Source organism: Tautonia sociabilis (genome assembly GCF_003977685.1).
In the GTDB taxonomy this organism is placed as follows: domain Bacteria; phylum Planctomycetota; class Planctomycetia; order Isosphaerales; family Isosphaeraceae; genus Tautonia; species Tautonia sociabilis.
This window is the reverse complement of the sequence record NZ_RYZH01000018.1, coordinates 57672-115342: the sequence shown is the minus strand read 5'-3', so window position 1 is coordinate 115342 and position 57671 is coordinate 57672. Positions and strand designations below refer to the sequence as shown.

Genomic DNA, 57671 nt, shown 5'->3' with positions numbered 1-57671 from the left:
GCCGGCATCCTACCCGATCGGTCGGCGATGGTCGCCCGCCCTCCGGCGGATTCTCCTTTCAATCTCCGCCAGAGATGGCATCCTGGGGGGACGAGGAGGCCGCCGGGCCGCCCGGATCCGAAACGAATCGGGGAGACTGCATCCATGCCGCGCACGTCGAGACGGACGTTCATCACGGGCTCGATGGCCGCCCTCGGGGCCGGGTTCGCGATCGGTGGGACCCGGGCTTCCGGCCGGATCCTCGGCGCCAACGAGACGATCAACGTCGCCATCGCCGGGCTCAACGGCCGGGGCGGGGCGCACGTCGACGAGTTCTCCCGGATGGAGGGGGTTCGCATCTCCCATCTGGTCGACCCCGACGTCCGCACCTTTGACAAGCGGGTCAAGCAAGTCCGAGACCGCGCCGGCTACGCCCCCGAGACGGTTCAGGACATCCGTCGGGTGCTCGATCAACCCGACGTCGACGCCGTCTCGATCGCCACGCCCAACCACTGGCATGCCCTGATGACCATCTGGGCCTGTCAGGCCGGCAAGGACGTCTACGTCGAGAAGCCGTGCAGCCACAACATCCACGAGGGCCGAGTCGCCGTCCAGGCCGCCCGACGGTACGACCGGATCGTCCAGCACGGCACCCAGGGCCGCTCCAGCCGCTCGTGGGCCGAGCTGGCCGAGCTGGCCCGAGCCGGAACCTACGGCAAGCTGCTCGTCTCCCGGGCCCTCTGCTACAAGAACCGGCCGAGCATCGGCTTCAAGCCGACCGAGGAGCCCCCTTCCGAGATCGACTTCTCCCTCTGGCTCGGGCCGGCGAAGGAGGTCCCGTTCCACACCAACCTCGTGCACTATAACTGGCACTGGTTCTGGAACTTCGGCAACGGCGACATCGGCAATCAGGGCGTCCATCAGATGGACATCGCCCGCTGGATGATCCCGGGCGCCACCTACCCGACGAGCGTCGTCAGCCTCGGCGGCCGGCTCGGCTACGAGGACCAGGGCGAGACGCCGAACACGCAGATCGCCGTGATGGATTTCGGCGACACCCAGCTCATTTTCGAGGTCCGAGGCCTTCCGACCAAGCCCTACCGCGGCGAGATGGTCGGCAACATCCTCCACTTCGAGGAGGGCGTCGTCGCCGGCGGCAAGTTCTTCCCCAAGGGCAAGGGGGAGGGCGAGCCCCTGGCCAAGGTCGAGGCCGATCGCGGTCCTGGCGACGGCAACTTCGGCAACTTCATCGCCGCCGTCCGCAGCCGGAAGGCCGACGACCTGAACGCCGACATCCTCGAGGGGCACGTCTCCAGCGCCCTCTGCCACCTGGCCAACATCTCCTACCGGGTCGGGGAGCCTCGCTCCTTCGACACGATCGACCAGGCCCTCGGCTCCGATGAGGCCGTCCGGGACGCCGTCGATCGCATGTGCGAGCACCTCAAGGACGGCAACGGCCTGGCGCTCGACGGCATGCAGTACCGCCTCGGCCGCTCGCTCCACTTCGACGGCGAGGCCGAACGCTTCGTTGACGACGCCCAGGCGAACGCGCTGCTCTCCCGAGAGTACCGGGCGCCGTTCGTCGTGCCCGACTCGATCGGCTGATCGTCCCGGCCGGCCCTCCCTGCCTGGCCGGGGGGGCCGGCCTGATCAGAGGGCCCGACCGTCGAGGCTCCCGAGGACATTCCCGAAGGCGATTCCCTGCAGCGCCGCTTCGAGGAAATCGCTTGGGCAGGGCTCCAAGAACCAGAGTCCGACCCGGTCCTCTCCCTGATGGACCACCCGGCCGCGGATCCAGGGGGTTCGAGCCGGTTGTTCCATCCGGATCCAGACCTGCTGGTTGATCGTCGGTGGCCCTTCCAAGCGGACCAGCGCTCCGGCCGGGCTGATGTTCAGCAGCCGTCCCGGCGAGGACCGGGTGACCTCGCCGTCCCACCACTCCAGGATCGAGCGGTTGGGCCGGGCCGGCTGGCGAGGGAAGGCACGGCGTTCGACGGTCAGGATCACGGCGAGTCGCTCGTCGATTCGATCGGGGCCAACGGGGGGTCATCCGGGGTCGATCCCGGACCGATCTGACCATAAGGCGCCTCCGATTCGCGAGCGAACGCCTCGCTCGGGCGGCTTTCGCTCACAAGACCCTTCCCCCCGGGGCGAAGATCCAGGCGGAGGCCGTCTCGTCGGCGTGACCAGGGCGGCCGTCCGAGTGCCGGTCGAGGGGAGACGACGATGTCCAAGCGATGCCCGTACTGCGCCGAGGAGATCCAGGACGAGGCGGTCAAGTGCAAGCACTGCCTCTCCTGGCTTGGGGCCGGCCCCGAGCCGTCCTGGGGAGGAGCCGAGCCCTGGGATGTCGGGCTGGGCAAGGGGGGAATCGCCGATCGTTCGCTGCGGAGGCCGATCAACGACCGCATGATCCTGGGCGTCTGCTCCGCCTTCGCCCGGGCGCTGGGGATCGATCCGACCTGGGTGCGGATCGTTTTCGCCGTGATCGCCTTCGTCACGGCTGGCATCCCGGCGTTCATCCTGTATATGATCTTGGCGCTGATCATCCCCTCGGAGGAGACTGCCAACCGCCTGAGCTCCTGAGGAGCCGCCCGACGATGAGCGCCCCCCGGATCGGCCTCGCCCTCCGCCTGATCGGCCCGATCCTGGAGTTCTCCTGCATCGCTCTGGTGCTCCGGGGGCCGGCTCGCAATCGGGAGACCTTCGGCATGGAGGTCGAGCCCCTGCTCTACGCCGGCCTGGCGCTCGGCCTGGCGATGGTCGCCGTTGGCCTGAGCCTGAGCGTCGTCCCCCGCCGAGGCCGGCGCCGGCTCCCGGACCGGGGAGCCCCCCCTCCCGGATGATCCGAGGCCCCTCCTCGGCACGCCTAGCCCGCTCCCAAGTCCGGCCCTCCCCGATCGACTCCGATTTCCCTGGCGGGCTCCGCCCGGCCCGCTCTCGATCAATGGAAGCCCCTTATGGAGCCGACGCACGACCCGGTTCTCGACGGTCCCGATTCGGAGGCGATCCCCGAGGCCGAGCACCGCCGGCCTCGGATCCCGATGCCTCGAGGCTACGGTCGGGTCTACCGCTATTACGACCTGATCATGGCCGGCTTCGTGACCGTGCTGCTCTGCACGAACCTGATCTCGGCCCCCAAGCGGGTTGAGCTCTTCGGGTTCGTCTTCGGGGCGGGGGTGCTGTTCTTCCCGATCAGCTACTTGTTCAACGACATCCTCACCGAGGTCTACGGCTACAAGCGGTCGCGCAAGGTCGTCTGGGCCGGCTTCGGAGCGATCGGCTTCGCGGCGGTTGTCAGCCAGGTGGTGCTTGCCCTCCCGGCGGCCTCCAGTTGGCCGAACCAGGAGATCTGGGAGACGGTCTTCGGCGGCACCTGGCGGATCATCCTGGCCTCGATGGCCGGCTTCTTCGGCGGCGAGTTCGTCAACTCGTACACCCTCGCCAAGATGAAGCTCTGGACCGACGGCCGCTTTCTCTGGACCCGCACCATCGGCTCCACCCTGACGGGAGAGGCGGTCGACTCGATCCTCTTCTACCCAATCGCCTTCCTCGGCCGCCCCGGCTGGGCGCTGGAGGACGTGCTCGGGGTGATGGTCGCCAACTACTGTCTGAAGGTGGGGTGGGAGGTGATCGCCACCCCCATGACCTACCGCATCGTCGGATTCCTCAAACGGGCCGAGCACGAGGATTACTTCGATTACGACACCGATTTCACTCCCTTCTCCCTGGAAACCTGACCGGGCCCCGACGCCGGCCGGAGCGATCCGAGGAGAGGAGAGGAGAGGCAAGGTGCTGCGAGGCGGCCCATGTGCGGAATCATCGGCTATGTCGGCCCGAGGGACGCGGGGCCGCTGCTGCTTGCCGGGCTCCGCCGGCTGGAATACCGAGGTTACGACAGCGCTGGCATCGCGACCCTGAACGACGGTCGCCTCGTCCTCCGCAAGCGGGCGGGCCGCGTCCGGGAGCTCGAATCCCTCCTGGCCGACGACCCCGCCCCCGGGCGATGCGGCATCAGCCACACCCGATGGGCCACCCACGGCCCCGCCGACGACGCGAACGCCCACCCCCACCTCGGCGGCGACGGCGCCGTCGCGGTCGTCCACAACGGCGTGATCGAGAACCACGCCGCGCTCCGCCGAGAGCTGGAATCCCAAGGCATCCGCTTCTCCAGCCAGACCGACACCGAGGTGATCGCCCACCTGATCGCCGCCGAGCTGCCCTCGGCCGGCGACTTGCTGGAGGCGATCCTCCGCGTCTTGCCCCGGCTGGAAGGAACCTATGGCCTGGCGGCGGTCTGCCGGGAGGCCCCCGAGCAGGTCGTCGGCGCCCGGCTGGGAAGCCCGATGGTCGTGGGCATCGGCGACGAGGAGCACTTCCTCGCCAGCGACCCCGCCGCCATCGCCGCCCACACCAGCCGAGTCTCCTACCTCCAGGATGGCGAGATTGTCCGCCTCTTTCCCTCCGGCTTCGAGATCCGGCACCGGGATCGAGGGCCGATCACCCCCCGGATCGACCGCATCGACTGGCGGCCCGACGCCATCGAACTCGGCCGCTTCGCCCATTACATGCGGAAGGAGATCCACGAGCAGCCCGATACCGTCCGAGACGCCTGCCGAGGACGCCTCCGCCCCGCCGAGGCCACCGCCCAGTTCGGCGGCCTGAACCTCCCGCCCTCCCGGCTCCGGCGCATCCGACGCATCGTCTTCGCCGCCTGCGGGACAAGCTGGCACGCCGCCCTGGTCGGCGAGTACCTGATCGAACGGCTCGCGAACCTGCCAGTCGAGGTTGAATACGCAAGCGAGTTCCGATATCGGAACGCTCCCCTGGATGACCGCACACTCGTCTTCGTCCTGAGCCAGTCCGGCGAGACGGCCGACACCCTCGGCGCCCTCCGGGAAGCTCGCCGCCGAGGCTTCCCCACGCTGGCGATCTGCAACGTCGTCGGCAGCACGATCGCCCGCGAGGCCGACGGCGGCATCTACCTGCACGCCGGTCCCGAGGTCGGGGTGGCGAGCACCAAGGCCTTCTCCGCCCAGGTCACGGTGCTGACCCTGCTCGCCCTGCACCTCGGCCGACTCCGGCAGCTCTCCTTCCCCGCCGGCCTGGACGTGCTCCGAGCGATCGAGTCCGTTCCCGAGCTGCTCTCCCGGGTCCTCGATCGCGAGCCTGAGGTGATCGCCGCCGCCGAGCGAATGGCCGAGGCCCGCAGCGCGCTGTTCCTCGGTCGGGACCTGCACTACCCCGTAGCCCTGGAGGGGGCGCTGAAGCTCAAGGAGATCAGCTACCTCCACGCTGAGGGCTACCCGACCGCCGAGATGAAGCACGGGCCAATCGCGCTGATCGATCCCGAAACCCCCAGCGTCTTCGTCGCCCCCCGAGGGAGCCTGCACGCGAAGACCCTCGGCAACATCGAGGAGGTCCGCGCCCGACGGGGGCCGATCGTCGCCGTCGGCACCGAGGGGGACGACGAGCTCGCTCGCCTGGCCGACCACGTCCTGACGATTCCCGACGCTCCCGAGGTCATCCAACCGCTGCTGGCCGTCGTGCCGCTTCAGTTGCTCGCCTACCACGTCGCCCGGCTGCGGGGCTGCGACATCGACAAGCCCCGCAACCTGGCCAAGAGCGTCACCGTCGAATGACCCTCAGCGCGACGAGCCCCCGGCCGCGTCGCTGAGGGCGACCTCCTCCGCCTCCGGCATCGCTCCGTTGGCCGAGGCCACCGCCGCCACGACCCGATCCACCGACGGCCCGACCCAGCCGAGCACCGACTGCGGGAACAGGCCCAGCCAGACAGTGAGCACCACCAGCGGCGCCGCCACGGCGACTTCTCGCATGCTCATGTCGGGCAACCCCCGATGGGAGTCGTTCCTCCCCAGCAGGACCCGCTGGAGCGCCCACAGGATGTATCCCGCCGTCAGCACGACCGCCGCCGCGGCCAGGATCGCCAGCCCATAGCTGTAGTTGAACGCCGAGAGAACCACGAACACCTCGGCCACGAACCCGCAGAGCCCCGGCAGGCCCATCGACCCGAAGAAAATCAGCATCGTCACGCCGCCGAAGACCGGCATCGCGTTCATCAGGCCGCCGAGCTGGCCGAGGTCCCGGGTGTGCAGGCGGTCGTACACCACCCCCACGAGGAAGAACATCCCGGCCGAGGTGATCCCGTGGGCGATCATCATGTACATCGCCCCGTTCACCCCATAGGAGTAGTACCGGGGGTCAATCAGGTTCATCGCCGCCAGCCCGAGCGTCACGTATCCCATGTGGCTGACCGAGCTGTAGGCGACCAGCCGCTTGAAGTCGGTCTGGGCCATCGCCGCCAGCGCTCCGTACAGGATGCCCACCACTCCCAGGACCGCCACGACCCACGACAGCTCGAAGGCGCCCACCGGCGCCAGCGGCCAGGCCAATCGGATCAACCCGTAGCCGCCGACCTTCAGCAGGATGCCGGCCAGGATCATGCTGATCGGCGTCGGCGCCTCGACATGGGCGTCTGGCAGCCAGGTGTGGAACGGCACCGCCGGCAGCTTGATCAGGAAGCCGATCAGCAGCAGGGCGAAGACCACCGACTGCACCCCGAACCCGAAGATCGTCCCGGTGAAGTGTTCGGTCCTGGCCATCAGCCGCAGGGCGTCGAACGTGTGCAGCGGCTCGGCCCCGTCCGGGGCGTAAAAGTACAGGACCAGGATCGCCACCAGGATGAAGACCGAGCCGAAGAGGGTGTAGAGCAGGAACTTGATCGCCGCGTATTCCTTCCGCGCTCCTCCCCAGACTCCGATCAAGAAGTACATGGGCAGGAGCATGAACTCAAAGAAGACGAAAAACAGGAACAGGTCGAGCGCCAGGAAGACGCCCATCATGCTCGCCAGCAGCAGGAGGAAGAGCGAGAAGTAACCCTTCACCGAGCGATCGATCCCCCACGACGCCAGGCACGCCAGCAGGCTGATGAGCCCCGTCAGCAGCACCAGGGAGAGGCTGATGCCGTCGAGGCCGAGGAAGTACTGGATGCGGAAGTACGGGATCCAAGGCCCCCGGAAGACGAGGTCTCCTGGCTCGTCGACCAGGCTGACGGCCCCGGTCCCCTCGGCAACGGTCAGCGTGTTCAAGGCGGCCCGATCGGCGAGCGGAGTCTCGGCCAGGCCGCCGGAGAGGTAGGAAGAGAAGGCGACCAGGCTGAGGGCGAACGTCAGGGCCGAAACCCCCAACGCTGTCCCCTTCACGGCCAGGTCACTCCGCCCCGGGACGAGGAGCACGAGCACGCTGCCGGCCAGCGGGAGGGCCCAGAGCAGGCTGAGGAGCAGGTTGTCGCTCATGATCATCCGATCCCGGGACGATGCAAGCCGATCCGAGGGGGCGCCCGCCTAGCGGACAACCCAGACGAGGACGCCGACCGACAGGAGGACGAAGGCGATCGACAGGACCATCAGGTAGCTGCGCAGCCGACCCGTCTGGAGGCGACGGCCGACACCCCCGAGGACGTAGATCATCCCGGCCACCAGGGAGACGAGCCGGTCCACCACCGAGGCGTCGATCGCCCGGTCCAACCGACTGAGGGCCACCGTGATCGCCGCCAGGCCGTCGATGATCCCGTCGATCACGACCCGGTCCACCCAGGCCGCCCGCCTCCCGATCGCCAGGCAGGGGCGGACGACGAGAGCCTGGTAGACCTCGTCGAAGTACCACGAGTTCACGAACAGGGAGTAGAGCCCTCCCAGGTGAGCCGCCATCCGGGCCGGGTCGATGCGACGGATCGTTTTGCTCGGGTGGTACGCCAGGAAGGCGAGCCCCACGCCAACGACGAGCACCAGCAGCGAGGTCGCCGCCGCCCAGGACTGCGCCGAGCCGAGCGGCTGGGCCGGCAGCGGCGCCGCGGAGGAGAGCCAGTCCTCCAGCACCGGATGGAACGGCAGGCCAGCGACCGCCAGGGGAAGAATCGTCAGCGGCCAGCCGATCATGACGGTCGGGACGGCGAGGATCCGGAGCGGCCAGGTGATCCTCGGGCCGCTCTCGTGCGCGAGGGCCGCCGGGTCGTCCCGCTGGCCGTGCTCGGGAGCCAGGCCGGCGGCCGACCAGCCCCGAGAACTACCGGTGAAGAGGAGGAACCACATCCGGAACATGTAGAACGCGGTCATCGCCGCTCCCGAGGCGGGCAGGACGAGCAGCAGGGCGTGTCCCGGACGCTCGGACACGAAATGAATCGCCGAGGCGAGGATCGCGTCCTTCGAGTAGAAGCCGCTGAACAGCGGAACGCCGGAGATCGCCAGCGTGCCGATGAGCATGGTGGCCGCCGTCACCGGCATCTTCCGGCGCAGGCCTCCCAGCGGCCGGAGGTCGTAGGTGTGCACCGCGTGGTGGACGCTGCCGGCGCCGAGGAACAGCAGCGCCTTGAAGAAGGCGTGCGTCAGCAGATGGAACAGCCCCGCCGCCCAGCCGCCGACCCCGAGGGCGAGCATCATGAAGCCAAGCTGGCTGACGGTCGAATACGCGAGCACCTTCTTGTAATCAACCTGCACCAGGGCGATCGTCGCCGCCAGGAACAGCGTGATCCCTCCCGTGTAGGCGATGACCAGCAGCACCTCCGCCGAGAACAGCGGGAAGAACCGGCCGACGAGGTAGACGCCGGCGGCCACCATTGTCGCCGCGTGGATCAGGGCGGACACGGGAGTGGGTCCGGCCATCGCGTCGGGGAGCCAGACGTGCAGCGGGAACTGTGCGCTCTTGCCCACGCAGCCGGCGAAGATTCCCAGGCCGGCGAGCACCAGGATCCAGTGCGGGATCGACCGCTCGGTGCCGCCGATCATCACGTTCCACACGGCTCCCGGGTCTTCCGACGTGATTCGGCCCAGCGCATCCCCCTGGCGAGCTTCCACCGCCGACAGCCCGGCGTTGATCTCGGCGATGTCGAAGGTGCCGAGCTGCGTCCAGAGCAGCCCCAGGCCGACGAGCATCCCCACATCGCCAATCCGGTTCACGATGAAGGCCTTGTTCGCCGCGTCGGAATTCGAGCGATCCTCGTACCAGAAACCGATCAGCAAGTACGAGCAGATGCCGACCAGCTCCCAGAACACGAAGACGAGAAACACGCTGCTCGAAGCCACCAGCCCGAGCATCGAGAAGCAGAAGAGGGAGAGATAGGCGAAGAACCTGGGGTATCGGGGGTCGCCCTCCATGTACTCCATCGAATAGACATGGATCAGGGTGGCGATGAACGTCACCATCAGGAACATCAGCACCGCGAGCGCATCGATGCGGATGCCGATCGGGATGGCCAGCGGCTGGCGGTCGGGGAGGAGCCCCCTTCCCAGCGATACCCAGGTCCAGTTCCCGCTCCAGGCCAGCGGGGCGGCGCGTCCCTCGGAGAACGCTCCGGCGGCCGCCGGGGAGGCTTCCGGAGACTCGCCCTCGTGCCCCTCGGCGTGCGGGGAGGGCATCCCCCCCGAGGCGATGAAGTACGATCCGAACCCGATCGCCGAGAGGATCAGCGACGAGGCGATCGCCCCCGTGGCGATCAGGGCCGTTTGCTTCCGAAACAGACGCAGCCCCAGGATCTGGACGACGAAGGCCGCGAGCGGGATCACGACGGCGGCGACGTACAACCAGCCTTGCCAGGCGTCCATCATCGCTCCGCCTCGCGAAGCCCGGGCGATCCGCCGGCGCCTCGCCTCAATCAACCGTCCGGGTGGGTGGGTCCGCCCCTCCGCTCGGGGGCGGGTTCGGGGGTGTGGTCGCTCAACTATGGCATCGGGGCCGCAGGGAATTCAAGGGTGTGGCGGCCGGCGCGAGGGACCTCGCGCCGGGGATCGAGGACTCTGACGCTCGGGAAGGCGGCGATCGGAGGGGCGGGACGGGAACCGAACCCTACCCCCGGGCGATGCCGAACCGGGCGAGAATCAGGGAGACGTTGTCCGGGCCGCCGGCGTCGAGGGCCCGGGAGAGGAGCGCTCGGCAGCAGGCGCTCGGATCGTCGTGCTCGGCGATCAGGGAGGCGATCGTCGGCTCGTCGACCGGTTCGCTCAGGCCGTCGGTGCAGAGCAGCAGGGCGTCGCCGTCCTCGAGCGAGAGCTTGTGGATCTCGGCGTGGACCCCTTCGCGAGGTCCACCGACGACGTTGGTGACCACGTTGCGAATGCCGGGGAGCCGGGCATCTTCGGGAGAGAGGTGGCCGGCGTCGAGGAGCATCTGGGCGTAGGAATGATCTCGGGTGATCCGGCGGAGGGCTCCGTCGCGGAAGAGGTAGGCGCGCGAGTCTCCGGCGTGGGCGAGGTACAGCTCTCCTCGGACGGTGTAGGCCATCGTCAGGGTCGTGCCCATGCCGGCGAGCGCTCGATCGGCCTGGGCCCTTCGGTAGACCTCGCGGTCGGCGCGTTCGAGGGCCTGGCGGAGCTCCCGGATCAGCTCGTCTTGCTCGCCGGGCTCGAAGTGGAGGAACCACTTGAAGCAGTTGAGGACGAAGTCCTCGACCGTGGCGATCGATAGCGAGCTGGCCTGCTCGCCCGCGGCCGCGCCGCCGAGGCCGTCGGCGACCACCAGCAGGTGGGCGACCTCCCGCGCCTCTCGCTGGCTGCCGGGAGGCTCGAAACTGCTCCGGCAGACGTCGAGCCGCTTGGTCAGGCGGGCGATGAGGAAACTGTCCTCATTGTTCGACCGTCTCCGGCCGCGGTCGGTGAGGCCGTCACATCGGGTTCGGATCTGAAGGCGGCCGTGAGAGGAGGACGCCGGGTATTCGATCGTCGAGTCCTCGGGGGAGTCGACCGATCCGGTGAGGTGGGTCGTCAGCATGGGAAGACGCTCCCTCGGTCGGGGGGGGGCGGGGCCAGGGGATTCCCGGCGGGTACGCCGGATCCCCCGTGCCATTCCCGTGCCGAACTCAGCGGCCGTCTCCTGGGGAGCCGGCGACGACCGGCTCCCCGGCCCTCTCGGCCTGCGGGCCGTGGCCGTCCCCGGCCGAGCCTCCCTCGTCATGGACGGAGAACCGGATGCCGAGACGTCGGGTGAAGTTCGTCCACGTGTCCAGCAGGACATAGAAGACCGGCGTGACGACCAGCGCCAGGACGAGCGAGAGCATCTGGCCGCCGATGATCACCTTGGCCATGCTCGCCCGGGAGCCGGCCCCCGGCCCCCGGCCCAGGGCGATCGGGATCATGGCGGCGACGAGCATCACCGTGGTCATCAGGATCGGCCGCAGCCGCAGGTGGTTGGCGGCGATCACCGCCTCGAGGCGGGGCCACCCCTCCTTGCGGAGGTCGTTGGTGGCGTTCACCTGGAGGATGCCGTTCTTCTTCACGATGCCGACCAGCATGAACAGGCCGAACATCGCGTAGAGGTCCATTGGGGTGTCCCAGAGCAGCATCGACAGCAGGCCGAACGGCACCGTCACCGGCAGGGCCATCATGATCGCGACCGGCTGCAGCCAGCTCTCGAACTGAGCGGCCAGGATCAGGTACATGAACACGCCGGAGAGAACGAAGGCGACCGTGAAGTAAACGAACGTCTCCTCCAGCGTCTTCGCCTGGCCCGAGACGACGGCCCGGTAGCCCGGCTCCATGCCGATCTCCTCGAGGATCTCGTTCGAGAGGGAGACGACCTGGCCCAGCGGCAGCTCCGCCGTCGGGTTCCCCAGCACCGTGACGATCCGCTCCCGGTCCAGGCGTTCGATCTCCGTGGGGCCGAAGTCCGGCTCCAGGCGGGCGAGGCTAGTCAGCTTCACCAGCCCGGCGGTCGGCGAGTAGAGGTTCAGGTTCTCCAGGGCCTCGGAAGAGCCTCGGTCCTCGGCCTCGGCGCGGAGCCAGACATCGTACTGCTCGCCGCCATCTCGGAAGGTGGTCACGGGCAGGCCGCCAACCATGACGCGGAGGCTCTCGCCGATCGTGGAAATCGGGATGTCCAAGTCGGCGGCGCGCTCGCGGTCGATGGCGACGCGGACCTCGGGCTTGCGGAGCGAGAGGGTGGTGTCCAGGTCGGTGATCCCGCCGTGGGCGGCCAGGCGGTCCTTGAGCGTCTGGGCGTAATCGGCGAGCTTCTCCAGCTCGGGACCGGCCAGGTTCATCTGGAAGATCTGGGCCCGTCGGCCCCCCTGGAAGGCGGAGACGTCGTTGACGCTGACACGGAGGTCGGGATACGCCTCCATCATGGCCCGGGCCTGGTCCTGGACCTCGAACTGGCTAAACTGGCGCTCGGACAGCTCGGGCATGCGGACGTAGATCGTCGCCTGGGTGACGTCCCCCTGCCCTTTGACCTGGACGCCGTTGGAGAGCGAGCCGATCGTCGTGAACAGGTTCTTCGTCCCCGGCAAGGCTCGGATGCGGGCCTCGAGCTCCTTCGTGAGGCGGTCGGTTTGCTCCAGGGTGTAGCCTTCCGGGGTCTGGACGACGACCTCGTACTCACTCTGGTCGTCTCGGGGGATGAGCGAGAAGCCGGTCGCCATGCCGATCGGCACCGTCGAGCCGATCGCCAGCACGGCGAGCAGGATCACGCCGAGCATCCCGAACCGAGTCAGCGAGCGCCGGAGCACCCAGCCGTAGCTCCGGTCGACCAGCCGGTAGAAGACGCCGGATTTCGACTTGGCGTGGCCGGTGTGCCGGGCGTCCTCCAGCTTGAGGAATCGGGAGCAGAGCATCGGCGTCAGCGTGAACGAGACGAACAGGCTCATCGCCACCGCGAAGGCGACCACGAAGCCGAAGCTAGCGAAGAATCGGCCGATGATGCCGCCGATGAAGGCGATCGGCAGGAAGATCACGATCAGCGACAGGCTCGTGGCGAAGACCGGCAGGGCGATCTCCCGGGTGCCGATCCGGGAGGCGGTCATGCCGTCCATCCCGTCCTCTTCCATGTGCCGGAAGATGTTCTCGTGTACGACCACCGCGTCGTCGATCACGATGCCGATGGCCAGGATCAGGCCGAGCATCGTGATGTTGTTGAGCGTAAACCCCATGATATCCATGAACAGGAACGTGGGGATGATCGACGTCGGGATCGCCAGCGTGGCGATGAGGGTGGTCCGCCAGTCTCGGATGAACAGGAGGATCGTCCCCGAGACGAGCACGGCGGCGAGGATCAGGTGGAACTTCACCTCCTCGATCGACTGCTCGATGAACCGGGACTGGTCCCTGATGATGACCGTCTCGATGTCCGGCGGCAGCGAGGCCCTCAGCTCCTGGAGGCGTTCCTTGATCTCGTGTGCCACCTGCACCGTGTTCGTGCCCGACTGCTTCTGGACGATCAGGCTGACGGCGTTCTCGCCGTCGAGCCGGGCGAGGGAGCGGGGCTCCTCCACCGAGTCTTCGACGCGGCCGATGTCCCGGATGCGGACGGGATAGCCGTCCCGGGTCTCGATGATCAGGTCGTTGAACTCGCGCTCCGTCTCCAGCCGGCCGAGCACGCGGAGGATCTCCTCCCGGCTGCCGCGGTCGACCCGGCCGCCGGGGACCTCCAGGCTCTGCCGCACGAGGGCCGATCGGATGTCTTCGATCGACAGGTTGTAGGCGGCCAGGGCGTCGGTGTCGACGATGACGTTCATCGCCCGGGTCCGGCCGCCGACGAGCGTGATGGCGCCCACGCCGCTGACCGTCTCCAGCCGCTCCTTGATCCGGCGCCGGGCGATTTCCGTCACCTCTCGGAAGTCTCGGCGGCCGGAGACGGCGATTGTCAGGATCGGCATCGCGTCGGTCTCGAACTTCGAGACCACCGGCGACTCGATTCCGTCGGGCAAGTTCGGCAGGATCGCGTTGACCTTGTCCCGGACCTCCTGCACGCCGACATCGGCCTGCTTCGAGAGGTCGAACTGGACGGTGACGATCGAGATCCCTTCGTAGGTGGTCGAGCGCAGCTCCTCGATGCCGGAGATGGTGTTCAGGATGTCCTCGATCGGCTTCGTGACCGAGGTTTCCATCTCCTCGACGCTGGCGTTGGGCAGGACGGTGGTGACGGAGGCGACCGGGAACTCGACGTCCGGGAACAGGTCGACGCCCAGCCGGTTGTAGCTGACCAGCCCGAGCACCACCGGGATGAGCATCAGCACCCAGGTGAAGACGGGTCGGTTGATGCAGACGTCCGAGACGGTCATCCGAGGTCCCTCTTGAGGAGGAGGCGATGCGGGGGATCGATCAGTGCGACGGGGGATCCGCGGCCGGCTTCTTGGCCAGCGCCCAGATCACCGGCGACCAGTTCCGGGGAGGCTCCAGCCCGAGCAGCCGCAGCCGGGCCGCTTCGATCGCCCTCGCGGCGCCGACCACCGCGCGGTAGACACGCCGAGAGGGGCACACCGGTGCGGGCCACGGATCCCGGATCTGAAGGTTCATCAGGCCGTGACAGAGCATCAGCTCGCCGAAGGAGACAGGAGTGAAGGCAAGCTCGTGGGTGATGTCGGCGTACAGCAGGGTCAGGCCGCGCGGACTCTCGGCGTTCGGAACGCTCATCAGCAGCGAGCCGCCGGGCCGAAGCCGGGAGACGACCGCCTCGAGGAACGGGAACAGCTCCGCTCGTGTGAAGTGCTCGATGATGTCGAGCAGGGCGATCAGGCCGAAGGACTTCCCCTGGCTCCCCATCGCCTCCAGGAAGTCCCCAGCGGGGACGTTCCGGCAGTCGAGGCCGAGCGATCGGCCGATCTCAACCTGCCGGGAATCCAGGTCGATGCCCACGGTGTCGGTGAAGCCGAGCGATCGGAGGAAGTAGAGGAACTGGCCGCTCCCGCAGCCGATGTCGAGGATTGGGGTGTTTCTCGGCAGGTCGAGCCAACCGCGGGTGTACCAGGAATAGTACGGGATGCGCTGCTCGTGCCGGCGTCGGACGTCTTCCGGGCCGGCGTAGCCGTGCCATTCGGCCTGGCGGGAGTAGAAGGCGTCTCGGTAGGGATTCATCGGGAGGGTCGCTGGACCGGGGCCGGGGGCAGGGCCCCGAGACCGGGGGCCTGCGAAGGCCACGATCGTAATGACCGGCGATCGGTCGCGGGTAGGGCAGATTTCGGAGCCTCGCGACCGACCGAGCACCCTCCTTGCCGGCCTCCGGAACGGCCGGGGGACTGGCCCCTTGGCTTCGGATCGCTTCCCCGCGCGGAGCCCCCCTTGAGGGCGAGGGAGGAGGGATGCGACACGATGGCGGGGGCCAGGCCCCCCGAGACGGATCTCCCCCGAGACGCGCGAGTTCCGGGGGGCGATCCGGCTCCCGAGGTCCCAGGGGGAGGGTCGCATGCCGTCCTCCTCGACGAGGGGGTCACTCCGCCTCGGGGGCCGCCGGGGCCTCGGGGGAGCCCGGGACGGGGGCCTCGGGACGGAGGACGACCGGAGTGCCGTCGGCCAGGCGAGACTGTCCGCTGGTGATCACGACGGCCTCCTCGGGCAGGCCGCCCTCGACCTCGATCATCCCGTCCCGCTCGGCTCCGGTGACGACCTGCAACTCCCTGGCGAACCCGCCCTCTCCCGACGGCTCAAAGAGGAACAGCTTGACCACGCCGGCGAACCGGACGACCGCCTCGATCGGCACGAGCGTGGCGTGGTCCTCCCGATCGGTCACGATCCTCGCCTTGGCGAAGCCGCCGGGGCGGAGGGTCAGGTCGGGGTTGGGGACCTCGGATTCGACCTCGAAGGTCCGGCTCACCGGGTCGACCGCCGGGTTGATCCGGGAGACGGTTCCGTCGAAGGACCTCCCCGGGAAGGCCGCCACCGAGAGGGTGACCGGCTGTCCCTCGGCCACTTCGGCCACAAACCGCTCAGGGACGCTGGCCCGCAGCCGGAGCGGGTGCTCCAGGATGAGGTCGAACACCGAGTCTCCCGGCCGGATGAGCTGCCCCTCCGAGACATGCCGGCGCCGAATCGCATAGCGGACCTGGCCGACCTCCGGGACGCCCGGCGGCAGGGCCGAGGGGGTCGGCGCCGCGATCGTCATCTCGTGCAGCGCCTCCTCCGCCTGCTGGAGGGAGACGTGGCTGGAGAGGGCGTTGGCCACCACCGTCCGGGCGGTCACGATCGCGTTGTCCAGGGCGGCCAGGGCGATCCGATGCTCGCTCTCGGCGTCCTGCAGCTCCTGCACGGTCCCCGCCCCGCGCTGGGCGAGCTGACGCTGACGATTCAGCCGCGTCTCGGCCTGTTCGAGCGTCGCCCGGGCCTGCTGGATCGAGGGGATCTCGAGGATGATCCTCGTCACCTCCTCGTTCGAGAGGATCTCCTCCGAGACGCCGTAGCGCGTGGTGAATTGCCTCGCCTGCTCGGCGGTGATGCCAAGCCGGACGATCTCGGCGAGCAGCCGAGACCGGGCCTCATCGACCGCGAGCTTCGCGTCCACCGGGTCGAGCTCGACGAGCGGCTCTCCCGGGGAGACCCGGTCGCCGACGTCGTGGCGGACGATCAGCACCCGGCCGGTCTGCTTCGAGCCGATCGTCACCTCTTCCCAGCCGTGAAGGGTCCCGACGACCTCGATCGCCCGCTCGACCGGCTGGACGACCGCCTCGGCGGTGGTGACCACCACCGGCCTGGGCTCCTGATCGGAGGCCTCGGCCTCCCGATCGGCCGCCCCGCCGCATCCCGAGGTCGCCAGCGCGCATCCCCCTATCAGGAGGACCGCGGCCGGCCTCGCCATCGCGTGTCGCATCGCCATCGGAATCACGACGCCCCCGGGGGGGCCTCCCGTTCGGGGCCGGTTTCCCGCTCGGCTCCCCTCGGCGAGGCAAAGCCGAGGAGCAGGTCCTCAACCAAGCGACGCCCGAGCCCCGGCCCCAGGTTCGCGCCCTGGTACAAGTAATCCGTCGTGTAGAAGGTGATCAGCCCCTGGACGGCGGCAACGCACCGCCCCGCCCGCTCGGCGGGGACGATCCCGGCCCGGACCAGCCCCTGGATCGCCTCGGTGAGCAGCTCCGCGAGCCGACCACCGTAGAGGGCCACCTCCGACGAGAGTCCCGGCGCGTTCGGCCCGAAGAACAGGCCGTAGACGAACCGGGCGCGATCGGGCTCCTCCCGGCAGAAGGCGAAGTGCGACTCGATCTGATCGGCCAACCGGCTGACCGGGTCGCCAGGGCGGTCGAGAATCGCCCGCTGCTCGTCGATCAGCCGGCGCATGGGCACGGTCAGAAGGGCCTGCGCCAACCCTTCCTTGTTCCCGAAATGGTAGTACAGCGTCGGCTTGGTGACCCCCGCCGCCTCGACGATCTCCCGAACCGACGTCGCGTCGTACCCCCGGGCCGCGAACAACCGCGCCGCCACCCGGAGAATCTCCCGGGCCGCGTCGCTGGCGGACTCCCCGATCGGCGGCGTCGGTCCGTTCGGATTCACGCTCGGATCCAGGCGTTTTGGGTCGTATACCGAACGGTAGGTAGTATCCGGTCGCTCGGGGGATCCGTCAAGCCCGGCCGTCCCGGATCGGGGGGAGCCGGCTGGCATCGGCTCGGGGAGGTCGGTTAGGCTCGATCCGCTTCCCTCGCCGGACGAGTCGAATCGCCTGCGCGTTTCCCGGATGCGCCTGACCGTTCGCCGGAACCCGGCGCCCGCCGACATGCCGGCCAAAAAAGGAGCCGATCTTCCTGGCCGGCGAAGGGAACTTCCCCGGGAGCCTTGCGCGCAGGCCCGATCGCTCAGGACGTGCCGCTTGGTCCCGCCTGGGGGGGAAGGCAACGCTGGGCGCCGGGCCTGGCCGTCGGATTGGGAGAGTGTCCGAGGCCTCCTCCTCGGCAGGGAGTCGCCTCCTCCGGTCCGATCGCTCGTCGAGTCGTTCCTGCCCCTCGGATCTCACCTTCGGAGTCTGACCCATGCTGACCGTCCGCGCCTCGGTCCGATGGTTCGCTGTGCTGATGTCGCTGCCCCCGATCGCCGCGATCGGGCAATCCCCTGCCCCGGCGCCGGTCCCCGACAACGAGCTGATCGAGGAGCTGGCCTCGGCTCCCCGAGAGAATCCGGCTCGGGTGGCCCGGCTCAAGGCACTCTACGAGCAGGCCGGCGCGCCGGCCGATGCGATCGAGCTTCAGGCCGTCCCCGGCCGACGGGAGGGCGACCCCCTGCTGCACAACGTCATCGTCACCAAGCCGGGAGCAACCGACGCCGTGATTGTCGTCGGCGGCCATCTGGACAAGGTGGGGGTCGGGGACGGGATCATTGATGACTGGTCCGGGGCCTGCATGGCCTCGAACCTGTATCAGGCGATCAAGGATGTGCCCACGACGCACACCTTTGTGTTCCTGGGATTCGCTTACGAGGAGCAGGGGCTTGTCGGCTCCTCGCTCTACGTCGATCAGCTCGGAGACGCCGGAGTGGACCGGATCCGGGCGATGGTGAACCTGGAGGTTCTCGGAGCCGGCGGGCCGTTCCTCTGGGAAAACGGCTCGAACGACGCCCTGGAGGCGATCGCCCATCGTGTCGCCGAGGCGAACGACCTTCCCCTGGAGGGCCACGTCATCCGGGGAGTCGGCGCCGACTCGATGCCCTTCGAGCGAGCGGGAATCCCGACCATCACCTTCGACGGTCTGCCGCTCGACCGTTTCGAGCTCATCCACTCGGAGAAGGACCGCTTCGAGAACGTCGACCAGGAGACCTATGTCCGGACCTACGCTCTGGTCCTCTCGTACCTCCTAGCGCTGGATCGATCCGACGAGATCCCCGGCCACGCCGAGGTCGGCGACGATCGACGGCTCAGGGACCCCGACCGAGAGTGAGCGTCGCGACGCTGGGCGATTCATCGCATCGCCCCCTTGAATCGAACCACGCCCGCCGGGGGGATGGTCCCCCGACGGGCGTCGAGCGATCGCTTTGGCTCGACTCGATGCTCAGGGGCAGGTCAGGCAGGTGGGCACCGCCACCGGCACCATCGAGCAGACGGTGACCGGCACCGGCCGGGCGACCACCCGGGGAACGCAGCGTTGGACCGTGACCGGGACCTCCTCTCGAACCGTCACGGGCACCTGTCGCTCGGCGGTCTCGGTGACGTAGCGGACCTGCTGGACCGGGACGCGCTCGACACGTTCCTCGGCGACGTACCGGCAGGTGGTCACCGGGATGCGCTCGACCCGCTCCTCCGCCACATAGCGGCAGGTCTGCACCTGGTACGGCTCGACACGTTCCTCGGCGACGTATCGGCACGTGGTCACCGGAATGCGCTCGACCCGCTCCTCCGCCACATAGCGGCAGGTCTGCACCTGGTACGGCTCGACACGTTCCTCGGCGACGTACCGGCAGGTGGTCACCGGGATGCGCTCGACCCGCTCCTCCGCCACATAGCGGCAGGTCTGGACGGGGATCTCCTGCACCCGGGTCTCGGCGACATACTTGGTCTCGGAAACCGTCCGGACGACCGGCTTCGAGACGAAGACCCGCCGGGCGACGGTTCGGGGCGGGCACTGCACGGCGACCGTCGCGAACGCCCGCTTCTTGTGGTGGAGCAGGCCGCCGAGCAGGCCCCGGGGCTCCTCGCATGGGTCGCACGACGCGACCGCGACCGGCACCCGACGCTGCACGATCGGGCCGGGCACGACCTCCAGTTGCGTTTCGTACGCCCCACACTCCTCGACAACCTGACGCTGGGTGACGACCGGCCGCAAGACCCGATAGGTCCGCTGCACGGTGCTCGTCTCGATCACCGGCTTCATGACGGTGTAGCGTCGCTCGTGTTCGGCCGTCTCGTAGACCGGCTTCATGACGGTGTAGCGTCGCTCGCGCTGCTGGGTCTCGATCACCGGCTTCATGACGGTGTAGCGTCGCTCGTGTTCGGCCGTCTCGTAGACCGGCTTCATGACGGTGTAGCGTCGCTCGCGCTGCTGGGTCTCGATCACCGGCTTCATGACGGTGTAGCGTCGCTCGTGTTCGGCCGTCTCGTAGACCGGCTTCATGACGGTGTAGCGTCGCTCCTGCTCGACCGTCTCGACGATCGGCCGCTGGACCTGGTACTGCTCGGTCCGGTAGGCCGTGCGGTAGCGGGTCTGCATCACCGTGGTCGGCTGGACCTCGTAGACCGTCTCGTACACGGTCTTCATCACCGTCTCGTACCGGGGGGCCATGGCCACCACGTCGACGGTCTGGACCACCGGCGCGGCGCAGATCCGGTACGACGCCGCGCCGCAATACGTGGCCCCGGCCGGGGCCACGGTCCCGAGTACGAGCAGGGCCAGCGCGGCGAGCCGCGTCACTCCCTGGCTCTTGGACATGATTGATACCTCCGAGCCGACTCGCGGCTCTCCTCGCTGGTGCATAACTCGTTCGGCGATTCCTCGGGGCGGAGGCGGGACGTCCCCGTCCCCGGGGCGTCTCCAACACCTGCGACCGATCGCCCCCGGAACCGCTCCACCGGTTCGCTCGGACGATCCCGCAGACATCTCCACTTCACTATAACATGGGCAACCTGGATCGGCCGGTAAAACCGCAGGCACTTCTCGCGCCCCAAACCCAAAGATCCTCCCAATCCTCCCGATCAACCCAACCGGATCGACGAACATGACGAGCCCGATCGCATCGTCCCGGGTCGATTCGGTTCAAGATGAGTCAGCAAATGGAGTGCCTCGGTGCCGAGATCGGAAACCATTCGCCGGAAGCGCTTCCATTGGATCGGATTCTGGCGATCAGTCCGTCGGGGCGACGCTCGGGAATGTCAGAATGACACGCGAGCTCTGAAGAATCGGGACTGATCGCGCGGCCCGATGTCATCAGAAGCGGAAGCGGTCCCGTGGTCGCTCAGGGACGAGGCGGGAGGACTTGAGGGCCTCGATCCCAGCGCGGAGGAGCGCTCGATCCTCTCCAGGTTGGCCTCCCGCTGGGGCAGGTCGGATCTGACCCGATCAAACGGCGGCCGGCTGGTCCTCAGGGGCCGAGAGACGTTTCGTCGGCGGGAACGGAGGCCTATTCCTCGCGGCCTAGAGTTCCGTTTTTTTGGCACCGTGGCCGGTATTCTTGAAAAGTTATGCTTGCGATCGATCCGAATTCTGCTTTATACTGAGAATCGGCGATGATGCCTGATTCTGTCGATCGAAGTCTCGGTTTCCCCGAAGACAGGGAGGCCTTTGACAGGAGGGCGCTGCGATGCCGCGATCCCAGCGAGGAATGGTTTCCCTCCGTTTCGAGCGGGTCCCGTTCCGTCTCGGCGCTGATGGCCTCCCCCCCGAGCGCTGCCCGAATTGCTCCGGCCATCTGGACTATGTGCAGCCGGATCAATTCGACCCGGATCGGCTGATCGGGACGTGCGGCAATTGCCGAGATTGGTACCTCGTCGAGATTTCCTCCGAGGAGGAGACGGTGGAGTTTCTCGAACTGCCGAGCCGATCGGCCCGGAGCGGGTCCGTGCTGACGACGCGATGGCCCGAATCGGTCGAGTCTCGATCCGTCCCGGCCGGGTCCTGATCCCCTCACGATCGCCGCGTTCGGCTTCCCTTCTTCCGAGGCTTGGGCGGGCCCGAGGGCCGTCTCGACGGCGGGGAGCCCGGCCGTCCCGAAGGACGAGGGCGAGGGCCTCTCGCCTCGGGGGAGGGCAGCTCGGAGGGCAGTTCCTCGCTCAGGACCAGGTCCAGCTCGCGACGGTCCACATCGACGCGCCAGATCCGCACCTCCACGCGGTCGCCGAGCCGGAACCGGCGGCCTCGGCGGCGGCCGGTCAGGGAGTGCGTCTCCCGCTCCAGGTCATAGTAGTCGCTCTGCAGGCTGGCCAGGTGGACGAGCCCCTCGACGGGTAGCTCGATCAACTGGCAGAAAAAGCCAAAATCCTCGACCCCGATGATGACCGCGTGGTAGACCTGGCCGATCCGATCGGCCAGGTAGGTCAGCAGCTTGATCTTGATCAGCTCCTGCTCGGCCGATTCCGCCCGGCGCTCGGTTCTCGAGCAGTGCTCGGCCAGCGCGACCAGCTCGTCCACGTCCTCCTTCGGACGCTTGCCGGCCAAGGCGGCGAGCAGGGCGCGGTGGACCTGGAGGTCGGGATAGCGTCGGATCGGCGAGGTGAAGTGGCAGTAGTCCTCGCTCGCCAGCGCATAGTGGCCGGCCCGCTCGGCGGTATACTGCGCCCGCTTGAGGCTCCGGAGCAGGCCGAAGTGCACGGCGTAGCGCTCCGGCTGGTCCCTCGATTCGTCGAGCACCCGTTGCAGCTCGAACCGGCTCTGCGCGCTCTCGATGGGATACCCGAGGCTTCGAGCGAACTCGGCGAACTCGCGGAGCTTCTCCGGCTGCGGGTCGTCGTGCCCCCGCCTCAGGAAGTCGAGGCCCCGGCCGGTGAGAAACTCGGCGACGGCCTCGTTGGCCGCGAGCATGAACTCCTCGATCACCTGATGGCTCTCGTCGTCCTTGGCGAGGTGAGCGCCAACGACCTCTCCCTGCTCCCCCAACTCCACCTCCACTTCCGGCATCGTCAGCTCCAGCGCCCCCCGGGCGAACCGCCGCTTACGCAGGGTCATCGCCAGGGAGAGCATCCGGGAGAGCAGCGCCCGGATCTCGGGGGAGACCCCCTCGATGGGGCGATCGGGGTTCATCATCGCGTCATACGCTTGCTCGTAGGAGAAGCGGTGGTCGACCCGAATGGCTGACCGGACGAACCGGGAGTCGGTGCGGATTCCCTCCTCGTTGAACTCGATCAGGGCGCTGACGGCGTACCGGGTTTTCCCTTGCTGGAGGCTGGCGAGGCTGTTGGAGAGGATCTCCGGCAGCATGGGCACGACGCGATCGGGCAGGTAGACGCTGTTGCCGCGCAGCCGGGCCGCCCGGTCGAGGTCGGAGCCCCGGGGGACGAAGTGCGCCACGTCGGCGATGTGGACGCCAAGCTCCCAGTAGCCGCGATCATCCCTCGACAGGGAGATGGCGTCGTCGAAGTCCCGGGCGGTGGCGGGGTCGATGGTGACGGTGAGCAGATCGCGGAGGTCGAGTCTCCCCTGCAGGTCGTCCTCGTGGAACGTCCTGGCCTGCTCCCGGGCTTCCCGGAGGACGTTCTCGTCGAACTCCTCGGGGATGTTGTGGGCGCGGAGGACCATCAGGGTGTCCACGCCGGGCCGGCCCCGGGGCCCGAGAACCTCGGTGATGACCCCCTCCCCCTCCAGGTCGGGGGACGGGAAGCGGACCATTTCCAGCACGACCTTGTCGCCGGGTCGGGCCCCCTTGGCGCCGGGGTCTCCGACGTAGATCGGCTCTCGGAAGGTGGATTTGTCCACCCGGACGAAGCCCTGGCCGTCGTCCTCGAAATAGGTGCCGACGAAGACGCCGGAGGCGCGTTCGACAACCTGCAGAATTTTCCCCTCGTGGTTCATGCCCGGCGTCCGGGAGCGCCGGGTGATCTTCACGGCGACCTCGTCGCCGGAGGAGGCGTCTCCGGTGTACTTCTCGGGGATGAAGATGTGATCGGCCCGATCGGTGACTCCCTTCGGCCGGACGAAGCCGAACCCCTTGGCTGACCGCCGGAAGGTGCCGAGGATCGCTCCCGGTGAGGCCTTTCGGGCGGCCTCGGCCGCCCGTTCCAGCGTCTTGTCTCGGTTGACGACGAGAGCCCCGCGCTTGACCAGCCGCTTGACAGCCTTGCGGAAGTCGGGGTAGTCGGCGGCCGGGATGCCGAACTCCCGGGAGAGGGCCTTGACGGTTGTGGGCGAGTAGTCGGGCCGGGAGAGGGCGCCGAGCACCCTGGCTTCGTAATCCGGGGTCGCCATCGCCGCGTCCTCCGATCGGAAAAAGGCCCCCCGGATCCCGTGCCGCGGTGCGAGCCGTGCCGGAGGCGGGCGGTCAGGGCTGGAATCCCCCGTCGTCGTCGGGGACGGGGGAGGCCCCCTTGAACAGGCGACGGCCGAGATTGGGGTCGAAGGAGGTCCAGGTCGACCCGGCGGCGGGATCCTCCCGGATCTGCCGGGAAAAGGCGTGGACCTTGGCGTCGAGGTTGTCGAGGTAATGCAGCGCGATCGCCTCGGGGGTCATCGGCGGCTTCGGGCTACCGAACTCCGCCGGCCCGTGGTGGCTGACGATCATGTGCTTGAGCCGCAGGAGCGTCTCCTCTGGGAACGGCTCCCCGGTCAGGTCGGCGGTCCTCTTCACCTTCTCGGCCAGCAGCTCGCCCCCCAGCACGATGTGGCCGACAAGCTGCCCTTGGTCGGTGTAGCCGAACGCCCGGTGGTAGTCGAGTTCCTGGATCTTGCCCGCGTCGTGCAGGAAGATCCCCAGCATCAGCAGGTCTCGGTTGAGATCCGGGTACAGCGGAGCGATCCGGTCGGCCACCTCCAGCAGCGTGAGCACGTGTTCGAGTAGACCCCCCTGGTACGCGTGGTGCACGCGCACGCCGGCCGGGGCGGCGGTGAATTTCGAGAGGAACTCGTCGTCGATCAGGAAGCACTCGGCCAGCGCCCGAAGGTGCGGGTCGGAAACGCCCATCAGCAACTGGCGAAGCCTCGCGGTCATCTCCGCCGCTCCCCGGGCGGCTCGGGGAAGGAACTCGCCCGGGTCCAGGCCCTCGGCCGAGGTCGGCTCGATCTGGGAGAGGATCAGTTGGGCCGCCCCCTGGAAGATCTGAACCTTGCCCCGGGCCCGGAGGTAGTCCCCCGCGTCGAAGGAGCGCGCCTGCTCCTCGGTCGCGTTCCAGAGCCGGGCGCCGATGGTCCCCGAGCGGTCCCTCAGGTCGAGGTGTAAGTAAAGTTGCCCCTGGCGGTTGGAGCGGAGCTGCTTCTCGGCGACGAGGAACACCTCATCGACCGCCTCGCCGTTGGCGAGCTGCTTGACGTAACGACGGGTCATCATGCGGGCGGCCGGCTCGGGCGTCGGGTCGAGGGTAGGATCGGGACCCGTGTCACAAGACCCGGAGCGGGTCTGGCGAGGTCGGGAGGTGCGATTCTAGGCCCGGCGCGACCGGAGGGTCAAGCCGGGCCGAAGGGCACCTCCAGCCCGGCCGCTCCTGGGATCGCGGTCGCCATACCCTCCGGCCGATGTTCGGAACGAACCCGAGTGCCCGCCCCCCGGACGAGGAGGTCGGGACGGTCGGCAGCCTGTCCCCCCTCCCCTCCTCAGGGGATGGGTCAGATCCCCCGCATCGCTCGACGGGCCGCCAGCCGGGCGGCGAGCCCGCCTCCCGGTCGGACCCGAGACTCGGTCAGGGCTTTCGTCTCGATCGGCAGACGCCGGCTCGCCCGAGCCGCCGCGATCCGACTGGCGAGGGTCGCTCGCTGAGGCGCTCGATCCAGAACCGGATTCGTCCCGCTCAGAGAGGAAACCGAGGTCGCCGTCCCGGTCGGCGTCTGGAACGCGGGGTAGGGGAATGGCTGGTCCGTCGGGCTGGCGATCGTGATGACCCCGGCCGGAGGCAGCCCGAGGCCCGAGTCGGCGACCAGTTGGGGCAGCTCGAGATCGGAGGAGGGGCCCGCATCCTCCTCGCTGATCTCCTGGATCTCATTGAGCGGATCGATCACCACCCCGACATAGTACGGGGATCCCGTATCCGGCAGCACGACCGGCTGGTCGGCGACGAGCCTCACCACATTCGGCGGGTCGGTGAGGTTCGCGTCCCCCGGAACGAAGCCCTTCGTCGGGGCCAGGGACAGCGCCGGGATGTTCTCGACAGTGAAGGTACCCAAAATGATGTCGCCCGGCCCGAAGTTCCGGTCCTGCGAGGCGACAATCTGGACCGTCACCGGGCCCTGGAGGTTGGTCGAGGCGGCGCCGAAGTTGGCGACCTTCACTTCGGGACGGATCGTATCCCCCGGGTTCATCACCGGAGGCAGGCCGAGGGCGATGGCCCGTACTTCGGGGAGGTCGGGGACGATCGTGACGGCGTCGGCGGGTCGGAAGAAGTTATTCGTCCGGTCGTAGTCGCGGACCTGGTGGTTCGGGTCGACCTCGACGGTGAGGAACACGCTGCCGCCGGCATTCTGGAACCCGGGCGGCAGCGTCTCCGGCAGCGTGACTTCCCCGGTAACCCGGGCGAGGCGGTTCTGCGGGATCGCCGGCACGTTGATCGTCCCCAACAAGACGCGCTGGCCGAAGGGGGAGTGGATGCGGCTCGTTAGGTAGACGGCGACCTCGGTCTCGCCGGCGTCGGCGGTGCTGGTCGAGCCGGAGAACCGGTTCAGCGGCTCGGGGATGGAGCTCTGGCCGAGGTTGGCCACATCGACCGTCACCGCGAGTCGCCCGCCGAGGGAGGCGACCGGGCCGGTGAACGCGTCGGCCACGGCCAGGTCGGGGATCGAGAAGCCCAGCGACGAGTAGGCCAGCAGTTGCCGGCCCTCCAGCGCCTCCAGACAGGCCGGGATCGATCGGCGTCGGGTCTTCGCGGAGTTGCCCCGCCGCGGGTGTCGCTCGCTCATTGCAACCACCTCGTACTTCCCTGCGGCCGGGGGCGACGCGCCCCCGCCCCTTCCACGTGGTCGGAACGCTCGGAGTCGGCCCATTCGACGCGGCGGTTGCCCGGGCGGCGAGGCCGCGACGGGGCCGAAGGACGGATCTAGGCTCGCTCTTTGGTTCGTCCGACCGTTGGCGGGGACTTGGGGAGAAATGGCCGAGGGAATCGGGCCGGGGTCGTTTCGTATCAAGACGTTACGCAACACCGTCAGCGCCGGTCGGGGCGGTCGTCGCAGTCGGATCGCCGCTCCCGATCCTGCCGGGAACCGCTCCGACTCGGCGTCGATTCCAGTCGCACGTGACGAATCGCGCGGATCCCCGGCGGGATCTCCGGATCGATCCTCGCGCTTCCCGGGAATCCCGAGCGCCCGATCGTCGGGACGTCGGGCCTTCCCGAGCCGGATCGCGCAGGGCGATCGGCGACTGGCTCGATCGCCAGTCGATTGGGCTCGGCTGTGATCACCCGAGGGTCGAGAAGGGCGAAGTGTCAGCGCCTCGACTGCTTGACCTCGTCCTCGATCAGCTTGAAGAAGTCGTCGTCCTCGATCGGCTTGGCGGGCGGCGATGGAGGGAACGCGTCGGCGGGGGGACTGTCCGGGGCGGGGGAGCCGTCCGGAGCCGAAGGGTCGGGGGCTGGTTTCGAGCCAGCGATCGGCCCGGAGCGAGGGGATTCGGGGCGGGAGCGCAGCTTCGGGCGGCCCTCGTCGGAGAAGCCGGCCAGTTCCATCAGCGAGGTCGCTTTGCGGGACTCGGCCGACCGGATCGCCTCCTCTTCCTCAAGGATCTGCTGGCTATCGACGATCGAGGAGGCCGGCTCGTAGTCGAGGCGGAACAGGTGGGTGGCGATCGCCAACTCGTCGTCGGGCAGGATCGCCTGCTCGCGCTGGAGCTTCTGATTGTTGATCTTGGTGCCGTTGGTGCTGCCCAGGTCCCGGACGTTCCAGGTCCCGTTGGCGTAGGTGAGCATGCAGTGGCGGCCCGAGACGTTCTCGAAGTCGAGCCGGATGTCGCAGGACGGCCGGCGTCCGACGACCAGTTCCTTCTTCTTCAGCGGGATGGGGTCTCCGCCGCCGACGGGTTTCAGAAATCCCAGTCGATCGCGGTCCTGCATGATTCAGCACCTCCCGGCTCGTTGGCGAATCGGCCCGAGGGAGGGGCCGAGGCGCCTCGGCTGCGTTCGTGCAACTCGATTCAGGCTAACGGAGCGAGAAGACCGCAAGCAACCCCCCCGAGCGATCGCAGGTCCCGGGATCGGGGTTGGAGGGGAGGCAATCGGTCACTACCATGCCCTACGGCCTCGCCCCCGAGCCGGGACACGTCCCCTGAGGATCGTCCCGGCCCGCTCGAAGCGGTTCGACGAGCGTTCCCATGCCTCCGATCCCCGATCCCGCCGTGGTTTCCCCCGAAGGCGTCGCGATCCCGGTCGAGGGCCGCCGTCCGATCCTGGCCTGGCACTGGTCGTCCCCCGCCCCCCGGGGGGTCCTGGTCATCGCTCACGGGCTGGGAGAGCACGGCGGCCTCTACCGGTCGTTCGCCGAGTATCTTGTGCCCGCCACCGGAGTTGAGGTGCTGGCGATCGACTTCACCGGACACGGCCGGAGCCCCGGCCGCCGGGGGCACGTCGATCGGTACGACCGCCTGGTTGACGACCTCCTGTCGGCGCTGCGCTGGGCCTCCCGAACGCGCCCCGGACTGCCTCGATGCGTGCTGGGACATTCCAACGGGGGAGTGGTGGCGGCCCTCGCCCTGCTCCGAGAGCCGCGAGCGGCCGGCGGGCTGATCCTCTCCAACCCCGCCTTCCGGCTGAAGTATCGGCCCCCCCGACACAAGCTCGCCGTGGGGCATCTTCTCCGGATCGTCGCCCCTTGGATCACGCTGGGCGGCCCATTGCCTGTCGAGAGCCTGACCCGGGACCCCCTCTACCAGGTCCTGCTCCGGACCGATTCCCTCATGCACTCCCGGATCGGCGCCCCGCTGTTCTTCGGGATGAGGGACGGAGGCCGTCTGGCCCTGGATCGGGCCGAGGAGCTGACCCTTCCCCTGCTCCTGGTCATCGGGGCCGACGACCCAATCATCGACCCCGACTCCGGGCGCGCCTTCTTCCAACGGTTCGGAGGGCGGGAGAAGACCGCCCTCGACCTCCCCGGCGTCCTCCACGACCCGCTCTTCGACCAGGAGCGAGGGAGGGTCTACCGCGCTCTCGCCGACTGGCTGGCCGCGCTCGTCTCGGCAGCGGTCGGCGCCGAGGCCCGAGGAGTCTCGCTCCCGATCAGCGGCCTCGGCCGGTCTTGACCGGGTTGCCCCTGATCGGTCCGCTCGATCCGTCGCTGCCCCGAGCCGCCGACCGGGATCATTCCGACCGGGAGATCCGGGACACGATGAACCGGTGCGGCCCCGGGGCGAGGGCGCCCGGGAACTGGTAGTACTGGGCCGCCCCCGACTTTGGATCCACCAGGAACCCCGGTTCCTCCAGCACCTCGATCCGGGCTCGGCCGTCCCTCCCGTTCTCAGCCCGGACGATCGTCCAGGCCCGGGACGAGGCGCCGCCGTGCGAGACGATCATCGATTGGCCGGCCAGCGCTTCCGGGTCGGCAATCGGCCCTTCCGCCTCGAATCGGCCAAGGCCGGGCCCCGTCGAGTCGGGCACGGAGGCCCGGATCCTGCCTTCGGCCCGATTGTGCTCGACCCGACGACCCCGTTGCTCGGCGAACGTCCCGCCGGCCAGGAGGAGCTGGTCGTCTCGCACCCGGACCAGCAGGCCATCCGTCCGGAGCGGCTCCCCGTCGGTCAGCACCACCTCCCGGACGGATCCGGGGCTGGAATTGACGACCAGGTGCTCGATCCCGGCCGCCGTCTCCAGCACCACCAGGACGGTCCCCTCGGGAGACTCGACCCGGCCGACCCGCTTCAGGCCCGATCGTCCGGGGGGCTCATAGAGTGTGACGAAGGTCGAGGACAGCGGCTCCTCCGTCGCGGCCGACCGGCGGAGGATCAGTGTCCCCCGGGCGGCTCCCGAGGGGTCGGGAGACTCGGCCAGGAAGAGGGTTCCCGGGCCCGGGTCGAGCAAATGGAGGCGGACGAGCGGGCCTTCCGGGCCGACAAGGTCGGCCAGCGATGGGCCGTCGAGCGGCGCCTCCCGGAGGTCCCGGAAGGCGCCGAAGGCCTGGAGGAACCAGCGACCGTCCTCGGCCCGGGCATTCGGCAGGTAGATGAGCGACGCCGGCAGCAGCGTCCTCGGCCCCGGTTTGGTCGGCCGGGGGACCTCCCATCGGGCGGCCGACCCGGGGGGAGCATGGAAGAGCTGGTCGTGCTGATGCCCCCCCCGAACCTCGAAGACGCCCAGGGCGAACCGGGCCCGGTCGTCGTGGACGACCGCGATCGTGTGCCGGTAGCGGGAGCTGGTCGTCGGGTAGGCCCTCGGGTCGCTCATGGTGGCCACCTGGAGGTCCGGCTCGGCCGCGAAGAAGAGGATGTCACTGCCGGGCAGCGGCGTGCGCGCCTCGGCCGGCGACTCCCGCTGGTTCAGACCGTCGACGATCACCGCGTTGTGCGAGGCCGACGACCGCTCCCAACCGTCGGCCGAGGCCGGCAGGTCGTCCAGGTCGCCGAGCACCGTCCGGCCCCCGATCGCGAGCCGGATGGCGAGCCGATCGAACCGGGAGGTGTCGAAGTCGCCGTAGCCGCGCAGCTCCAGGTCGATCGCGTCGGGCCCCGCTCCCGCGGCCAGCCTGGCCAGTCCGGCGCCGCCGAGCAGCGTCGGGCGACGGTCGGGAGGGATCGGAGGCGTTGGCGGCCAGGAAACCTGGTGGATTTCCGCCTGCTCGGGGTCGAGGAGTGGCACCTCGGTTGCGCGTCGGGCCAGCGCGAGGATTGCCGAGACGCCCGCTCCCGGCGTCTCCGCCCCGTCTCCCAAGGCGACCGTCGGCGCCGGGGACCGCTCCGATCCGGGTCCAACCGGCCTCGGCTCGACGGCCTTCCCTTCGCCGAGCCCCGGCACGAGTCCCCGAAACCAGCCGTCGAGCAGGGCGACGACGCGACGATGCGCGTCGGGGTCGGCCGACCGCCAGTGCCCGTCGTGGTAGAAGCCGCGGCGGGCCAGGCCGTCGAGGGTGCTCAGGCCCGCTTCCGTCAATCGGGCGTCTCCCAGCAGGTGGCCGACGGCCAGCAGGCCCCGGGCGGCGTAGATTGACCGCTCGTCGTGCGGATCGGGATGGCCGAGCAGGAAGCGGGCCGAGGCCCGGAGCAGGTCCTCCTCGATTGTTGTTCTCGGGGAGGGGTCCTCCAACAGCCTCCCGGCCTCGTCGATCGCCGGGTCGTCCCGGAGGATCGCGTAGGCGATCAGCAGGTTCATCGGGACGTTCAGGGCGCCGGAGCGGTCCCACTTGGCCGATCGGAATTGCTCCCGGTAGGGGGGACGCAGGTCGGCCGGCTGAAGGTACTTCGGCTGCCCCGGCTGGTCGTAATGGACCGCGAAGGCCGGATAAACCTGGGCGAACCGGAGCAGGATCACCGCCGCGAGGGCCGCCCGCTTCGGATCGCGACGGGCCGGGAGTGTGTCCCGATGGGAAACGGCGGAATACAAGGCGAATCGGGCGAGGAAGGTCCGCTTCAGGTCATCCCGCTTGGCGTCCAGGTAGATCCGCTCGCCGGGATACCGGGCCCGGGGGGCCTCGACGAGGTGGTAGGGGTACTGGTGGAAGACGCCCGGGAGGACCTCGATCCGGTCGGCCGGGACCGCGTTCTCGACCTTGGCCGGGATCTGGTCATTCGGGAAGGTCGCCTCGCATTGCCGGCAGGTCAGGGTTTCCGGCGTCGTCACGGACCAGGAGAGGGCGTCGTCGGCCTCGGTCGCGTCGCAGGAGGGGCACCTCGTGTGGTGGAAGCCGGCTTGCTCGGGGACGAGGTCGGCCACCGCCGCCGGTTCCATCGCGAGCAGCGCCTCGACGTCGGGGTCGGCCCAGAATTCCTCCTGCCAACTCGGCGGCAGACTGAACCCGGCGAACGGGTCGAAGCGGGCCGAGGCGAGGGCCTGGGCGGAGACGGTCGGGGTGAGGCAGGCGATCATCGCGAACACCGATCCGGTGATCGCGGCGGCCCGTCTCGGGCCGGGAGGGGAGCGATCGGGGAGGGGCATGGGCGGGGTCCTTCCCGGGGTCGTCGGCCCGACCGGCGGGGCCAGTCGGGCCGGGGCGTCGAGGGGGCGGCCGGCGGCCCCCCGATCCTGCTGGCGTCCAGGTCGCGATCAGCCGACGGGGATGAGCTCCGCGTCGCGACGGCCCTCGATCAGCTCGTAGAGCTGGACCGGGCCGACCAGTTCGCCGGGGCCGAGGCGGACCATCGGCTGTCGGCGGCGGGCCTCCTCCAACTCCTCGTGGGCGTGGTGCGAACAATACACGCCGTAATTCTTCAGCTCGCGCTGGGTTCCGTCGGTCCAGTCGGCCGCGACCTTGTACACCGCAGGCTCATCGCAGCCCTCAACGTCGCAAACCGGCGTATAGTGATACGGTCGATCGTGGCCCATCGAAAGGGTCCTCGTCCAGACGAGCAGAAGGCCGCGGAGCTCCCCGGTCCTCCGCCGGGCCGCTCCCCGCGGCGATGGGGCAGGTGGCAAGACGTGATGGAGCGGTCCCCATCATCCCGGATTGTATGTCGTCTCCGCCTCGCTCCCAAGACCGGCTGGGCCGGATTCCCGGGAGCCCGCCGAGGCGAGGGGAGGTTTCCCTGATGCTGCGTCGATCTCGGCTCCCTCTGCTCGCCCTGAGCCTCGCTCTGGCGGCCCAGACCACCGAGCGCCTCCTGGGGCAGGTTGTGCCTCCCCCGGCGATCGAGACCCAGGGGGTGCCCACGATCCCTCGGGAGCTGGAACGCGCCCTGGCCTCCTACCGGACGGTCCCCGGCTACGGCTTCGGCGGCTGGCTGGGGGGGCGCCGCGAGCTTTTGATCCGGGCCGGCGCGGTCCCGGCGGGCCAGGTGTTCAGCGTGGTGACTCCCGGGGCGCCGCCGCACCAGTTGACGAACATCGCCGGACGGGTCCTGGGGCTCCAGGCCCGCCCGGGGCGCAACCAGTTCGCCCTGCTCTACGACGAGGGCGGCAACGAGGCCGTCCAGATCGCGCTCGTCGATACCTCCTCGGGCCGCGTCTCCCGGCTCAGCGACGGCCGATCCCGGAACGGCTCCCCCCGCTGGAGCCCGGACGGCCGCCTCCTCGCCTTCGCCTCCGACGCCCGAGACGCGAAGGACTTCGACCTCTACCTGATCGATCCCGACGGCGAGGCCGGCGCCGCTCCCCGCCTCCTGGCCCGGCTCCAGGGGCTGGCCACGGTCGAAGACTGGTCCCCCGACGGCTCCCGGATCGCGGTGCTGGAGGTCGACGTGACCCAGGGCATCCGCGTCCTGTCGGTTGACGTGGCGACGGGCGAGTCCCGTGTCCTGCTTCCGGGACCGAACTGGCGAGGCATGCACAGCCCGGCCGACCCTCGCTTCACGCCCGACGGCGAGGCGATGATTCTCAGCCTCTACGACGGGGGCGAGTTCCGCCGCCTGGCCCGGCTCGACCTCGACTCCCGAGCCGTCTCGATCCTGACCGCCGAGGCCGCCGCCGACGTCGAGTCGTTCGCCCTTTCCGACGATGGGGCCATGATCGCCGTCACCGTTCACGACGACGGCTACTCGTCGCTCCGCATCCTTGACGCCGAGACCGGCCGGGAACTGGGGAGGCCCGCGATCCCCGAGGGTCAGATCACCGACCTGACCTTCCGCCCCGGCTCCACCGAGGTGGCCTTCAACCTGGAGACGCCCGTCGAGCCGTCCCAGGTCTATTCCCTCATCATCCCCTCCGGCGTGCTGGTCCGGTGGACCCGGGGCGTCCCCCCCGGCTCCGGCTTCGAGCCTCCTCGCCCGCCGGATCGCTTCCGGTTCGAGTCGTTCGACGGTCGATCGATTCCCGCCTTCGTCTACCGCCCCGATCCGGAGCGGTTCCCCGGCCCCCGCCCCGTGCTGATCGACCTGCACGGCGGCCCTCAGGCCCAGGCGAGGCCCTCCTTCCTCGGCCCGGAGGCGTACCTCGTCACTGAGCTTGGCCTGGCGCTGGTCGTGCCCAACGTTCGGGGATCGAGCGGCTATGGTCTCTCCTACCTCCGGCTCGACGACCGGGACCGCCGCGAGGACGCCGTCCGGGACGTCGGCGCCCTGCTCGACTGGGTGGCGGAGCAGCCCGACCTGGACGCGGACCGGGTCGCCGTTCGGGGAGGCTCCTACGGCGGCTACCTCGTGCTCGCCGCGCTCTCCCGGTTCGGCGACCGGATCGCCGCCGGCATCGACATCGCCGGCATCTCCGACTTCGGGACGTTCATGAGCGATCAGCCCGCCCTGCGGCTCGACCTGCTCCGCCTCGAATTCGGAGACGAGCGCGATCCCGGCACCCGCCTCCTCTTCGAGGAGATCTCGCCGCTCCGCCGGGCCGACCGGATCGTCTCCCCGCTGCTGGTCGTCCAGGGCCGCAACGATCCTCGCGTCCCCGAGGCCGAGGCCCGGCAGATCGTCGACGCCGTTCGAGGCAACGGCGTCCCGGTCTGGTACGTGCTCGCCCGCAACGAGGGGCACGGCTTCTCCCGGGTCGAGAACCTGGAGTACCTCCGGGCCGTCGAGGCCCGCTTCCTCATCGAGCACCTGAGGAGGCAACGCTCGGCCCCCTCCCGGGCGAATTCCGCCGGCCAAGAGTGAGCGGGGTGGTTGGCTCGTCCCCGGGGGCCTCGGCCGGGACGTACTCGAAGACGAGGAATCGTTCCTCCCGAGACATCCCCGAGTCGAACACGCCCTGGTTGACCGGATACTCCCGGACATCCCGCAGCCGGAACCGCCGGCCCAGGCCGTCGAGCCAGGCCGAGAGCTCGGCGTCCTCCCCCGGATCATCGTTGTAGACGACCACCCGGAGCGGCCGATCCTCCGAGACGAGATCGAGCCGAGGACGAGCCGGGTCCCGACCGTCGGGCAGGTACAAGGCCCGGTACGACAGGTACAGCTCCAGCCGGCCGATCCTCCAGTAGTACCCGTCGAACGTCGTCCCCCGCATTGCCCGGGCACAGCCAACCTCGGCCCCCCGGGAAACCTCGGGCCAGAACCAACGCGCGAAGTCCCTCGAGCGCTGATCGGAGATCGTCCGGTACGGCATCGCGAGATCCCCGACGGCGATCACCGCCCCGACCAGCCCGAGCCCGGCCATCGCCAGCCGCAGCGCCAACCGCCGGCGTCTCGTGTCGGAGACCTGATCGATCAACGCTCCGCCGCCGACTCCGATCAACAGGCAGAGCGCCGGCGCCGCGTGCTGCATCGTCCGGGCCGACCCGCCATACGGGTATCTCCCCAGGAACGCGGCCAGCAGCGTCAGGCCGATCGGAGCCAGGAGCAGGGCGACCAGCCCTCCCCTGCCCTTCCGGAGCAGCGTCGCGATGCCGACCATCGCCAGCGCGGACGAGACCAGGCTTGCCCCCCGCTCTCCTCCGATCGGGTAGCCGAACGCGGCTCCCGCGTGCGTCGCCACCAGCCAGCCGATCAGCCGGATCGGGTTGTCGAGGGGAGGGAATTCGTCGGCCCAGTATCCCTGCCGGTAGGTCGTCCCCACCGCTCGACTCTGTGCCCCCGTACTCAGCAGGTACAGCGCCGAGAACGCGATCGGCACCATCGCCAGGTACACCAGCCAGGCCCGGATCGTCCCCCTTCCCGGCTCCCGTCTCGCCTGGGTCCAGACCATCGGCGAGAGGGCCAGCGCGATTCCCCCCGCCACGAACGCCGACGGGTGAGAACAGGCCATCGCGATGGGAGCCGCCAGCACCAGTCCCCAGAGCGATCGGCTCCGCTCCGGCTCCGGTCTTCGGAGCCATTCCAGGGCCAGGGCGAGCAGGACCAGGGCCGCCAGCAGGTCGAAGGCATACGGCTTCACCTCCCCCCCATGCCGGATCGGCGCGAAGGAGACGGCGAACACCGCCGCCGCCAGCAGCGCGGGCAGTCCCCCAACCGCCCTCTGGGCGACCCGGCAGAACAGCGGCACCGAGGCGACGGCGCAGAGCGTCGGCGCCAGCCGGAGCGACCAGGTGGACGCCCCGAGCCACTCCACCGCGGCCCGCTCCATCCCCAGGAATCCGATCGGTGCCACCTGGAAGAACGCGAGCGGCCCGGCCAGCTCGGCGAACCCCCGGCCGAGGACGTTGACGGCGATCATCGCCTCGTCCCCCCAGAGCGGCCGGTCGGTCAGATACCGGACGAGCCGAAGGGTCACGCCGGCCGCGGCGACGATCGCCAATCCCCGGGAGATCGCCGTCGAGGACCAGAGGTTCGCGTGGGGAGAGCCATCCCTCTTTTCCGTTCGAGCGGCCCGGAACCGGGCACTCGGACGGTCGGAACCGGCCCGGATTCCCTCCTCGGACGTCCTCTCCACCGCCGTCCTCCTCGATCCCAGCGCAGGCGGAAACTCCCCGGCCGCCGCGATTGGCCCGGGCCCGCGAGGCGCTCTCCTCTACCCGAATCGGGCGGATCGTGCAGCCCGAATTCTCCCCGGCGTCCGTCCGATCCTCAGCCAGCAGGCCCGGTCCAGAAGAAATGACCGACCAGCAGCCCCGCCACGAATGCCAGGAAGAGCGCCAGCAGCACGAACAGCGACCACGCGACCAACGCGACCCTCGGGATCACCACGTCCCGGCCGGATCGGCCCCGCGGGCCCTCGCTCGGCTCGGAGGCCGACGTCGGTTCCCCGGCGGGAGGGCGTCGCCGTCTTCTTCTCGGCGGCTCGGCGGCGATCGAGGGCGGATCGGGCTCGAACACGATCGCCGGACCGGCATCGACCGGCTCCGGCAGACCAATGCTTGGAGGCTCCCTCGCGCCGGCCCCGCTCGGCTCCTCCCGCGGATCCTCCTGCGGAGGCCCCCATGGGGGCGGGAGCTCTCCCGAATCGTCGGGGAAGAGGGTCCTCAGCTCCTCCTCCTCCAGGTCGACCGCGTCGAAGAACCCCCCGGTGCCGGCCGGGGAGGGCGAGGGGGCGGAAGAGAGCCAGGGAGCCTCGGCCGGCCGAGGCTCGACGACGGGGGAGAGCGGGGGCCCTCCGGTCTGATTGTCCGGGATCGGCACGGTCAACGCGGCGCCGCACTTGGGGCATGTGACCGACTTGCCCGCCCGGGAAACCGAGACGCCGAGCAGCTGGCCGCAGCGGTCGCATCGGAACTTCAGCGGAGCGGAGGCCATCGGAGCGAGGTTCTCGGGTCCGGATCGACGAAATAAGGGACGGTGGCCTGACGTCCCAGAGTATGTCGCGATCGCGCCCGCCGCCAGCGAGGCGCGGCCCGTCTCGCATCGAGGCCGCTTGACCCGGTCGACCCGGCGGCCAGAATGGTGGGGCGGCCGGGGAGGTGCCCCCCTCCGGTCTTCGATGCCCTGCGAACGGACGCGAACCCGGGCGATCTCAGGAAGCCCCGGCTCTCCAGGCTCCCTGCCCTCGATCCCGGCCCCTCCGGCCCGCACCGGGCCGATCCCGGGCCGCTCGACCCGATCGGAAGACCAAGGAGGCCCGATGACCAGCTCGTCCCCGAGGCGGTCGCCCTCGCCCTCGCCCTCGCTCGCGTTGCTGGCCCCGACCGTGGCGGTCGCCCTGCTTGCCGTCGCGATCGCCCCCGGGCCGGCCGCCTGGGCCGACCAGGTCGTGCTCAAGAACGGCGGCCTGATCACCGGCATCGCCGAGCGCGACAACGCCTACATCATCGTCTACGACGGCCTCAAGCGCACGGTGATCCGCCAGACCAAGGTCGACCGCATCGTCCCCGAGCCGGCCTCCGAGCGGCAGAAGGAAGAGCGCTTCTCCCTGGTTCAGCCCCTGGAGGTCCATGGCGGCGAGATGCCCTCGCATGCCATCCGGATCCGGGCCTCGGAGTGGGACGAGCTCGGCCGTCGGACGTTCGAGTACTCCTGGTACTCCGGACGGTCGCTCCGCAGCAATCGCATGACCCAGGCGATCAACGAGATCGGCCCCGATCTCGTCAAGTTCCGCGGCATCGACGGCTTCTGGGTCTCCCAGGTGGCCACCTCCCAGGTCCCCCGCTCGGTGATCCTTGGCCTGCTCGACCGCGTCGACCCGACGAACAAGAACGAGCGCCTTCGGGTCGGCCGCTTTCTGATCCAGGCGAAGTGGTACGACGAGGCCCTCGCCGAGCTCGACCGCCTCGGCGACCGCTTCCCCGAGCTCTCCGGCACCGTCGCCCTGGTCCGCACGACCGTCCGGGACCTCCAGGCCGAGCAGGCGATCGCCGAGGCCTCCCGGATGATCGCCGTCGGGCAGCCGAACGGCGCCGAACGCCGGCTGGCCGAGTTCGACGCCGAGGGAGTCTCCGTCACCGTCCGAGATGACCTCGAGCGGACGCTCCTGGAGATCCGGCAGGAAGCCGAGAGTCATCGCCGGTTCGGCTCCGACCTCCGGGCCGCGCTGGTTGCCTCCCCGGAGGAATTCCGGCGCGACTTCGGCTCGGCCGTCACGGAGATCCTCCAGGCGATCGACGCGGTTCCCGACGCCGTCGCCGACCGCCTCGCCCCCGCCCGCCCTGCGGTCGGCGAGGACGGGACCCCGATCCCCCCTCAGGTCCGCCTCTGCCGGGCCCTGTCCTCCTGGGTCGTCGGCCCCGAGCACGCCGTCGATGACGCCGAGTCCGTCCGAGCCCTCTGGGACGCCCGAGACCGCATCCTGTCCTATCTCGCTTCCTCCGACCCCGCCGAGCGGGATCGCCTCCGCTCGGAGCTCGAGGGCGGGGTCAGCTCCGCCGACGGGACCCCCACCGCCGCCGTCGACCTGGAGACCGCCTCCCGGCTCATCCGACGCCTGTTCCCCCCCCTGGCGAGCGTCAACCCGCCGAAACCCGGGGAGCCGACGATGCTTCGGGTGATCGACGACCCCAACGTCACTCCCACCGAATACGGCGTGCTCCTCCCCCCCGAGTACCACCCGATGCGGCCCTACCCCGCGGTGGTCGCCCTGCACGACGGCCGGGGGGCACGCTCGGCCCTGGACTGGTGGGGCCCCGAGGCCGCCCGCCACGGGTTCATCGTCATCGCCCCGGAGTACCTGAGGGCCGACGACGAGCCCGACTACCGCTACTCCTCCGACGAGCACGCCGCCGTCTTGCTCTCGCTGCGAGACGCGCGCAAGCGGCTGTCCATCGACCCCGACCGCATCTTCGTCGCCGGGTCGATGATCGGCGGCAACGCCTCCTGGGACATCGGCCTCGCCCACCCCGACGTCTTCGCCGGGGCCGTCACCCTCTCCGGCCTGCCGGCCAAGCACGTCGGCAAGACCCGGGTGCACGCCGAGTTCGTCCCCCTGTACGTCGCCATCGGAGACATGGCCACGGCCTCGACCGACGCCATGGTCTTCGAGATGGTCAAGGGGCTGATCAGCAAAGCCTGGGACGTCACCTACGTCGAATACTTCAAGCGAGGTCTCGAGCCCCTCCCTGAGGAGCTGCCTGCGGCCTTCGACTGGATGAGCCGACGCACCCGGACCCCCCGCCTCAAGCAGTTCGAGGTCGTCGCCTCCCGCCCCGGCGACGACCGTTACTTCGGCCTCGTCATTCGGGGCTTCTCCCCCGGCCATACCCCCGATCCCGGGACCGTCGACGTCTTCGGCACAAAGCTCGACCCCGCCACCCTCCAGTGCAAGGTCAGCCAGGCGAGCAATCTCATGAGTTTGACTGTCAGCGGCATCACCGCGCTCGACGTCTGGCTCGACCCCGAATACTTCGACTTCGACGATCGCATCCAGATCCGGGTCAACGGTAAGCGCCTCCTCTACGACCGCGTCAAGCCCGACCTCGGCGCCCTGCTCGAAGACGTTCGCATCCGGGGCGACCGCACCCAGCTCTACTGGGCCAAGATCCCGCTGGGAGACCGCTGAACCCCAGCCGGAAGACCGGGAGACCGGGATCGACCTCGCTTGCGATTGCTGTCGTTGAGCGACTCGGTGTCCCGGCCTGTTCCCCGTCCTGACGGGCCAGCGATCCCCTGAGCTCGCCGCGCTCAAGGAGGGACGGGACGATTGTCGTCCTCGGCGGTCCTGGGCGCCTTCCCAATGCGATCGCGTCAACGCGATCGAGTTGCTCTTGTCGAATCGATCAGAGATGATCGTTCCTAGCCGCGTCCCCCGCAGTCTCGCCCGGATCTCGTCCCGCCATGTTCCTCCGATCGATCCGATTGCAGCACTGGGCCTGCCATCACGCGCTTGACCTGGAACTGGACCCCGGCCTGAACGTGGTCGTCGGCCCGAACGGCGTCGGCAAGTCAACCCTCTGCGGGGCGATCATCGCCGCGTTGACGGTCAAGCATTCCTCAAAGGACCGAGACCTCCGACAGCTCGAGCCCTGGGGCGTCGAGGGATGCGGCCCGACCGCGGAACTCGTCCTCTCCCGCCCCGACGGCGAGTGGCGGCTCGCCAAGACCTTCATCCACGAGCCCTCCGCCCGCCTCGAACGGCGGGAGGGGAACCGCTGGGCCCTCCGCCACCGGGGCAAGTCGGCCGAGGAGGAGCTCACCCGCTGGCTCGACTCGGATGGGGCCGCCGGCCGTCTGCTGCTCGAACTCTGGAGCCCCCAGGTCGACCCGACCCGACTGTTCGACACCCCCTCCCGGAACGGCCGGCTCTCCCCCTCCTCGATCCTGGGAGCCAGCCTGGCCGACCGCCTCCAGGCCACCGAGGCGACCGGCCCGTTCGCCCTCGCCCGACGGCTGGTGGCCGATCAGGTCGCGAAGTCCTTCACCCCCGTCAACCGACAGGTCCGGGTCGGATCCGAGCTTCAGCTCGCCGAGCTCGCCCGCCGGGAGGCGGAAACCCGCTGGCTCGAACTCTCCCAGCGCCAGGACGAGCTCTCCCGACGCGTCGAGGAGTATCGTCGACTCGAAGCGGAACACCGCCTCCACCGTCAGGAACGCGACCGACTCGCCGAGCAGGCCGATCGCCGACGAGCCGACCGGGAGGCGTACCGGCGCCGCCTGGAGACACTCCGGGCCGCGGAGGACGAACTCCGCCGTCTCCAGGACGCCGTCGACCGGGCCGATCGCGACCATCGCCGCCTGCTGCTCGCCGCCGAGGAGGCCAACGCCGCCGAGACTCGTCTCGCCGAGCTTGAACCCCGCGCTTCCTCGCTCGCCGAGGAGGCCGGCCGGGCCGAAGCCGACCTCCAGGCCGCCGAGCATCGCCGAGCGGAGGTCGCCTCCCACCTCGACGAGCTTGCCGTGCTGCTCGACCGGCTCAATCGCCTGGACGACGCCGACCGGGCGCGCTCCGCCCGCCTCGCCGAGGAACAGGAGGCCGCCCGGACCCTCTCTCGGGCCGAGGCGGCCCGAAACGAGGCGTCCCGGATCGTCTCCTCCGCGCAGGAGGCCCTTGCCCGAGCGGAGGCCGACCGCATCCTCTCCCAGCGTGCCGAGCTGACCAGGGCCGTCCGAGACGCCAACGCCCGAGCCCTCGCCGCCCGAGTCCGATACCAACGGGCCCAACACCGGCTCCTCCGCGCCGAAGCCGATCGCCTCGACCGGACGCTCGAACAGATCAACGCCCGACTGGCCGAGCGATCGGCCCTCGGTTCTCCGGATGACGAACCGATCCCAACCGAGGACCAGCTCCGGGAGCTCCGTTCCCGATCGGCCGAACTCGACGCCCGGGCCGCCGCGCTCGAGGCGGACGCTCTCTCGCTCCGCTTCGAGGCCGATCGCCCCATCTCCGCCCGCCTCTCGGCCGATTCCGAGGAGGAGGGCGATCCCATCGCCATCGCCGCCGGGGGAGCGATCGACGCCCGGGCGATCGGGAGCCTGATCCTGGAAATCGAGGGAGTCGGCCGCGTTGCGATCTCCCGCACCTCGGCCGCTCCCGAGGAACGCCGTCGCCGGCTCGAGGCCGACCGCCAGGCCTTCCGCGACCTCCTCGCGAGCTTCGGTGCCGGTTCGGTCGAGGACCTGGAGGCGAGGCGGTTCCGGGCCGACCGACGAACCGCGCTCGATGCCGAGCTGGCGGCCCTGCTGTCGGCCGGAACGGCCGAGTCGCTGCGACGTCGTCGCGACGAGATCGACCAACAGCTCGCCTCCTTGACCCTCCCGGCCGACCTCGACGAGGGGGAACCGGAGGACCATCCTTCGATCGAGACACTTCGATCGGATGCGGACGCCGCCGATCGAGCCCTCGCCGTCGCCCGCGATCGACTCGACGCGATGGGAGGCGACGTCGATCCGGGGCCGGTCGCCGACCTCGCCGAGGCGGATCGCCAGGTCAACCAGGCGAGGCAAACCCTCGACGAGGCCAGGCTGACGCTCGAAACGGCCCAGCTCGAGGTGGATCGAACCCGGGATCGTCTCGTCGAGGCGAGGGCCCGCCTCCAGGACGCCGATCGGCTGCTGTCGGAGGAGAGCGGCGATGACCCCAACGCCGCGTCCGACCTCCGGTACCACATCTCCTCGATCCGGCAGAAGCTGATCGTCTGGGACGCTGATCCGCCCGGCACCACCGCGCAGGCCGTCCGTCTCCGTCGCCAGGCGATCGAGAACGAGGTCGAGCAACATCGCCGCCGCCGAGACTCGGCCGCCTCCGCGCTTGCCGAGCTTGATCGAGATCGAGCCGCCGCGATCGCCTCCCGAGACGCCGCCCGCCGTCGGCTCGACGAGCTGGCGGCGGAAGGCGACGACGGCGGCTCTCCCGGGGATCGCGCCGCCCTCCTCGACGACCTTCGCCGCGATCTCCACCGCGCCGAGGCCCGGGTCCTCCTGCTTCGGGAGGAACTCGGATCGGATCCGACCGCCGATGATGACGCCTTCGAGTCGCTCCGCAGGGAGAACGCCGAGCGATGCCGCCAGAGCGAACAGGATCTGGCCGTCCTGCTCCGGGAACTGGAGCTGCTCGGCGCCGATGGGCTCGACACCCGGCTCGCCGAGGCCTCGGAGAAGCTGGACGAGACGAGGGCTCGATTCGCCCTGCTCGATCGCGACGCCTCCGCCTGGCGGCTGCTCGATCGTATCCTCGGCGAGGTCGAGTCGGATTGCTCCCGGGACGTGGCCCGACAGGTCGAGGGGCTCTCGGCCCGATGGGTCGAACGGCTCTCGGGCCGGAACGTCCGGTCGGTCACGCTCGATCCCGACTCCCTCTCCCCCGTCTCCGCCCTGGCCGACGCCTCCGGCCTCGCCCGGGCGCTAGAGCTCTTCTCCCGAGGGACCCGAGAGCAGGTGGCCCTGGCCTGCCGCCTCCAGCTCGGCGTTCTGCTCTCCCAGGACGCCCGCCAGATGATCCTGCTCGACGACCCGCTCGCCCATACCGATCCCGACCGGCACGGTGAGGCCCTCGATGTGCTCACCGAGGTGGCGAGTTCCCTCCAGGTGGTGATCTTCTCCTGCCACCTCGACCGCTACGCCCGCCTCTGGGAGGAGGGCCGGGCCCGTCGGCTCTCGATCGTCGGGCCGGATCGGGCCGAGGAGCCTCGCCCCGCCGTCCCGGCGGCCGGGGGCCTCGGGCCGTGATTGGTCCCACCCTGGCGGGCCTCGTCGGGCCGGGTAGAATGGCCCGACGACCCGACCTCCCCCGGCCCCGCTCCCGACGGGGCCGCGACGACCGAGACGGAGCCCGGCCCATGCCCTCCCCGAACGAGTTGTACGATCAGGCCGTCGACCTGCGCGACGCCGGCGACAAGGACGCCGCCATCGCGAAGCTCGAAGAGGCCGTCGAGGCCGACCCCCGACACGCCCTCTCTCACGGGCTGCTCGCCCGCCTCTGCGCCGACACCGGCCGCTTCGACGACGCCCTGATGCATGCCCAGCGGGTCGTCGAGCTCGAGCCCAACGACCCCTTCAGCTACACCGCCCTCTCCGTCATCTGCCAGCGTTGCGGACGCATCCCCGAGGCCGAGGAAGCCATGGCCCGCGCCCGCATGATGCAGATGGGCCTGGACTGACCCCTCGATCGCCCCCCCTCCGGAGCCCCGCCGATGACCGCGCTGCTCGCCCTGCTCCTGCTCCTGCCGATCGCCCCGCCCGCCTCCCCCGGCGCCGACTCGGCGTGGCTCAACGCGGAGCTCGACGGCCTGCTCGGCCTCTATCGCCACCTGCATTCCCATCCCGAGCTGTCCTATCACGAGGAGGAGACGGCGCGTCGGATCGCCGCCGAGCTGAAGGAGGCGGGGGTCGACGAGGTGGCGACCGGCATCGGCGGCTTCGGCGTCGTCGGCGTGATCCGCAACGGCCAGGGGGCGACCGTGCTCGTCCGCACCGACCTCGATGCCCTTCCCGTCGTCGAGGAGACCGGGCTGCCGTTCGCCAGCACCGTCCGGACCTCAGACGACGCGGGCGAGACGGTCGGCGTGATGCACGCCTGCGGCCACGATGTGCACATGACCTGCTTCGTCGGCTCGGCCCGCTGGCTTTCCTCGCATCGCGACTCCTGGTCGGGCACCGTCGTCCTCGTCGGCCAGCCGGCCGAGGAGCGTGTCGGCGGGGCAAAGGCCATGCTCGAGGACGGGCTCTACGAACGCTTCCCCCGGCCAGATTTCGCCCTGGCCCTCCATGTCGCCTCCGACGTCCCCGCCGGTGTCGTCGCCTATTGCCCCGGCCCCGCGCTGGCGAGTGTTTCCAGCGTCGATATCACCGTCCGGGGCAAGGGGGGCCACGGCGCCTACCCGCACCGGACGGTCGACCCCATCGTCCTGGCCTCCTCGCTCGTGATGGAGCTGCAGACGATCGTCAGCCGGGAGGTGGCCCCCACCGACCCGGCCGTCCTCACCGTCGGCTCGATCCACGGCGGCTCGAAGCACAACATCATCCCTCCCGAGGTCGCGCTGCAGCTCACGCTCCGGTCGTATTCGTCCGAGGTCATGGACCAGCTCATCGACGGCATCCGCCGCCGCTCGATCGCCCTCGCGGAAGCCCACCAGGCCCCCGAGCCCACCATCACCATCGGCGACTCGACCCCGCCGACGGTCAACGACGACGCCCTCGTCTCCCGGGTCGTCCCCGCCATCGGGGAGGCCCTGGGCCCGGAGAACGTCGTGCCCGCCGAGCCCGTCATGGGGGCCGAGGACTTCGGCCTCTTCAGCCTCGATGGTGCCATTCCCAGCTTCATGTTCTGGCTTGGCGCCGTCCCCCCCGACCGCTACCAGGAGGCGAAAGACGGCGGCGCCCCCCTGCCCTCGCTTCATTCCCCCCTCTTCGCCCCCGACGCGACGTCCGCCATCCCGACCGGAATCCGGGCGATGACCGCCGCCCTGGTCGAGCTCCTGCCGGCGGGAGCGTCCGGGGGAGCGCGCTAATCGCGAGGAGATCTGGTCAAATGGGTATCTCCTACGACGAGGCGAGGCGTCTGCTCGGCGAGTGGACCTCCTCCCCCTCGCTGCTGGCTCACGCCCGGGCGGTCGAGGTCGTGCTGCGGAAGGCCGCCCACCGCTACGGGGGCGGCGAGGCCGTCGAGGAACGCTGGGCGATCACCGGTCTGCTGCACGACGCCGACTACGACCGGTGGCCCGAAGAGCATCCCCGCCGGATCGTCTCCTGGCTGGAGGACCACGGCGAGCCCGAGATCGCTCACGCCATCTCCGCCCACTTCACCCGCTGGGGAGTTCCCGCCGAGTCCCCGCTCGACCGGGCCCTGCTGGCCTGCGACGAGCTGACCGGCTTTGTGGTGGCCTGCTGCCTTGTGCGCCCCGACGGCATCACCTCGCTTGCTCCCTCCAGTGTGAAGAAGAAGCTGAGGGATCGCGCCTTCGCCGCCAAGGTCGACCGCGATGAGGTCCGCCTCGGCGTCGAGGGCCTGGGAGTGCCGATCGAGGAGCACATCCAACTGATCATCGACGCCCTGGCTCCTCACGCCGAGGAGCTGGGGATCGGCCCGAAGGCGTGACGCCCGGGGAGCCCGAGGGCCCCGTGGCCCCGCCCGTCGAGGGCGGCTAGAATCGGTCGAGCCGACTCGATCGGGCCGGGTCGCGCCCGCCGTTCCCTCCCCCCCCCGGAGTCGCTCACCATGCGCCGTCGGACCCTCTCCCGGATCGCCGCCGCGATCGCCCTGACCGCAACGGGCGCCCTCGCCCTGGAGGTCGCCATGTCCCAGGACTCGGCCAAGCTCGGCTACGACGACACTCCCTTCCTCCCCGGCAGTCCGTATCGGGTCCACGACGGCACTCGGCCCCAGCCGCCGGTGATCGATCCCGGCACCGCCAGCACCCAGGACGCCCCCGGGAGGCCCCCGTCCGACGCCGTCGTCCTCTTCGACGGCACCGACCTGTCCGCCTGGCAGCTCCCCGACGGCCGGCCGGCCCCTTGGTCGGTCGAGGACGGCGCCATGGTGATCGCCCCCCGTTCCGGCTCGATCGTCACCAAACAGGAGTTCGGCGACTGCCAGCTCCACGTCGAGTTCGCCACTCCCGAGCCGGCCTCCGGCACCGGCCAGGGCCGGGGAAACAGCGGCATCATGCTCTTCGGGAGGTACGAGATCCAGGTGCTCGACTGCTTCGAGAACCAGACCTACCCCGACGGCCAGACCGCCGCCATCTACGGGCAGTACCCGCCGCTGGTCAACGCCTGCCGCCCTCCCGGCCAGTGGCAGACGATGGACATCGTCTTCGAGGCCCCTCGCTTCAACGACGATGGATCGGTCGCCTCGCCCGCCTACGCCACCGTCTTCCACAACGGGGTGCTTGTCCATCACCGCCGGGCGTTGCTCGGCGCCGTCGCCTTCCGGGCGGTCGCGGAGTACTCCCCGCACGGGCCGAAGGGGCCGCTCATGCTCCAGGACCACGGCAACCCTGTTCGGTTCCGGAACATCTGGATCCGCGAGCTGGAATCGGGAGACGAGGGCTGACCCCGCTTTGATCCTCCCGGTCGACGGCGCGGCGGGCTCCCTCCCGCCGCGCCCCGCCCCCGGGCATCCCCCGAGGAGCGATCCTCACATCATCGGGGGCACAGAACCGATGATTCCCGGCCCCGGCGCGCCCAGGGGCATCATCGGCGCGCCGAATCCGGCGGGAGCCCCTCCCATTGGGTCGGGAGCGGGCATCGGATACGCGATCGGGGCCGCCGGGGCGTATCCGTGCGGCAGGACGTATCCGTGCGGAGCCGCTGGGGTGCCGTAATGGTGGCAGGACGGCCCGCAGTGATGGACAGCGGGCTTCACCCTGGGCAGAATGCGGCTGATCCTCGGCAGGTGCGGCCGGTGAGCCTTCTTGCGGTGGCACGCTTCGGCCGAGGGAGCGGGGCCGATCAGCAGCACGGCCAACCCCAGCGAGGCGGCCAGTCCGAATCGGCGCATCGGGCGAGTCATGGGTCGGTCTCCTCCGTCGGGACTCCGTCCGGCCGGGCGACGTACCTGGCCGGCCCTCCTCGTCCCCCGGTGAGGGCTCCCTCCCCCGGCATCAGGTCCACCCGCGCCCCGCGACGCTGCGCGGGCCGGGAGACCGAGACAGGTTCCCTCGTCCTACCGGCCGTGACACCCCGATGTCAAGGCTCCAGAACGGCTCCCCGAGGTCACGACGACGGGATTGGTATTAACGTCAGCCTCCGAATCAGCCAGGTCCCATCCTCAGTCCGAGTCCGGAGCTGGACGAACTGGAGCGTGGGGGAGCTCGATCGGTTGGGCTCGAAGGTCCCGCCGATCAGGAGCAGATCCGGCCCGACGAGCCTCGCGTACTCGACCACGTTCTTCGACCGCACCGACGCGGCGTTGGAAAAGAGGTCAGTATAGAGCGTCCGAATCGCTTCCCTGCCCTCGTACGTTGTCGAATCGAACCCGTCCTCGGATTGAGAAATCAATTCGATCACGGCGTCCTCGGCGTAGGAGTTCGCCAGCGCCGCGACGTCCTTGTTGTTGAATGCCGAAGAACCATCCTCCAGCAGCCGAACGGCGATCTCCTGGGCATCCTGCACGGCGGGAACCGTGGCGACCGCGGCGCCGAGGGCCAGCAGCAACATCGAGGTCATGCGTGTCCTCTCTGGTTGGGCCTGGTTCTGAACCGATCGCTCTGCTTCTGATCCGCCGGAGGAAGGTCTGAGCCCGGGCCCCGAGCCGTCCAGCGGCCGGGCCATCACCATCCCCTGGTGACGGCCGCGTCCCGATCCCCGAAGAGCTGCACGACCCGGTCGATCCGGGTGATCTCGAACAGCTCCCTCAGGTCGTCCTTCAACCCGACGATCCGGAGGCGCCCGCCTGCCGGCCGAAGCTGGCGGTCGAGCCGGATCAGTGCCCCAAGGCCGAGGCTCGTCAGGAATCGCACGTTCGAGCAATCGAGGATCAAACGACACCAGCCCCGCGCCGAAGCGGCCGCGATGAGCGCCTCACCAAGCTCCTCCGGGAGCCGGTCCCCGATCAGTTTCACCTCGACGAAGTCGCCATGCTCGACCGCACGGAAGGACTCCGCCTCTCGCCAGGGGGATGCGACGCTCATGGGCTTGCCTCGCAACGCCGGGAGGCCGCCCAGGAGCGGGCGGCCAGGGGCCCATCGTATCCGAACCACCCGATCTCATCGATCCTGATTCGCCCTCTTCTCCCAGATCGCGGCGATCGCCGGTTCCGAGCCGGGGCCCACTTCCCCCAGCACCAGAGCCGCCCGGTCCTCCCCGACCGACGGACCGAGCCTGAACCCTGCCCCGAGCCGCCCCCCCACCCAGGCGATGTCTACCCCCGGCAGGAGATCGGCGAGGAACCACCCTCCGGCGCCTCGGTGTCCCGGCCGACCGCCGCCTCGACGACCGGGGAGGCGGCCAGGTCCGGGAACCGATGCTCCGGGAACCGGCCCGCGGCGGCCAGGCTCTCAGGAGCCGGGAGCCGGTCCCCCTGGTTGGCTCGAAGGCCGGCCCTCGGATGTCGGCGAGGTCACCTGCTCCCCCCGACACGACCTCCCCGGCGCCCTTGCCTCGTCGAACTGCGCCCTCGCCCACGACCACCCCTGGAAATCACCGCGACATCCCGCCCCGCCTTCTCCCTCCGTCCCCGTCTCCCCCCGGCATGACGATCCACTTCGCGGACCGAGAATTTCCGCTGTTTTTTCCAACCGTCCGTGATAGAATCACAATGGCCGGTTGGATGATCGAGCAAGCGACGCAGGTTCTCCACGAGCTCGCCCCCGCTTCCCGTTCTCGCCTTTCCTGCCGACGGGCGTCCGAAGCCCTCGTTCCACTCGACCCGGAACGCTTCCCCGCAGGGTCGCTCATGCCCAATGCCCAGGAGATCTTTGGTGGGCAAGAAGTTATACGTCGGTAACTTGACCTTCAAGGTCGACAGTTCCGAGCTCGAGCAACTCTTCTCCCAGTACGGCACCGTTCAGAGTGCCCAGGTCATCCAGGATCGAGACACCGGCCGCAGCAAGGGCTTCGGCTTCGTCGAGATGGACACCGATGATCAGGCCCAGGCCGCCATCGATGGCCTGCATGATCAGGAATACCAAGGGCGTCGCTTGACCGTCAACGAGGCCCGCCCGCGAGAGGATCGCGGTGGCGGCGGCCGGGGCGGCTACGGCGGCGGTGGCGGCCGGGGCGGCTACGGCGGCGGTGGCGGCCGGGGCGGCTACGGCGGCGGTGGCGGCCGGGGCGGCTACGGCGACGGCGGCTTCTCCGGCGGCCGTTACGGCGGTGGCGGCCGTTATTGATCCCGTTCTCGGGATCGGTTCGGGAGGCCGCCCCGCGCCTCGGCGTCCCGAACTGGTGACACTTCTGATCGCGGCGGGGCTCCGAAGAGGACCCTCTCCCCTGACCCGGGGCCTGCATCCAGGCCCCGGTTTCGTTTTCCTCACCGATGCGGCCGCTCGGATCGATCACGGTCGGTTCGAGGGGAGACTCAATCTGGGGTCCGGTCGACCTCCAGCGCGAGGGCAATGACCACCCGGACAGGGCGACTCCGAGCCCGGCTCGCCCTCAAGCCGCCCGATCGGTGTTCCAATGACCAGGGGAACCCGCTCGGCCCACCGCGGTTTCCCAGACGCGAAACCGTTCGAGGGGATCGTGGCGGCGCTCGCATCGAGACCGAATGGTTCCTCTCCGATCGAAGCCTGGGGGCCCCTTCCTCGAAGTTGTGAATTTGAAAATTTTTTCCCTTCCCTTGCGGGAACATCTCCTGTACAATCAGCTCGGCTGGTTGGATGATCGAGCAGGCGACTCCCGTTCTCGAAGAGCACGTCCCCCGCTCATTCCTCTCTCCCTCTCGCCGCGGGCTCCGAGCGACGCGAGCCCCGTCCCCCTCGACCCGGGACGTTTCCTTGGGGTCGATTCCCCCTCCATCCGGAGCGGTTCGTTGAGCAAGAAGCTGTACGTCGGCAATCTGAGCTACCAGGTCGACGACGCCTCGTTGGAGACGCTCTTTTCCCACTTTGGCTCGGTCCAGAGCGCGCAGGTCATTCAGGACCGCGATACCGGCCGCAGCAAGGGCTTCGGCTTTGTCGAGATGGACACCGAGTCCGAGGCCCAGGCGGCGATCGACGGCCTGCACGACTACGAGTATGGCGGACGTCGCCTCACCGTTAACGAAGCCAAGCCTCGGGCCCCCCGCACTGGGGGCGGCGGCCGAGGCGGCTACGGCGGCGGTGGTGGCTACGGCGGCGGCCGTCGTTATTGACCACCCCCCTCGCCCCAGGTCGAACTCGGGGCGATTCCATCGATCACTCGCGACATGAGACGACCCCGCGTTCCGCTCCTCGGAGCGGAACGCGGGGTCTCGTGCGTTGGGATCGAACTCAGAATCGATCCGGCAAGAGGATGCCCGGCGAGCAGCTCAGACTTTCGGCTCCCAACCCTCGGCGTAGTCCCGCTTCCAGAGGGCCATCGCCTCGGCGTCGTCCAGGATCCGGCCGCTGGAGGCGTCGCACGTCAGGGAGCGCCCCGTGCGCTGCGCGATGTTGCCCAGGTGGCAGAGCAGCGTGCTCTTGACCCCCTTGTCGATCTCGGCGTTCAGGTCGAGCGGTGTGTCGTTCCGGATCGCCGACACGAAGTTCTCCAGGTGCTCGGGCTCGCCGAGGATTCCCCGGACCGACTTGATCTGCTTGCCGGCGTTGTCCCGGATCGTGTACGAACCGTTCCCGAACAGCTCCAGGGCGCCTTCGGTTCCGTAGAAGACGACGAAGGGGCCGGGGTCGTTGCCGTTGCAGCTGAGGCCCTGCCAGTCGGCGGAAATCCGACCGGGGAACTCGAAGGAGACGGTGTGGGTGTCGGGCGTCTGCTGGTCGTCGTCGAAGGCGAAGCGGCCCCCGGTGCTGACGACGTGGATCGGGTAGTCGACCTTCAGGCCCCAGCGGACCAGATCCAGCGCGTGCACGCCGTTGTTGCCCAGCTCGCCATTGCCCCAGTGCCAGAACCAGTGCCAGTTGTAGTGGACGACGTTGCTCTTGTACGGCTTCCTCGGCGCCGGCCCTTGCCAGAGCTCGTAGTCGAGGTTGGCCGGCGGCTCCGACGGGTCGGCGTGGCCGATTGAGCCGCGCCGGTTGAAGTAAAACGACCGCGCATGATAGACGCGGCCAATGGCGCCGTCGTCCAGGGCGGCGACCGCCTCGATGATCTGGGGGCTGCTCCGCCGCTGAGTGCCCAGTTGCACCGCCTTGTTCGCCCTTCGGGCGGCGGCAACCATCAGCTCCCCCTCGTGCGGGTTGTGGCAGGCCGGCTTCTCGACGTAGACATGCTTGCCCGCCTGGCATCCCAGAATCGTCGCCGGGCCGTGCCAGTGATTCGGGGCGGCGCAGACGAGGGCGTCGACCTCTGGGTCGTCGAGAATCCGGCGGAAGTCCTGGATCGCCTCCGGGCTCTGGTCCTCGCCGGCCTTGCGGACGGCGTCGGCCCCCGCGCCGGCGCGGTCAAGGTCGACGTCGCAGCAGTACTTGACCGTCACCCCGGGCATCTGGGCGAACCCGGTGGCCAGCGCCCGGCCCCGGCTCAGGCCCATCACGCCGACCGTGACCCGACGGCTGGGAGCCCGGTCCTGGGCCCAACCCGTCGCGGCGGTGAAGGCCAGGGATCCGACGGCCGCTCCCGAGCCTCCCAGGAAGTTCCGACGGTTGATCGATCCAGTCATCGTCGCTGCCCTCCGATCGTCGAGTGGCGAATCGCCCGGCCCGCTCGCAGCCAATCGGCGCGCGGGCAGGATCGGCCTGCCAGGCTAAAGCGACAACCTCGCGAAGTCCAGCATCGGACTTGCTTCGCACACCGTCTCTCAACGAATTAAGCCAGGCACGGCGGCGAGAGACGGTCAAGAGAACGCAGGAATAGGCCGAAACACGGGTGATCATCCCGCCGCGACGAGCGAGGTCCACCTCCTGTGGGCCTCGATCTTCGCGCGGTCGGGTGATCGAGACGTCGGAGCCCGGCGCAGGCGAAAGCAAGCGCCCGACCTCGACGCGGTGCAAGACGAGAACGGCCAGCGCGTCCTTGCAGGCCGATTCCGCCATGCTCTTTTTTGAAGATGAGGAAAGTCGATCGGATCGGGGCCGGCCACGATCGGCACAACCCCGGGGGAGTGGTCACCGCTGCCGCCATGCCGCAAGGGTTGGTTCCGGAGCACCTGACGTGGTGCGTGCTTGGCGTTCCTCGCGTCGTCGTGGTCGCCAAAATACGTCGGCTCGCCCCGACCGTCAAGTCTATTTCTTGGCGCATCGAGCAGTCTCCGCCCCGCCTTGATCGTCCGGCCGGGGCCGATCGACCGACCGCGGGCCGATCGAGCCCGGCGCCCCGATCGCGCCGGATGGCCCCGCGCTCCCCTTGTCCGGGACGCTGGGGATCGTCAGTCTGAGGCTGGTCCCTCTCCTGGAGGAGTCGCGATGCGCATCGGGCTCGACCTGTACACGATCGGCCACCTTGGATTGTCGCCGTTCGAGGCGCTTGACTTCGCCTCCTCGAACCGGCTCAACGGCGTCCAGTTCCTCGAGCCCTCAGCGATCGCTCCCGATCTGGATCCGGATCGGCTCCGAGACGTCCGGCGGCGGGCCGATCGGCTGGGCCTCTACGTCGAGGTCGGCCTTCCCTCCCCCAATCCCTTCGGCGGGATGAGCCCCCCGGGGGCCCCGATCGACCCAGAGGAGCGCGCCTCCTGGTTCCGCCCTCATCTGGAGGCCGTGGCCGCCCTGGGGGCAACCCATGCCCGCGCCGTTGTCGGGAACCGGCACGACCGCTTCCGCATCGACGTGCCCTGGGCTCGGCAGCTCGAGGCGACTTCGAGGACGCTCCTCGCACTACGTCCCCTCCTCCGGGATCTCGGCCTTCGCATCGCCATCGAGACACATGCCGACCTGACCTGCGACGAGGTGCTCGCTCTGGTCGATGCCGTCGGCGATGACGTGCTCGGCGTGACCCTCGACACCGGCAACCTCCCGATGCGGCTCGATGATCCGATCGAGGCGGCCGATCGACTCTCCCCGCTCGTCCTGATGACTCACACCAAGGATGCGGCCCTGGCCTTCTCGCCCCGGGGGTTGCTCTGGCAGGCGAGACCGGTCGGCTCGGGGGTCATCCCGGTCGCCGAAATCCTCGAGCTCCTCCGCCGACGACGGCCGGGGCTGAACCTCTCGATCGAGCTCCACCCAAGGACCTACGATCTGCCGATCTTCGACCCCTCCTGGCTCGCGTCCTTCCCGGAGTTGCGCCCATCGTCCCTGGCGGCGGTTGTCCGCCTGGCGGTCGAGGGGGAACGGCGCATCGTTCGGGGGCGGATGCCGGGGCTGGCGGAGGTCGAGCAGGTCCCCTGGCCCGACCGGGCGGCGGACTGGATCGCCCGTTCGGTCGCCTTCCTCCGGTCGGTCGTCGGCCGGGGGGGAGGCTGATCACTCCGGATCAGTCCCCGTCGAGGGGAGATTCGTGGTAGAGCTTCAGGTAGCTCTCGTAGCGTCCTTCGTGAATGAGGCCCCGGGCGAGGGCGTCCTTGACGGCGCAATCGGCCTCGTGGATGTGGGAGCAGTCCGGGAACCGGCAGTGGGGGATGTAGGGACGGAACTCGATGAAGTACAGCTCCAGCTCCCAGGGCTCGACGTCCCAGAGCTCGAACTGGCGGAGCCCCGGCGTGTCGACGACGTAGCCGCCGCAATCCAGTCGGAGCAATTCCGCATACGTGGTCGTGTGCTTCCCCTTGCGCGTCCAGGAGGAGACCTCGCCGACCCTCAGGTTGAGCCCCGGCTGCACGGCGTTAAGCAGCGAGCTCTTGCCCACGCCGCTCTGACCGGACAGGGCGGTCGTCCCCTCGGAGAGCACCTCCCGGAGCCGGTCGATCCCCAGGCCGTCGCTGGCCGAGCAGGGGATGACCTCGTAGCCAAGCTGGGCATAGAGGCCGAAGACCCACTGATAATCGGCCAGCGACACCAGGTCGGCCTTGTTCAGGACCACGACTGGCGTCACCCCCCCCTTCTCAGCCGAGATCAGGTAGCGGTCGATCAGGGGCAGCTTCAATTCCGGCTCGACGAACGCCGAGACGATCAGGAGCCGGTCGACGTTCGAGACGATCACGTGCTCCCGGTTGCGATAGCCCCGGGTGACCGTTCCCGACCGGGGCTCGACTTTCTCGATCAGCCCCTGATCCTCCCCGCCGGGCCGGAACCAGACGCGGTCGCCGACGGCCACCACGTTCCGGCCGTCGATCGCCAGGTTCTTCAACACCCGACGCACGCCGCACCGGAATCGCCGGCCGTCCTGGGCCTCGACCACCGACACCAGCCCGTGCACCCGGAGCACACGACCCGCCACACATTCCGACAGATCGACCGCCAGCGCGGCCATCGGATCGTCGGCTTCGTCCGGCTCGACCCCTTCGTCGACCTCCTGGATGATCGTCCGATGCCGGGACAGGGCCCCCTTGGCTCGAACGCGCTCGGCCGCGACCGGATCGGCCCCGCGAAGGTCCCCCTCCTCGAAGCGCCGGGTCAGATCGTTGGCTCGGGTGCGATTCTGCCGGTTCTTGCGGAACGCGACGCGGACCTTCTTCTTCTTCGCCACGGTCGAGCGCGGCCCCCTTCTGGGTGCGGTCCTCGGGTGTCGGTCAGGCGATTCCCCCGGGGGAAGGGTATGGGCCGGACCGAGCCGGTGTCAATCGCTTCCGGGTTGTTGGCGCACCCTCGGCGCGACGGATACGATGCGGGTTGTGCGATCGGTTGATCGCCCGCCGCGACGCACCGAGCGCACCCCGATCCGACGCGGCGGGCCCTGGGGTCGATCGAGACGAAAGGACCGATCCGTGCGACGCGAATACCGCCGAACCCGAGGCGTCTTCCCGCTCCTGGCCGCGACGCTCGTCCCGCTGCTGTTGCCGAGTCTCGCGGCGGCCCAGCGCCGGGGAGACGACGAGGGCGGCCGCGGCGCCGCGGCCCCGATCCCCGGGGCCGGCGGCCAGTTCCAGGGCCAGCCGGGCGGGTATCCGGGCGCTCCGGGAGGCTACCCTGGAGGCTATCCCGGGGGCTACCCGGGGGGACCCGGCGGCCAACGGGGAGGGCCTCCCGGCGACCAGGGCCCCTCCCCCGAGCCTTCGCCGGCGGCCAACCTGGATGCCGTCCCCACCGACACTTCCCCCCTCGCCCGATACGTTCCCGCCTCGGCGGCCGGACTGTATCTCGAATTCCCCGGACTCTTCGCCAGCCCCGACGCCTGGCGAAAATCGGCGGCCCACGGCCTCCTTAATGAGACGAGCCTCGGCGAGATGATCCGATCGGTCCTCGCCCAGTTCATCGAGGCCGCCCCCGACGCCCCGGCCGGCGTCATGACCGGGCCCGAGGTCGTCGCCGTCGCCGAGCACGTCGCCCGACACGGCTTCGTCCTCGCCTCCCCCGCCGACGCCGAGCGGCAGTCCCGGTTCGCCGTCCTCGTCCTGCGCAACGCCGCCCACCGAGAGGTCCGCGGCCTCTTCGGCAAGCTCATCGGCACCATCGCCACGCCGGGGACCAAGCCCCAGGTCGAGGCGAAGGGGGGCTCCCGACAACTCGTGAAGATGGGCCTCCCCTCCTTCGCCAGCGACGGCGAGGCCGACTGGGCCTGGTGGATCGAGGGGGACGACCTCGTCCTCATCTTCAACGGCTCCGACGGCGCCGACGCCGTCATGGCCGCCCTCGACGGCCAGGAACTGAACGCGGTGGACGACCCCATCCGCCAGGAACTCATGGCCGCCGAAGGCTCCTTCCAGCCTCTCGCCTTCGGCTCCTACCGCCTCGACCGCCCCGGAGCCTCGGCCCAGGAGCAGGCCTTCGCTCGCGAGAACGGCCTGAGCCGGGTGGACTTCCGCTGGGGATTCGACGGCGAGGAATCCCTCAGCGTCGTCCGACTGGCCGCCCCCGCCCCCAGGCAAGGGCTGATGACCCTCCTCGACCAGTCCCGCATCCCTCTCGGTGAATTGCCTCCGATCCCTCGGGAGATGTCCGGCCTTTCGGTCCTCTCGGTCGACCTCGCCGGGTTACTCGGCGCGATCGAGGCGATGGCCGCCCAGGCCGGTCCTCAGATCGCCGGCCCGCTGCGGGACTTCGAGCAGGCCGTCCAGAACCGGGCCCGCTTCGACCTGAAGACCGAGCTGCTCTCGGAGCTCGGCCCAAAGATCGCGACCTACACCCTTCCGACTCCTCCCTCCCGGCCCTCGGGGAACAACCCGCTCTCCGGTGTCTTGAACGCGCTCGGGGGCCTCGGCCTGCCGCAGTTCGTCGTCGCCATCGAGGTCAAGGACGCCGAGGCCTTCAAGCCGAAGCTCGACGCCCTGATCCTGGCCGTGAACGATCAGCTCGCGGCCCTGCTTCCGCCTCCTCCCCCCCCCGAGGAGCCTCGGGAGCCCCAGGGGGGCCAGCGCGGCAACCGCCGAGCCCCCGACGAGCCCGAGCCCCCGAAGTTCTCTCTCACCCTGGCCGAGCCGCGGACCTACCTCCTCAAGCTCCCCGAGGGACTCTACGGCCTGACCGGGTACCAGCCCACGATCACCCTCGGCAAGGGGTACCTGATCCTCGCCTCCAACCCGGTCGCCGCCCGGCAGTGCCGGGAGCTCGAATCGGCCGACGACTCCGAGCGTTGGACCGCCCCCGGCGATCTGGCCAGCCGGCTCCCCGTTGACGTGACAATGCTCTTCGTCAACGAGCCGAGCGAGTCCTTCCCCGCCGCCATCGCCGCCCTTCCCGACGCGCTGAACCAGGCGATCGCTCTGGCCGCCGCCCGATCCCAGCTCCCCGCTCCCGGCGATCCGGCGGGCCCTCCCCCCCGCGGTCCCGGCGGCCCCGGCGGAGAACGGGCGTTCGACGCTCCCCGGCCCGGCGGGCGTCCCGGCGAATTCGGGGGCTCGGGAGTCGGCTCCCGCTCCCCGGATGAGTTCCAGGGCCAGCCAGGATACGGGCCCCAGGGCGCGATGGCCGTCTCTTCCGGAGGGCCCGGCATGGCCCCTCCCGGTCGGGGAGGCCCCCAGAACCAGCCCCCCCCCCAGATCCGGATCTCCTCGGAGCTGATCCCCTCGACTGACGCCCTCCGGGCCTTCCTCTCCCCGGCGATCTACAGCGTCTCCGTCGACGACTCCGGGATCCGCCTCGAGGCCCGGGAGCCCTTCCCCGCCCTGTGGGGGCTCTCCGGGATCGGCACCGGCCTCTCGATGCCCATGCCCATTCCCATGCCGATGGGGGCGCCTTCCGGCCCCGGCGCTCCCCGTCGAGGGAACTGAACCGAGCACCGTCTCCGGGGAGCGCCGGGGATGGCGCCTGCCGGCGCCCTCCCCCCGGCCTCCCCTCCGCTCGGCCTCCCCGCCGGAACGCCGGCCCCTCGCGACGCTCGCGAGCCGGCCGGTCGACCGGTTTCCTCCGCCGGCGGATCGGCGCAAGCCTCCCCGGCGACCCGGCCGAGCCCGTTCCTTACCACGTCCTCCGATTCTCAATCGGTCGCACACCCGCGACGGGAGGCGTCAGATGCCGTTCGTCACCGAAGTCACCGCCCGACTGGAAAACAAGCCCGGGCGGCTGGCCAAGATCTGCGCCGCGATGGCCCAGGAGAAGATCAACATCCGAGCCCTCTCGGTGATGGACTCGGGAGAGCGCAGCGTCCTCCGAATGATCGCCGAACCGGTTGAATCGGCTCGGCAAGTGCTCACCTCGCTCGGCGTTGAGGCCGACTTCTCCGAGGTGCTCTCCGAGGAGCTGGACAACAAGCCCGGCGCCCTCGCCCGACTGCTCCAGCGCTTCGCCGACGAACATATCAACGTCGAGTATGCCTACACCTCGGCCAGCGGCCCCGGCAAGGCGCTGGGCATCTTCCAGGTCGACAACGCCAAGAAGGCGATCCAGGTGCTTTCCCACGCCTCCGGCCCGAGCACGGTTTCCGACCGGGACAGCGGTCGCCGCCCCCTGCACTCGCGCTGAGGCCCCGCTCGGCGATCCGGGCGATCCGGGCGGTTCGACCCGGGTCGCCCCCTCAGCCGACCGGCCCCGGGAAGGCGACCCCGGCCGAGTCGGCCCGTTCCCGAATGGCCCGGAGGGTGTCGGCGGC

General features: G+C 69.7%; 43 protein-coding genes (1 of these 43 only partly in view). 20 read left to right on the top strand and 23 right to left on the bottom strand.

Translation table 11 applies throughout. From position 1 onward, the window contains the following. Positions 1-144 precede the first annotated feature (144 nt). Positions 145-1584, top strand: coding sequence for a Gfo/Idh/MocA family protein (locus TsocGM_RS11195; RefSeq protein ID WP_126725449.1), 1440 nt, complete (start codon positions 145-147; stop codon positions 1582-1584). Between the two features lie 45 nt (positions 1585-1629). On the opposite strand, the gene TsocGM_RS11190 is transcribed toward TsocGM_RS11195, so the two are convergent. After that, positions 1630-1986, bottom strand: a complete 357-nt coding sequence (locus TsocGM_RS11190) for a PilZ domain-containing protein (RefSeq protein ID WP_158633496.1) — start codon at positions 1984-1986, stop codon at positions 1630-1632. Positions 1987-2205: 219 nt separating this feature from the next. On the opposite strand from TsocGM_RS11190, the gene TsocGM_RS11185 reads away from it, so the two are divergent. The 4 genes from TsocGM_RS11185 to glmS all read left to right on the top strand — a co-directional run bounded on the left by TsocGM_RS11185 (position 2206) and on the right by glmS (position 5621). After that, positions 2206-2565 (top strand): PspC domain-containing protein, encoded by a 360-nt coding sequence (locus TsocGM_RS11185; protein ID WP_126725447.1) that lies wholly within the window; start codon positions 2206-2208, stop codon positions 2563-2565. A gap of 14 nt (positions 2566-2579) precedes the next feature. Beyond that, positions 2580-2825 (top strand): hypothetical protein, encoded by a 246-nt coding sequence (locus TsocGM_RS11180; RefSeq protein WP_126725446.1) that lies wholly within the window; start codon positions 2580-2582, stop codon positions 2823-2825. Between the two features lie 198 nt (positions 2826-3023). Continuing rightward, entirely contained in the window at positions 3024-3719 is a 696-nt protein-coding gene (locus tag TsocGM_RS11175) for a queuosine precursor transporter (protein ID WP_126725457.1), read from the top strand. Positions 3720-3788: 69 nt separating this feature from the next. Further along, positions 3789-5621 carry a glutamine--fructose-6-phosphate transaminase (isomerizing) gene (gene glmS / locus TsocGM_RS11170; RefSeq protein ID WP_126725445.1) on the top strand — a complete coding sequence of 611 codons (1833 nt, stop codon included), beginning with the start codon at positions 3789-3791 and terminating at the stop codon, positions 5619-5621. A 3-nt stretch (positions 5622-5624) separates the two neighbouring features. On the opposite strand, the gene TsocGM_RS11165 is transcribed toward glmS, so the two are convergent. The 7 genes from TsocGM_RS11165 to TsocGM_RS11135 form a co-directional block, all read right to left on the bottom strand. Then, the gene (locus tag TsocGM_RS11165; RefSeq protein ID WP_126725444.1) at positions 5625-7295 is read right to left on the bottom strand and encodes a complex I subunit 4 family protein; all 1671 of its coding nucleotides are present in this window, start codon (positions 7293-7295) and stop codon (positions 5625-5627) included. Between the two features lie 48 nt (positions 7296-7343). Beyond that, entirely contained in the window at positions 7344-9602 is a 2259-nt protein-coding gene (gene nuoL / locus TsocGM_RS11160) for an NADH-quinone oxidoreductase subunit L (protein WP_233578747.1), read from the bottom strand. Positions 9603-9840: 238 nt separating this feature from the next. Further along, positions 9841-10761: a PP2C family protein-serine/threonine phosphatase gene (locus TsocGM_RS11155; protein ID WP_126725443.1), complete on the bottom strand. Its 921-nt coding sequence runs from the start codon at positions 10759-10761 to the stop codon at positions 9841-9843. A gap of 88 nt (positions 10762-10849) precedes the next feature. Continuing rightward, a complete protein-coding gene (locus tag TsocGM_RS11150; protein ID WP_126725442.1) occupies positions 10850-14044 on the bottom strand; it encodes an efflux RND transporter permease subunit in 3195 nt (1064 codons plus the stop codon). 40 nt (positions 14045-14084) lie between these two features. Further along, complete coding sequence (locus tag TsocGM_RS11145; protein WP_126725441.1) at positions 14085-14837, bottom strand: class I SAM-dependent methyltransferase; 753 nt, start codon at positions 14835-14837, stop codon at positions 14085-14087. Positions 14838-15189: 352 nt separating this feature from the next. Next, positions 15190-16563 (bottom strand): efflux RND transporter periplasmic adaptor subunit, encoded by a 1374-nt coding sequence (locus TsocGM_RS11140; RefSeq protein WP_126725455.1) that lies wholly within the window; start codon positions 16561-16563, stop codon positions 15190-15192. A gap of 11 nt (positions 16564-16574) precedes the next feature. Continuing rightward, a complete protein-coding gene (locus TsocGM_RS11135) occupies positions 16575-17240 on the bottom strand; it encodes a TetR/AcrR family transcriptional regulator (protein WP_233578745.1) in 666 nt (221 codons plus the stop codon). 473 nt (positions 17241-17713) lie between these two features. On the opposite strand from TsocGM_RS11135, the gene TsocGM_RS11130 reads away from it, so the two are divergent. Next, on the top strand, positions 17714-18613 hold the full coding sequence (locus tag TsocGM_RS11130; protein WP_126725439.1) for a M28 family metallopeptidase: 900 nt from the start codon (positions 17714-17716) through the stop codon (positions 18611-18613). 111 nt (positions 18614-18724) lie between these two features. On the opposite strand, the gene TsocGM_RS28110 is transcribed toward TsocGM_RS11130, so the two are convergent. Next, the gene (locus tag TsocGM_RS28110) at positions 18725-20098 is read right to left on the bottom strand and encodes a hypothetical protein (protein WP_449342995.1); all 1374 of its coding nucleotides are present in this window, start codon (positions 20096-20098) and stop codon (positions 18725-18727) included. A gap of 868 nt (positions 20099-20966) precedes the next feature. Between TsocGM_RS28110 and TsocGM_RS11115 the strand changes: the two genes are divergently transcribed. Then, complete coding sequence (locus tag TsocGM_RS11115) at positions 20967-21284, top strand: hypothetical protein (protein WP_126725437.1); 318 nt, start codon at positions 20967-20969, stop codon at positions 21282-21284. Between the two features lie 5 nt (positions 21285-21289). Here TsocGM_RS11115 and rnr read toward each other — a convergent pair whose 3' ends face one another. From rnr to TsocGM_RS11095, 4 genes are all read right to left on the bottom strand, one after another. After that, positions 21290-23563, bottom strand: coding sequence for a ribonuclease R (rnr, locus tag TsocGM_RS11110; RefSeq protein ID WP_126725436.1), 2274 nt, complete (start codon positions 23561-23563; stop codon positions 21290-21292). 73 nt (positions 23564-23636) lie between these two features. Beyond that, positions 23637-24638, bottom strand: coding sequence for a 3'-5' exoribonuclease YhaM family protein (locus TsocGM_RS11105; protein ID WP_233578743.1), 1002 nt, complete (start codon positions 24636-24638; stop codon positions 23637-23639). Positions 24639-24913: 275 nt separating this feature from the next. Then, positions 24914-26197, bottom strand: coding sequence for a hypothetical protein (locus tag TsocGM_RS11100; RefSeq protein WP_126725435.1), 1284 nt, complete (start codon positions 26195-26197; stop codon positions 24914-24916). 521 nt (positions 26198-26718) lie between these two features. After that, on the bottom strand, positions 26719-27342 hold the full coding sequence (locus TsocGM_RS11095; protein WP_126725434.1) for an FHA domain-containing protein: 624 nt from the start codon (positions 27340-27342) through the stop codon (positions 26719-26721). 257 nt (positions 27343-27599) lie between these two features. Between TsocGM_RS11095 and TsocGM_RS11090 the strand changes: the two genes are divergently transcribed. Beyond that, entirely contained in the window at positions 27600-28523 is a 924-nt protein-coding gene (locus TsocGM_RS11090) for an alpha/beta hydrolase (protein ID WP_126725433.1), read from the top strand. 58 nt (positions 28524-28581) lie between these two features. On the opposite strand, the gene TsocGM_RS11085 is transcribed toward TsocGM_RS11090, so the two are convergent. Both TsocGM_RS11085 and TsocGM_RS11080 read right to left on the bottom strand, forming a co-directional pair. After that, positions 28582-31365 (bottom strand): hypothetical protein, encoded by a 2784-nt coding sequence (locus TsocGM_RS11085; protein ID WP_126725432.1) that lies wholly within the window; start codon positions 31363-31365, stop codon positions 28582-28584. A 108-nt stretch (positions 31366-31473) separates the two neighbouring features. Then, positions 31474-31752 (bottom strand): hypothetical protein, encoded by a 279-nt coding sequence (locus tag TsocGM_RS11080; protein WP_126725431.1) that lies wholly within the window; start codon positions 31750-31752, stop codon positions 31474-31476. 203 nt (positions 31753-31955) lie between these two features. Here TsocGM_RS11080 and TsocGM_RS11075 point away from each other — a divergent pair, with 203 nt between their 5' ends. Then, on the top strand, positions 31956-33953 hold the full coding sequence (locus tag TsocGM_RS11075) for a S9 family peptidase (RefSeq protein WP_126725430.1): 1998 nt from the start codon (positions 31956-31958) through the stop codon (positions 33951-33953). Here the strand turns inward: TsocGM_RS11075 and TsocGM_RS11070 are convergent. After that, entirely contained in the window at positions 33889-35664 is a 1776-nt protein-coding gene (locus tag TsocGM_RS11070; RefSeq protein WP_126725429.1) for a hypothetical protein, read from the bottom strand. The genes TsocGM_RS11075 and TsocGM_RS11070 overlap by 65 nt on opposite strands. Positions 35665-35798: 134 nt before the next feature. Next, the gene (locus TsocGM_RS11065; protein ID WP_126725428.1) at positions 35799-36464 is read right to left on the bottom strand and encodes a hypothetical protein; all 666 of its coding nucleotides are present in this window, start codon (positions 36462-36464) and stop codon (positions 35799-35801) included. Positions 36465-36789: 325 nt separating this feature from the next. On the opposite strand from TsocGM_RS11065, the gene TsocGM_RS11060 reads away from it, so the two are divergent. From TsocGM_RS11060 to TsocGM_RS11035, 6 genes are all read left to right on the top strand, one after another. Continuing rightward, positions 36790-39156, top strand: coding sequence for a carboxylesterase family protein (locus TsocGM_RS11060; protein ID WP_126725427.1), 2367 nt, complete (start codon positions 36790-36792; stop codon positions 39154-39156). Between the two features lie 275 nt (positions 39157-39431). Further along, entirely contained in the window at positions 39432-42758 is a 3327-nt protein-coding gene (locus TsocGM_RS11055) for an AAA family ATPase (RefSeq protein ID WP_126725426.1), read from the top strand. 110 nt (positions 42759-42868) lie between these two features. Next, positions 42869-43189, top strand: coding sequence for a tetratricopeptide repeat protein (locus TsocGM_RS11050; RefSeq protein WP_126725425.1), 321 nt, complete (start codon positions 42869-42871; stop codon positions 43187-43189). Positions 43190-43222: 33 nt separating this feature from the next. Further along, positions 43223-44539: an amidohydrolase gene (locus TsocGM_RS11045; protein ID WP_126725424.1), complete on the top strand. Its 1317-nt coding sequence runs from the start codon at positions 43223-43225 to the stop codon at positions 44537-44539. Between the two features lie 20 nt (positions 44540-44559). After that, on the top strand, positions 44560-45126 hold the full coding sequence (locus TsocGM_RS11040; RefSeq protein WP_126725423.1) for an HD domain-containing protein: 567 nt from the start codon (positions 44560-44562) through the stop codon (positions 45124-45126). Between the two features lie 120 nt (positions 45127-45246). Next, complete coding sequence (locus TsocGM_RS11035) at positions 45247-46083, top strand: 3-keto-disaccharide hydrolase (RefSeq protein ID WP_126725422.1); 837 nt, start codon at positions 45247-45249, stop codon at positions 46081-46083. 84 nt (positions 46084-46167) lie between these two features. Here TsocGM_RS11035 and TsocGM_RS11030 read toward each other — a convergent pair whose 3' ends face one another. The 3 genes from TsocGM_RS11030 to TsocGM_RS11020 all read right to left on the bottom strand — a co-directional run bounded on the left by TsocGM_RS11030 (position 46168) and on the right by TsocGM_RS11020 (position 47662). Then, positions 46168-46542: a hypothetical protein gene (locus TsocGM_RS11030; RefSeq protein ID WP_126725421.1), complete on the bottom strand. Its 375-nt coding sequence runs from the start codon at positions 46540-46542 to the stop codon at positions 46168-46170. 203 nt (positions 46543-46745) lie between these two features. Then, positions 46746-47198: a YybH family protein gene (locus tag TsocGM_RS11025; protein ID WP_126725420.1), complete on the bottom strand. Its 453-nt coding sequence runs from the start codon at positions 47196-47198 to the stop codon at positions 46746-46748. Between the two features lie 104 nt (positions 47199-47302). Beyond that, complete coding sequence (locus TsocGM_RS11020) at positions 47303-47662, bottom strand: STAS domain-containing protein (RefSeq protein WP_126725419.1); 360 nt, start codon at positions 47660-47662, stop codon at positions 47303-47305. A gap of 789 nt (positions 47663-48451) precedes the next feature. Here TsocGM_RS11020 and TsocGM_RS11015 point away from each other — a divergent pair. Both TsocGM_RS11015 and TsocGM_RS27000 read left to right on the top strand, forming a co-directional pair. Next, entirely contained in the window at positions 48452-48862 is a 411-nt protein-coding gene (locus TsocGM_RS11015) for an RNA recognition motif domain-containing protein (RefSeq protein WP_199756757.1), read from the top strand. A 641-nt stretch (positions 48863-49503) separates the two neighbouring features. Further along, positions 49504-49824, top strand: a complete 321-nt coding sequence (locus TsocGM_RS27000; protein WP_126725418.1) for an RNA recognition motif domain-containing protein — start codon at positions 49504-49506, stop codon at positions 49822-49824. 156 nt (positions 49825-49980) lie between these two features. Here TsocGM_RS27000 and TsocGM_RS11005 read toward each other — a convergent pair whose 3' ends face one another. After that, complete coding sequence (locus TsocGM_RS11005) at positions 49981-51270, bottom strand: Gfo/Idh/MocA family protein (RefSeq protein WP_126725417.1); 1290 nt, start codon at positions 51268-51270, stop codon at positions 49981-49983. A 742-nt stretch (positions 51271-52012) separates the two neighbouring features. On the opposite strand from TsocGM_RS11005, the gene TsocGM_RS11000 reads away from it, so the two are divergent. Then, positions 52013-53011 (top strand): sugar phosphate isomerase/epimerase family protein, encoded by a 999-nt coding sequence (locus tag TsocGM_RS11000; protein WP_126725416.1) that lies wholly within the window; start codon positions 52013-52015, stop codon positions 53009-53011. Positions 53012-53021: 10 nt separating this feature from the next. On the opposite strand, the gene rsgA is transcribed toward TsocGM_RS11000, so the two are convergent. Continuing rightward, positions 53022-54173 carry a ribosome small subunit-dependent GTPase A gene (rsgA, locus tag TsocGM_RS10995; protein ID WP_126725415.1) on the bottom strand — a complete coding sequence of 384 codons (1152 nt, stop codon included), beginning with the start codon at positions 54171-54173 and terminating at the stop codon, positions 53022-53024. Positions 54174-54411: 238 nt separating this feature from the next. Between rsgA and TsocGM_RS10990 the strand changes: the two genes are divergently transcribed. Continuing rightward, positions 54412-56853 (top strand): hypothetical protein, encoded by a 2442-nt coding sequence (locus TsocGM_RS10990; RefSeq protein ID WP_126725414.1) that lies wholly within the window; start codon positions 54412-54414, stop codon positions 56851-56853. A gap of 241 nt (positions 56854-57094) precedes the next feature. Continuing rightward, positions 57095-57544, top strand: coding sequence for an ACT domain-containing protein (locus TsocGM_RS10985; RefSeq protein WP_126725413.1), 450 nt, complete (start codon positions 57095-57097; stop codon positions 57542-57544). A gap of 52 nt (positions 57545-57596) precedes the next feature. Here the strand turns inward: TsocGM_RS10985 and TsocGM_RS27620 are convergent, their stop codons facing one another. Then, a protein-coding gene (locus tag TsocGM_RS27620; RefSeq protein ID WP_158633495.1) for an Ldh family oxidoreductase crosses the window boundary here: on the bottom strand, positions 57597-57671 show its 3' portion. Its footprint extends 741 nt past the window's final position; only the last 75 of its 816 coding nucleotides appear in the window; the start codon falls outside the window, past its right edge; the stop codon is at positions 57597-57599.

Excerpts from the sequence above, each read along its gene's own strand:
- TsocGM_RS11175 (WP_126725457.1), top strand. The coding sequence starts at position 3,024 with ATGCCTCGAGGCTACGGTCGGGTCTACCGCTATTACGACCTGATCATG.
- TsocGM_RS11020 (WP_126725419.1), bottom strand. The coding sequence starts at position 47,662 with ATGAGCGTCGCATCCCCCTGGCGAGAGGCGGAGTCCTTCCGTGCGGTC.
- TsocGM_RS11095 (WP_126725434.1), bottom strand. The coding sequence starts at position 27,342 with ATGCAGGACCGCGATCGACTGGGATTTCTGAAACCCGTCGGCGGCGGA.
- TsocGM_RS11025 (WP_126725420.1), bottom strand. The coding sequence starts at position 47,198 with ATGACCTCGATGTTGCTGCTGGCCCTCGGCGCCGCGGTCGCCACGGTT.
- TsocGM_RS11055 (WP_126725426.1), top strand. The coding sequence starts at position 39,432 with ATGTTCCTCCGATCGATCCGATTGCAGCACTGGGCCTGCCATCACGCG.
- TsocGM_RS11035 (WP_126725422.1), top strand. The coding sequence starts at position 45,247 with ATGCGCCGTCGGACCCTCTCCCGGATCGCCGCCGCGATCGCCCTGACC.
- TsocGM_RS11130 (WP_126725439.1), top strand. The coding sequence starts at position 17,714 with ATGCTGACCGTCCGCGCCTCGGTCCGATGGTTCGCTGTGCTGATGTCG.
- TsocGM_RS11145 (WP_126725441.1), bottom strand. The coding sequence starts at position 14,837 with ATGAATCCCTACCGAGACGCCTTCTACTCCCGCCAGGCCGAATGGCAC.
- TsocGM_RS11195 (WP_126725449.1), top strand. The coding sequence starts at position 145 with ATGCCGCGCACGTCGAGACGGACGTTCATCACGGGCTCGATGGCCGCC.
- TsocGM_RS11085 (WP_126725432.1), bottom strand. The coding sequence starts at position 31,365 with ATGCCCCTCCCCGATCGCTCCCCTCCCGGCCCGAGACGGGCCGCCGCG.
- TsocGM_RS11030 (WP_126725421.1), bottom strand. The coding sequence starts at position 46,542 with ATGACTCGCCCGATGCGCCGATTCGGACTGGCCGCCTCGCTGGGGTTG.
- TsocGM_RS11060 (WP_126725427.1), top strand. The coding sequence starts at position 36,790 with ATGACCAGCTCGTCCCCGAGGCGGTCGCCCTCGCCCTCGCCCTCGCTC.
- TsocGM_RS11065 (WP_126725428.1), bottom strand. The coding sequence starts at position 36,464 with ATGGCCTCCGCTCCGCTGAAGTTCCGATGCGACCGCTGCGGCCAGCTG.
- TsocGM_RS11100 (WP_126725435.1), bottom strand. The coding sequence starts at position 26,197 with ATGAGCGAGCGACACCCGCGGCGGGGCAACTCCGCGAAGACCCGACGC.
- rnr (WP_126725436.1), bottom strand. The coding sequence starts at position 23,563 with ATGGCGACCCCGGATTACGAAGCCAGGGTGCTCGGCGCCCTCTCCCGG.
- TsocGM_RS11185 (WP_126725447.1), top strand. The coding sequence starts at position 2,206 with ATGTCCAAGCGATGCCCGTACTGCGCCGAGGAGATCCAGGACGAGGCG.
- TsocGM_RS11155 (WP_126725443.1), bottom strand. The coding sequence starts at position 10,761 with ATGCTGACGACCCACCTCACCGGATCGGTCGACTCCCCCGAGGACTCG.
- TsocGM_RS11140 (WP_126725455.1), bottom strand. The coding sequence starts at position 16,563 with ATGCGACACGCGATGGCGAGGCCGGCCGCGGTCCTCCTGATAGGGGGA.
- TsocGM_RS11005 (WP_126725417.1), bottom strand. The coding sequence starts at position 51,270 with ATGACTGGATCGATCAACCGTCGGAACTTCCTGGGAGGCTCGGGAGCG.
- TsocGM_RS11075 (WP_126725430.1), top strand. The coding sequence starts at position 31,956 with ATGCTGCGTCGATCTCGGCTCCCTCTGCTCGCCCTGAGCCTCGCTCTG.
- TsocGM_RS11000 (WP_126725416.1), top strand. The coding sequence starts at position 52,013 with ATGCGCATCGGGCTCGACCTGTACACGATCGGCCACCTTGGATTGTCG.
- TsocGM_RS11090 (WP_126725433.1), top strand. The coding sequence starts at position 27,600 with ATGCCTCCGATCCCCGATCCCGCCGTGGTTTCCCCCGAAGGCGTCGCG.
- TsocGM_RS28110 (WP_449342995.1), bottom strand. The coding sequence starts at position 20,098 with ATGTCCAAGAGCCAGGGAGTGACGCGGCTCGCCGCGCTGGCCCTGCTC.
- nuoL (WP_233578747.1), bottom strand. The coding sequence starts at position 9,602 with ATGATGGACGCCTGGCAAGGCTGGTTGTACGTCGCCGCCGTCGTGATC.
- TsocGM_RS11115 (WP_126725437.1), top strand. The coding sequence starts at position 20,967 with ATGCCGCGATCCCAGCGAGGAATGGTTTCCCTCCGTTTCGAGCGGGTC.
- TsocGM_RS11040 (WP_126725423.1), top strand. The coding sequence starts at position 44,560 with ATGGGTATCTCCTACGACGAGGCGAGGCGTCTGCTCGGCGAGTGGACC.
- TsocGM_RS11050 (WP_126725425.1), top strand. The coding sequence starts at position 42,869 with ATGCCCTCCCCGAACGAGTTGTACGATCAGGCCGTCGACCTGCGCGAC.
- TsocGM_RS11180 (WP_126725446.1), top strand. The coding sequence starts at position 2,580 with ATGAGCGCCCCCCGGATCGGCCTCGCCCTCCGCCTGATCGGCCCGATC.
- TsocGM_RS10985 (WP_126725413.1), top strand. The coding sequence starts at position 57,095 with ATGCCGTTCGTCACCGAAGTCACCGCCCGACTGGAAAACAAGCCCGGG.
- TsocGM_RS11045 (WP_126725424.1), top strand. The coding sequence starts at position 43,223 with ATGACCGCGCTGCTCGCCCTGCTCCTGCTCCTGCCGATCGCCCCGCCC.
- TsocGM_RS11165 (WP_126725444.1), bottom strand. The coding sequence starts at position 7,295 with ATGAGCGACAACCTGCTCCTCAGCCTGCTCTGGGCCCTCCCGCTGGCC.
- TsocGM_RS11150 (WP_126725442.1), bottom strand. The coding sequence starts at position 14,044 with ATGACCGTCTCGGACGTCTGCATCAACCGACCCGTCTTCACCTGGGTG.
- glmS (WP_126725445.1), top strand. The coding sequence starts at position 3,789 with ATGTGCGGAATCATCGGCTATGTCGGCCCGAGGGACGCGGGGCCGCTG.
- TsocGM_RS11105 (WP_233578743.1), bottom strand. The coding sequence starts at position 24,638 with ATGATGACCCGTCGTTACGTCAAGCAGCTCGCCAACGGCGAGGCGGTC.
- TsocGM_RS11080 (WP_126725431.1), bottom strand. The coding sequence starts at position 31,752 with ATGGGCCACGATCGACCGTATCACTATACGCCGGTTTGCGACGTTGAG.